General features: G+C 64.3%; 50 protein-coding genes and 1 riboswitch (1 of these 51 running past the window's edge). Of the genes, 27 read left to right on the top strand and 23 right to left on the bottom strand.

What is annotated here, in order from left to right; translation table 11 throughout:
- Window positions 1-140: 140 nt before the first annotated feature.
- The 7 genes from APH25_RS00485 to yccS all read left to right on the top strand — a co-directional run bounded on the left by APH25_RS00485 (window position 141) and on the right by yccS (window position 11,203).
- Entirely contained in the window at window positions 141-1,943 is a 1,803-nt protein-coding gene (locus APH25_RS00485; protein ID WP_060480718.1) for an acyl-CoA dehydrogenase, read from the top strand.
- A 32-nt stretch (window positions 1,944-1,975) separates the two neighbouring features.
- The gene (locus APH25_RS00490; RefSeq protein WP_060480719.1) at window positions 1,976-3,418 is read left to right on the top strand and encodes a TldD/PmbA family protein; all 1,443 of its coding nucleotides are present in this window, start codon (window positions 1,976-1,978) and stop codon (window positions 3,416-3,418) included.
- Window positions 3,418-4,737: a TldD/PmbA family protein gene (locus tag APH25_RS00495; protein ID WP_060480720.1), complete on the top strand. Its 1,320-nt coding sequence runs from the start codon at window positions 3,418-3,420 to the stop codon at window positions 4,735-4,737. The genes APH25_RS00490 and APH25_RS00495 overlap by 1 nt, the downstream gene beginning before the upstream one ends.
- A gap of 94 nt (window positions 4,738-4,831) precedes the next feature.
- A complete protein-coding gene (mdtD, locus tag APH25_RS00500) occupies window positions 4,832-6,259 on the top strand; it encodes a multidrug transporter subunit MdtD (RefSeq protein WP_028631887.1) in 1,428 nt (475 codons plus the stop codon).
- 112 nt (window positions 6,260-6,371) lie between these two features.
- Entirely contained in the window at window positions 6,372-7,709 is a 1,338-nt protein-coding gene (gene dbpA / locus APH25_RS00505; protein ID WP_256217464.1) for an ATP-dependent RNA helicase DbpA, read from the top strand.
- Window positions 7,710-7,751: 42 nt separating this feature from the next.
- Complete coding sequence (locus APH25_RS00510; protein ID WP_028631889.1) at window positions 7,752-8,933, top strand: NAD(P)/FAD-dependent oxidoreductase; 1,182 nt, start codon at window positions 7,752-7,754, stop codon at window positions 8,931-8,933.
- 83 nt (window positions 8,934-9,016) lie between these two features.
- Window positions 9,017-11,203 (top strand): YccS family putative transporter, encoded by a 2,187-nt coding sequence (gene yccS / locus APH25_RS00515; RefSeq protein WP_028631890.1) that lies wholly within the window; start codon window positions 9,017-9,019, stop codon window positions 11,201-11,203.
- 6 nt (window positions 11,204-11,209) lie between these two features.
- On the opposite strand, the gene APH25_RS00520 is transcribed toward yccS, so the two are convergent.
- The 10 genes from APH25_RS00520 to tkt form a co-directional block, all read right to left on the bottom strand.
- Window positions 11,210-11,947 (bottom strand): ABC transporter substrate-binding protein, encoded by a 738-nt coding sequence (locus APH25_RS00520; RefSeq protein ID WP_060480722.1) that lies wholly within the window; start codon window positions 11,945-11,947, stop codon window positions 11,210-11,212.
- A 150-nt stretch (window positions 11,948-12,097) separates the two neighbouring features.
- Entirely contained in the window at window positions 12,098-12,394 is a 297-nt protein-coding gene (locus tag APH25_RS00525; protein WP_028631892.1) for a helix-turn-helix domain-containing protein, read from the bottom strand.
- A 12-nt stretch (window positions 12,395-12,406) separates the two neighbouring features.
- Window positions 12,407-12,907 (bottom strand): M48 family metallopeptidase, encoded by a 501-nt coding sequence (locus APH25_RS00530; protein WP_028631893.1) that lies wholly within the window; start codon window positions 12,905-12,907, stop codon window positions 12,407-12,409.
- Between the two features lie 39 nt (window positions 12,908-12,946).
- Complete coding sequence (locus APH25_RS00535; RefSeq protein ID WP_060480723.1) at window positions 12,947-15,073, bottom strand: bifunctional diguanylate cyclase/phosphodiesterase; 2,127 nt, start codon at window positions 15,071-15,073, stop codon at window positions 12,947-12,949.
- A gap of 226 nt (window positions 15,074-15,299) precedes the next feature.
- Entirely contained in the window at window positions 15,300-16,364 is a 1,065-nt protein-coding gene (fba, locus tag APH25_RS00540; RefSeq protein WP_028631895.1) for a class II fructose-bisphosphate aldolase, read from the bottom strand.
- 98 nt (window positions 16,365-16,462) lie between these two features.
- A complete protein-coding gene (locus tag APH25_RS00545) occupies window positions 16,463-16,792 on the bottom strand; it encodes an MliC family protein (protein WP_028631896.1) in 330 nt (109 codons plus the stop codon).
- Window positions 16,793-16,932: 140 nt separating this feature from the next.
- Window positions 16,933-17,184 (bottom strand): hypothetical protein, encoded by a 252-nt coding sequence (locus APH25_RS00550; protein ID WP_060480724.1) that lies wholly within the window; start codon window positions 17,182-17,184, stop codon window positions 16,933-16,935.
- Window positions 17,184-18,347: a phosphoglycerate kinase gene (locus tag APH25_RS00555; RefSeq protein WP_060480725.1), complete on the bottom strand. Its 1,164-nt coding sequence runs from the start codon at window positions 18,345-18,347 to the stop codon at window positions 17,184-17,186. Before APH25_RS00555 ends, APH25_RS00550 begins: the two co-directional genes overlap by 1 nt.
- Before the next feature lie 12 nt (window positions 18,348-18,359).
- On the bottom strand, window positions 18,360-19,421 hold the full coding sequence (epd, locus tag APH25_RS00560; protein WP_028631899.1) for an erythrose-4-phosphate dehydrogenase: 1,062 nt from the start codon (window positions 19,419-19,421) through the stop codon (window positions 18,360-18,362).
- 151 nt (window positions 19,422-19,572) lie between these two features.
- Window positions 19,573-21,570 (bottom strand): transketolase, encoded by a 1,998-nt coding sequence (gene tkt, locus APH25_RS00565; RefSeq protein WP_060480726.1) that lies wholly within the window; start codon window positions 21,568-21,570, stop codon window positions 19,573-19,575.
- A 271-nt stretch (window positions 21,571-21,841) separates the two neighbouring features.
- On the opposite strand from tkt, the gene APH25_RS00570 reads away from it, so the two are divergent.
- From APH25_RS00570 to APH25_RS00580, 3 genes are all read left to right on the top strand, one after another.
- The gene (locus APH25_RS00570; RefSeq protein WP_028631901.1) at window positions 21,842-22,834 is read left to right on the top strand and encodes a metalloregulator ArsR/SmtB family transcription factor; all 993 of its coding nucleotides are present in this window, start codon (window positions 21,842-21,844) and stop codon (window positions 22,832-22,834) included.
- An 18-nt stretch (window positions 22,835-22,852) separates the two neighbouring features.
- On the top strand, window positions 22,853-24,043 hold the full coding sequence (metK, locus tag APH25_RS00575) for a methionine adenosyltransferase (RefSeq protein WP_003249375.1): 1,191 nt from the start codon (window positions 22,853-22,855) through the stop codon (window positions 24,041-24,043).
- 238 nt (window positions 24,044-24,281) lie between these two features.
- A complete protein-coding gene (locus APH25_RS00580) occupies window positions 24,282-24,674 on the top strand; it encodes a DUF1090 domain-containing protein (protein WP_028631902.1) in 393 nt (130 codons plus the stop codon).
- A gap of 56 nt (window positions 24,675-24,730) precedes the next feature.
- Here APH25_RS00580 and APH25_RS00585 read toward each other — a convergent pair whose 3' ends face one another.
- Window positions 24,731-25,180, bottom strand: a complete 450-nt coding sequence (locus tag APH25_RS00585; protein WP_028631903.1) for a cytochrome c — start codon at window positions 25,178-25,180, stop codon at window positions 24,731-24,733.
- A 119-nt stretch (window positions 25,181-25,299) separates the two neighbouring features.
- Between APH25_RS00585 and APH25_RS00590 the strand changes: the two genes are divergently transcribed.
- A complete protein-coding gene (locus APH25_RS00590; RefSeq protein WP_060480727.1) occupies window positions 25,300-26,451 on the top strand; it encodes a murein transglycosylase A in 1,152 nt (383 codons plus the stop codon).
- A gap of 18 nt (window positions 26,452-26,469) precedes the next feature.
- Here the strand turns inward: APH25_RS00590 and APH25_RS00595 are convergent, their stop codons facing one another.
- A complete protein-coding gene (locus APH25_RS00595; protein WP_028631905.1) occupies window positions 26,470-26,856 on the bottom strand; it encodes an MAPEG family protein in 387 nt (128 codons plus the stop codon).
- A gap of 281 nt (window positions 26,857-27,137) precedes the next feature.
- Between APH25_RS00595 and APH25_RS00600 the strand changes: the two genes are divergently transcribed.
- Window positions 27,138-28,373, top strand: a complete 1,236-nt coding sequence (locus APH25_RS00600; protein WP_060480728.1) for a sodium:proton antiporter — start codon at window positions 27,138-27,140, stop codon at window positions 28,371-28,373.
- A gap of 46 nt (window positions 28,374-28,419) precedes the next feature.
- On the opposite strand, the gene APH25_RS00605 is transcribed toward APH25_RS00600, so the two are convergent.
- Entirely contained in the window at window positions 28,420-28,821 is a 402-nt protein-coding gene (locus tag APH25_RS00605) for an acyl-CoA thioesterase (RefSeq protein ID WP_028631907.1), read from the bottom strand.
- 178 nt (window positions 28,822-28,999) lie between these two features.
- A riboswitch (S-adenosyl-L-homocysteine riboswitch) is annotated at window positions 29,000-29,096 on the top strand.
- A 21-nt stretch (window positions 29,097-29,117) separates the two neighbouring features.
- Here APH25_RS00605 and ahcY point away from each other — a divergent pair.
- From ahcY to APH25_RS00630, 5 genes are all read left to right on the top strand, one after another.
- The gene (gene ahcY, locus APH25_RS00610; RefSeq protein ID WP_060480729.1) at window positions 29,118-30,527 is read left to right on the top strand and encodes an adenosylhomocysteinase; all 1,410 of its coding nucleotides are present in this window, start codon (window positions 29,118-29,120) and stop codon (window positions 30,525-30,527) included.
- Window positions 30,528-30,701: 174 nt separating this feature from the next.
- Window positions 30,702-31,547, top strand: coding sequence for a methylenetetrahydrofolate reductase [NAD(P)H] (metF, locus tag APH25_RS00615; protein WP_060480730.1), 846 nt, complete (start codon window positions 30,702-30,704; stop codon window positions 31,545-31,547).
- Window positions 31,548-31,639: 92 nt separating this feature from the next.
- Complete coding sequence (locus tag APH25_RS00620; protein ID WP_060480731.1) at window positions 31,640-32,710, top strand: hypothetical protein; 1,071 nt, start codon at window positions 31,640-31,642, stop codon at window positions 32,708-32,710.
- A gap of 62 nt (window positions 32,711-32,772) precedes the next feature.
- The gene (locus APH25_RS00625; protein WP_060480732.1) at window positions 32,773-33,561 is read left to right on the top strand and encodes an ABC transporter substrate-binding protein; all 789 of its coding nucleotides are present in this window, start codon (window positions 32,773-32,775) and stop codon (window positions 33,559-33,561) included.
- Between the two features lie 218 nt (window positions 33,562-33,779).
- Window positions 33,780-35,651, top strand: coding sequence for a DEAD/DEAH box helicase (locus APH25_RS00630; RefSeq protein WP_060480733.1), 1,872 nt, complete (start codon window positions 33,780-33,782; stop codon window positions 35,649-35,651).
- Window positions 35,652-35,702: 51 nt separating this feature from the next.
- Here the strand turns inward: APH25_RS00630 and APH25_RS00635 are convergent, their stop codons facing one another.
- The 3 genes from APH25_RS00635 to APH25_RS00645 all read right to left on the bottom strand — a co-directional run bounded on the left by APH25_RS00635 (window position 35,703) and on the right by APH25_RS00645 (window position 38,964).
- Window positions 35,703-36,281: a YceI family protein gene (locus APH25_RS00635; protein WP_060480734.1), complete on the bottom strand. Its 579-nt coding sequence runs from the start codon at window positions 36,279-36,281 to the stop codon at window positions 35,703-35,705.
- A 33-nt stretch (window positions 36,282-36,314) separates the two neighbouring features.
- Window positions 36,315-36,866, bottom strand: a complete 552-nt coding sequence (locus tag APH25_RS00640) for a cytochrome b (RefSeq protein ID WP_060480735.1) — start codon at window positions 36,864-36,866, stop codon at window positions 36,315-36,317.
- 208 nt (window positions 36,867-37,074) lie between these two features.
- Window positions 37,075-38,964 (bottom strand): flavin monoamine oxidase family protein, encoded by a 1,890-nt coding sequence (locus APH25_RS00645; protein ID WP_060480736.1) that lies wholly within the window; start codon window positions 38,962-38,964, stop codon window positions 37,075-37,077.
- A 208-nt stretch (window positions 38,965-39,172) separates the two neighbouring features.
- Between APH25_RS00645 and APH25_RS00650 the strand changes: the two genes are divergently transcribed.
- Both APH25_RS00650 and APH25_RS00655 read left to right on the top strand, forming a co-directional pair.
- Window positions 39,173-40,579, top strand: coding sequence for an adenosylmethionine--8-amino-7-oxononanoate transaminase (locus APH25_RS00650; protein ID WP_028631916.1), 1,407 nt, complete (start codon window positions 39,173-39,175; stop codon window positions 40,577-40,579).
- Window positions 40,580-40,644: 65 nt separating this feature from the next.
- Entirely contained in the window at window positions 40,645-41,364 is a 720-nt protein-coding gene (locus APH25_RS00655) for a 16S rRNA (uracil(1498)-N(3))-methyltransferase (protein WP_060480737.1), read from the top strand.
- On the opposite strand, the gene APH25_RS00660 is transcribed toward APH25_RS00655, so the two are convergent.
- The 7 genes from APH25_RS00660 to APH25_RS00690 are packed head-to-tail and all read right to left on the bottom strand — an operon-like array spanning window position 41,361 to window position 50,934.
- The gene (locus APH25_RS00660) at window positions 41,361-41,978 is read right to left on the bottom strand and encodes a hemolysin III family protein (protein ID WP_028631918.1); all 618 of its coding nucleotides are present in this window, start codon (window positions 41,976-41,978) and stop codon (window positions 41,361-41,363) included. The genes APH25_RS00655 and APH25_RS00660 overlap by 4 nt on opposite strands.
- A 52-nt stretch (window positions 41,979-42,030) precedes the next feature.
- Window positions 42,031-42,525 (bottom strand): chemotaxis protein CheW, encoded by a 495-nt coding sequence (locus tag APH25_RS00665; protein ID WP_028631919.1) that lies wholly within the window; start codon window positions 42,523-42,525, stop codon window positions 42,031-42,033.
- Entirely contained in the window at window positions 42,518-47,467 is a 4,950-nt protein-coding gene (locus APH25_RS00670) for an Hpt domain-containing protein (protein WP_060480738.1), read from the bottom strand. Before APH25_RS00670 ends, APH25_RS00665 begins: the two co-directional genes overlap by 8 nt.
- 14 nt (window positions 47,468-47,481) lie before the next feature.
- Window positions 47,482-49,506 carry a methyl-accepting chemotaxis protein gene (locus tag APH25_RS00675; RefSeq protein ID WP_256217465.1) on the bottom strand — a complete coding sequence of 675 codons (2,025 nt, stop codon included), beginning with the start codon at window positions 49,504-49,506 and terminating at the stop codon, window positions 47,482-47,484.
- 47 nt (window positions 49,507-49,553) lie between these two features.
- The gene (locus tag APH25_RS00680; protein WP_060480740.1) at window positions 49,554-50,108 is read right to left on the bottom strand and encodes a chemotaxis protein CheW; all 555 of its coding nucleotides are present in this window, start codon (window positions 50,106-50,108) and stop codon (window positions 49,554-49,556) included.
- Window positions 50,105-50,470: a twitching motility response regulator PilH gene (gene pilH / locus APH25_RS00685; RefSeq protein WP_060480741.1), complete on the bottom strand. Its 366-nt coding sequence runs from the start codon at window positions 50,468-50,470 to the stop codon at window positions 50,105-50,107. Before pilH ends, APH25_RS00680 begins: the two co-directional genes overlap by 4 nt.
- Before the next feature lie 47 nt (window positions 50,471-50,517).
- Complete coding sequence (locus tag APH25_RS00690) at window positions 50,518-50,934, bottom strand: PleD family two-component system response regulator (protein WP_060480742.1); 417 nt, start codon at window positions 50,932-50,934, stop codon at window positions 50,518-50,520.
- A 239-nt stretch (window positions 50,935-51,173) separates the two neighbouring features.
- On the opposite strand from APH25_RS00690, the gene gshB reads away from it, so the two are divergent.
- The 8 genes from gshB to APH25_RS00730 all read left to right on the top strand — a co-directional run.
- Window positions 51,174-52,127 carry a glutathione synthase gene (gene gshB / locus APH25_RS00695; RefSeq protein ID WP_060480743.1) on the top strand — a complete coding sequence of 318 codons (954 nt, stop codon included), beginning with the start codon at window positions 51,174-51,176 and terminating at the stop codon, window positions 52,125-52,127.
- 110 nt (window positions 52,128-52,237) lie between these two features.
- Complete coding sequence (locus tag APH25_RS00700) at window positions 52,238-53,140, top strand: energy transducer TonB (RefSeq protein WP_060480744.1); 903 nt, start codon at window positions 52,238-52,240, stop codon at window positions 53,138-53,140.
- 101 nt (window positions 53,141-53,241) lie between these two features.
- Window positions 53,242-53,823: a hypothetical protein gene (locus tag APH25_RS00705; RefSeq protein ID WP_060480745.1), complete on the top strand. Its 582-nt coding sequence runs from the start codon at window positions 53,242-53,244 to the stop codon at window positions 53,821-53,823.
- A gap of 94 nt (window positions 53,824-53,917) precedes the next feature.
- Entirely contained in the window at window positions 53,918-54,487 is a 570-nt protein-coding gene (locus APH25_RS00710) for a YqgE/AlgH family protein (protein ID WP_028631928.1), read from the top strand.
- Complete coding sequence (gene ruvX, locus APH25_RS00715) at window positions 54,487-54,924, top strand: Holliday junction resolvase RuvX (RefSeq protein WP_060480746.1); 438 nt, start codon at window positions 54,487-54,489, stop codon at window positions 54,922-54,924. Before APH25_RS00710 ends, ruvX begins: the two co-directional genes overlap by 1 nt.
- 50 nt (window positions 54,925-54,974) lie before the next feature.
- Window positions 54,975-55,493 (top strand): bifunctional pyr operon transcriptional regulator/uracil phosphoribosyltransferase PyrR, encoded by a 519-nt coding sequence (gene pyrR / locus APH25_RS00720; RefSeq protein ID WP_028631930.1) that lies wholly within the window; start codon window positions 54,975-54,977, stop codon window positions 55,491-55,493.
- Window positions 55,494-55,505: 12 nt separating this feature from the next.
- Window positions 55,506-56,510, top strand: coding sequence for an aspartate carbamoyltransferase catalytic subunit (locus tag APH25_RS00725; protein WP_060480747.1), 1,005 nt, complete (start codon window positions 55,506-55,508; stop codon window positions 56,508-56,510).
- Window positions 56,507-57,671: the 5' portion of a dihydroorotase gene (locus APH25_RS00730; protein WP_060480748.1), read on the top strand. It continues 107 nt past the right edge of the window; only the first 1,165 of its 1,272 coding nucleotides appear in the window; it begins with the start codon at window positions 56,507-56,509; its stop codon lies off the right edge, out of view. Before APH25_RS00725 ends, APH25_RS00730 begins: the two co-directional genes overlap by 4 nt.

Raw genomic sequence — 57,671 nt, forward strand, 5'->3', positions numbered from 1 at the left:
TCTCATAAGCGCAGAAAACACCAAGGCAAGTACCGGCATGCCGCTACTACGTTCTAAACCGATATCACCCACACCTATTAACCTGTCCCTCCCACAACCACCCCCCTACACTCGCCGCATTCCGCCTCAGGACCGCGACCATGCCCGAGACCTTGCTCAGCCCCCGCAACCTGGCCTTCGAACTGTACGAAGTACTCGACGCCGAAGCCCTCACCCAGCGCCCGCGTTTCGCCGAGCACAGCCGCGAAACCTTCGACGCAGCGCTGACCACGGCGCGCACCATTGCCGAGAAATGCTTCGCACCGCACAACCGCAAGGCCGATGAAAACGAACCGCGCTATGTGAACGGCTGCGCCGAGTTGATTCCCGAGGTCAAACCCGCCGTCGACGCCTTTCTCCAGGCAGGCTTTCTCAACGCCAACAGGGATTTCGAAGCCGGCGGCATGCAACTGCCCAGCCTGGTGTCACAGGCCTGCTTTGCCCACTTCCAGGCGGCCAACGCCGGCACCACTGCCTACCCCTTCCTGACCATGGGCGCCGCCAACCTGATCGAGAGTTTTGGCAACGAGGAACAGAAGCGGCTGTTTCTACAACCCATGATCGAAGGCCGATACTTCGGCACCATGGCCCTGACCGAACCCCACGCCGGCTCGTCGCTGGCCGATATCCGCACCCGCGCCGAGCCGGTGGGCGATGGCAGCTACCGGCTCAAGGGCAACAAGATCTTCATCTCCGGCGGTGATCACGCGCTGTCGGAAAACATCGTGCACATGGTGCTGGCCAAGCTGCCGGACGCCCCACCCGGGGTGAAAGGTATCTCCCTGTTCATCGTGCCCAAGTTCCGCGTCAACCCCGACGGTAGCCTGGGCCCGCGCAACGACGTGCTGTTGGCCGGGCTATTCCACAAGATGGGCTGGCGCGGCACCACCTCCACTGCGCTCAACTTCGGCGACAACGGCCAGTGCATCGGCTACCTGGTCGGCCAGCCGCACCAAGGCCTGGCCTGCATGTTCCAGATGATGAACGAAGCCCGCATCGGCGTGGGCATGGGCGCTGTGATGCTAGGCTACGCGGGCTACCTGTACTCACTGGACTATGCCCGCCAGCGCCCCCAGGGCCGGCCACTGGAAGACAGGAACCCGCACACCCCACCCGTACCCATCATCGCCCACAGCGATGTGAGGCGGATGTTGCTGGCACAGAAGGCCTACGTTGAAGGCGCTTTCGACCTGGGGCTGTATGCGGCGCGCCTGTTCGACGATACCCACACAGCCCGCGACCAGGCTACACGCGAGCAGGCCCAGCAGTTGCTCGACCTGCTCACCCCTGTGGTCAAGTCGTGGCCTTCGGCCTTCTGCCTCAAGGCCAACGAGCTGGCGGTGCAGATACTGGGCGGCCACGGCTACACCCGTGAGTACCCCGTGGAGCAGTACTACCGCGACAACCGCCTGAACCCGATTCACGAAGGCACCGAAGGCATACAGGCACTCGACCTGCTCGGCCGCAAGCTGGCGCAGCACAACGGCGCCGGCCTCAAGCAACTGATGCGCCTGGTGGCAGCCACCGGCGAACGCGCCAGCCACCACCCCAACCTGGACTCGCTGCGCGAGCCGCTTGAAAAGCTGGTCAACCGCCTGCAGGCGGTAACCCTGGCCCTGCTTGGCGACCTCGCGCAGGGCCACGCTGCACAGGCCCTGGCCAACTCGGCCCTGTACCTGAAAGTGTTCGGCCATTGCGTGATCGGCTGGCGCTGGCTGGAGCAAGCCATCCACGCCGAGCTCGGGTTATTGAAGGGTGATGACGGTGACCGCGACTTCTACCGGGGCAAGTTGCAGGCGGCGCGTTATTTCCTGACCTGGGAGGTACCTGGCTGCCATAATGACCTGGCACTGCTCGAGGCCCGCGATGCGACCTGCCTCGGCATGCAGGATGAGTGGTTCTAAGGGGGAGCCACCGCGCAAACGGAGGCCTGCCCATGTTCGATTCCAGCGCCTTGCTGCGCCAGCGCTTCGCCGCGCTGCGCAGTTCGGCCGAGGTGTTTTCCCTGCGTCATGTCAAACAGTCGCACCAGGCGCTGTCGGTGCGGCGCAACGTAGCCGAACCACCGTTTTTCAGCCAGGACGAAGGCGCCATGCTGACCGCACGGGTGGCTGGGGTAGAGGCTTACGCCGCCACTGCCGACCTCAGCCAGGCAGGCCTTCAGCGTGCACTGGAACAGGCCGAGGCGCTGGCGCGGCAAATCGCCCGGCACAGCCTGCTCGACCTGCGTGGGCAGGCCGTTCCCACTGGGCAGCATGACGTTGTCTCGCCCCATTTCGATGAGGCCATACCCTCCCTTGCCAACTGCCTGGCCCTGCTCGCGGCAGAGTCAGCCAGCGTGCCCGCCGATGAGCGACTGGTGGACTGGCAAGCCAGCCTGGGCGTGAGTGTGGTGGAGCAAACCTACCTGAACTCTGCTGGCGCCGAGCTGCGCCATGCTCAACGCTTTCTGTTCCCCGGCCTGAGCGTCACCGCCAGCGATGGCCAGGACAGCCAGAGCCGCAGCCTGGGCCGGGAAAACTTCGGCCAGCAGGGTGGCTTCGAGGTCGTCGAGCGTTGCGGCCTGGTAGGCGCGGCCCAGCGGGTGGCCGACCAGGCCCTGCAACTGCTGCTGGCGCCCAACACCCCTGAGGGCCAGCGTGACCTGTTGCTGATGCCCGACCAGATGATGCTGCAGATTCACGAGTCCATCGGCCACCCCCTGGAAATGGACCGCATCCTGGGCGACGAGCGCAACTACGCGGGCACCAGCTTCATAAAAGCCAGTGACTTTGGCCACCTGCAATACGGGTCGGCATTGCTGAACGTGACGTTCGATCCGACCATAAGCGAAGAACTGGCCAGCTATGGTTTCGATGACGACGGGACCCCGGCAACCAAGCAGTTTTTGATCCGTGACGGCGTGTTGCTGCGCCCGCTGGGGGGCGCGCTGTCGCAGTACCGCTCTGGCCTGGAGGGCGTTGCCAACAGCCGTGCCTGTAGCTGGAACAGGGCGCCTATCGACCGCATGGCCAACCTGAACATCGAGCCGGGTGACCGGTCACTGGAACAACTGGTTCAGGGTATCGAGCACGGCATCCTGATGCGCACCAACCGCTCCTGGTCGATCGATGACGCCCGCAACAAATTCCAGTTCGGCTGCGAATGGGGGCAACTGATCGAGAACGGCGAGCTCAAGCGCATCGTCAAGAACCCCAACTACCGCGGTATCTCGGCGCAGTTCTGGCGCAACCTGGCCGCCGTCGGCGACCGCAGCACGTTCCAGGTGCTGGGCACGCCCAATTGCGGCAAGGGCGAGCCTAACCAGGTGGTAAGGGTCGGCCATGCGGCCCCAGCCTGCGTGTTCCGCCAGATCGACGTGTTCGGAGGGCAGGCCTGATGCAACATGCTTTCGAAGCCCTGGTGGGGGTGGCGCACAACGCCCTGCACGCCGGCGAGCAATTCACCCTCGGCTACAGCGCCGAGCAGTCCCGGTTTGTGCGTTTCAACCACGCCAAGGTGCGCCAGGCGGGGGATGTAAGCCAGGCCAGCGCGCACCTGCGGCTGATCCGCGACGGCCGCCAGGCCGAGCAGTTGGTCACCTTGAGCGGTGAGGCACAGGTAGACGGCCAACGGCTGGAGGCTGCCATGCAGTTGCTACGCCAGACGCTACCCCTGCTGCCAATAGACCCGTATCTGCAACTGAACACCGCCCCCTGGAACAGCCTGAGCTGCCAGGCAGCGCCGCTGCCGGTGCTCGATGAAGTACTGGCGCTGATCGAACGCGAGGCAGGTGACCTGGACCTGGTCGGTATCTATGCCGCCGGCCCGGTGTGCCGTGGCTTTGCAAGCTCGTTCGGCGCCTTCGGGTGGCACCAGGCCAACAGCTTCAACATGGACTGGAGCCTGTTCCACGAGAATGGCCAGGCCGTCAAAGCCAACTATGCCGGGCAAGCCTGGAACGCGAGTGATTTCACCCAGCGCCTGCGCCAGGCCCGTGACCAGCTGGGCTTTTTGGGCCAGCCGGCCATTACCCTGAAGCCTGGCAGCTATCGTGCGTACCTCGCGCCTGCAGCCATGGACGAAATTGCCGGGATGCTGTGCTGGGGAGGCTTCTCGGCCCAGGCCCTGGCCACCGGTAACAGTGCCCTGCAGCGCCTGTACAACGGCGATGGGCAATTGAGCCCGCTGGTGAGTTTCAGCGAGCAGGTCAGCGGCTCGCTGAGCCCGGCGTTTTCCGATGAAGGCTCGCCGCGCATGGACGTGCCGCTGATTCAGCACGGCAAGGCCCGCCAGCAGTTGACCAGTGCACGCAGCGCCGCAGAGTTCCAGCGGGTGGCCAATGGCGCCGACAGCTACGAATCGCCCTGTGCACTGAGCATGGCCGGCGGGAACCTGCCCAGCGAAGCGGTACTGCAGCGCCTCGGCACCGGCCTGTATATCAGCAACCTGTGGTACCTGAACTACTCCGACCTGCCCGCAGCGCGCATGACCGGGCTGACCCGCTTTGCCACGTTCTGGGTCGAGAACGGGGCGATACAGGGGCCGGTGAATACCATGCGCTTCGACGACAGCCTGTACAGTTTGCTGGGCAGCCAGCTGGAAGACCTGACCCAGGAGCGGGAGATGATCCTGTCGACCAGTACCTATGGGCAGCGCAGTACCGGATCGAGTCATTTGCCGGGGGCACTGGTCAAAGGGCTTAACCTGACATTGTGACTGGCATTACCGGCCTCATCGCGGGCAAGCCCACCGCCACACGGGCGTGCGCCACAGCCCCGCGATGGGGCCGGTAACGACAAACGAGGACGTCATGCCCGAACGCACCCCGCTGGACCCTGTCACCGCCCGCTGGATCCCGTGGGTAGTGGCCATTGCCTTCTTCATGCAGTCGCTGGACGGCACCATCCTCAACACCGCGCTGCCAGCCATGGCCCGGTCCCTGGCCGAAGACCCCCTGCGCATGCAGGGGGTGATCATCTCGTACATGCTCACCGTCGCCCTGCTGATCCCGGCCTCGGGCTGGATCGCCGACCGCTTCGGCACCAAGCGCATCTTCTTCAGTGCCATCCTGCTGTTCAGCTTCGGTTCGCTGCTGTGCGCAGTCGCCAACAGCCTGGGCTTCCTGATTTTCGCGCGCATCGTGCAGGGGCTCGGTGGGGCGCTGATGCTGCCGGTTGGCCGGCTGGTGGTGCTGCGCGCGTACCCGCGCACCGAGCTGGTGCGGATCATGAGCTTCATCACCATCCCCGGCCTGCTCGGCCCGTTGCTTGGCCCCACGGTGGGCGGCTGGCTGGTGGAAATCCTGAGCTGGCACTGGATCTTCTTGCTCAACCTGCCGGTGGGCCTGATTGGCTGCTATGCGGTGTGGAAGTTCATCCCCGACCTGCGCGGCGCTGAGCGCACCACCTTCGACGGCCCGGGCTTTGTGCTGTTTGGCGCAGCGATGGTGCTGATCACCATCGCCATGGAAGGCCTGGGGGAGCTGCACCTGCCCCACCTGCGGGTGATGCTGCTGCTGTTCGCCGGCATGGCCTGCCTGGCGGCGTACTGGCTGCGCGCCGGGCGCGACCCGGAGCCGTTGTTCTCACCCAGCCTGTTCCGCGTACGCACCTTCGCCATCGGCATCCTCGGCAACCTGTTCGCCCGCCTGGGCAGCGGTGCCCTGCCGTTTCTGGTGCCGTTGCTGCTGCAGGTGGCGCTTGGCTACTCGCCAGCCCAGGCCGGCATGAGCATGATCCCGCTGGCCGCCGCCGCCATGCTCGCCAAGTCCATCGCCCGGCCGCTGATCGAGCGCCTGGGCTACCGCATCATCCTCACCGGCAACACGTTGCTGCTGGGGCTGCTGCTGGCCGGCCTGGGCCTGGTAGACGAGCAGACGCCGTACTGGCTGCTGCTGGTGCAACTGGGCCTGCTGGGGGCGGTGAACTCCCTGCAGTTCACCGCCATGAACACGGTAACGCTGATCGACCTCGACGACGCCAGCGCCAGCAGCGGCAACAGCCTGCTGTCGGTGGTGGCACAGTTGTCGCTGAGCCTGGGCGTTGCCTGTGCTGGCGCGTTGCTGGGCGGGTTCACGGCGGCGGGCAGCGCCGAAGGCGTTGAAACCACCCTTGGCGCCTTCCAGCTGACGTTCTTCACCATCGGCGTCATGGCCATGCTGGCTGCGGCGATTTTCCTGCAGCTGGCACCCACGGACGGAAGGCGTGCCCGTCGTCCGGAACAGCACATGGAGTCTTAGGGGGAATGGCATCGAGGCTGGTAGACTGTGCGGCATTTTTCGCTTCGCACCGCAGGCCTGTCTCGTGACCACCGACTCCACCGCCTTTGCCACATTGCCGCTGTCTTCCGCCATGCTGGCCAACCTGGACGCCCTTGGCTATGCCTCGATGACGCCCATCCAGGCCCAGAGCCTGCCGGTCATTCTCAAAGGCAAGGACCTGATCGCCCAGGCCAAGACCGGCAGCGGCAAGACCGCGGCCTTCGGCATCGGCCTGCTCAACCCCATCAACCCGCGCTATTTTGGCTGCCAAGCCCTGGTGCTGTGCCCCACCCGCGAGCTGGCCGACCAAGTGGCCAAAGAGCTGCGCCGCCTGGCGCGGGCCGAGGACAACATCAAGATCCTCACCCTGTGTGGCGGGGTGTCCCTGGGCCCGCAGATCGCTTCGCTGGAGCATGGCGCGCACATCATCGTCGGCACGCCGGGGCGTATCCAGCAACACCTCGACAAAGGCACCCTGGTGCTCGGCGGGCTCAACACACTGGTGCTGGACGAAGCCGACCGCATGCTGGACATGGGCTTCTTCGATGCCATCGCCAGCATCATCGGCAAGACCCCGGCACGTCGCCAGACCCTGCTGTTCTCGGCCACCTACCCGGCCGGCATCAAGCAACTGGCGGCAGACTTCATGCGCGACCCGCAGCAGGTGAAAGTCGAGAGCCTGCACACCGACAACCAGATCGAACAGCGCTTCATCGAGATCGACCCCCAGCAGCGCCTGGAGGCGGTGACCCGCGTGCTGGGCCACTATCGCCCGCAGTCCTGCGTGGCCTTCTGCTTCACCAAGCAGCAATGCGAGGATGTGGTCGCCCACCTCACCGCCAAGGGCATCGTCGCCCAGGCGCTGCACGGCGACCTGGAGCAACGTGACCGCGACCAGGTGCTGACCATGTTCGCCAACCGCAGCAGCTCGGTCCTGGTGGCCACCGACGTGGCAGCCCGCGGCCTGGACATCGACGGCCTGGACATGGTCATCAACGTGGAACTGGCCCGCGACGCCGAGATCCACGTGCACCGGGTGGGCCGCACCGGCCGTGCCGGCGAGAAGGGCATTGCCGTCAGCCTGGTAGCGCCGGCCGAGGGCCACAGGGCCCAGGCCATCGAAGCCTTGCAGAACAGCCCGTTGCGCTGGGACCCGTTGGACAGCCTGAAGAACAAGGGCGGCGAGCCGCTGCTGCCAGTCATGAGCACCCTGTGCATCGCCGCCGGGCGCAAGGACAAGCTGCGCCCGGGCGACATCCTGGGTGCGCTGACGGGGGATGCGGGCATCCCGGGCAAGCAGGTGGGTAAAATCGCCATCTTCGACTTCCAGGCATTCGTTGCCGTGGAACGGGCACTGGCCAAGCAGGCCATGCAGCGGCTCAACAGCGGCAAGATCAAGGGTCGGTCCCTGAAAGTCCGCATTTTGTAAGGCCCCACAGGGCTCAGCATTTCAAATCTGAAGGTTCAGAACGTGCACTCCACCGATGTAATCATTCTCGGCGCCGGCGCCGCCGGCTTGATGTGTGCCCAGCTCAGCGCCCGCCGTGGCCGCAAGGTGCTGGTCCTCGACCACGCCAACAAGCCCGGCAAAAAGATCCTCATGTCCGGCGGCGGGCGCTGCAACTTCACCAACCTGTACACCGAGCCGGGCAACTTCCTTTCGCACAACGCGCACTTCTGCAAATCAGCCTTGGCCCGCTACACCCAGTGGGACTTCATCGAGCTGGTCTGCAAGCATGGCGTGGCGTACCACGAGAAAAAGCTCGGACAGCTGTTCTGCGACAACAAGGCCAGCGACATCCTCGACATGCTGCTGGCCGAGTGCGATGAAGCCGGTGCCGAAATCCGCATGCACACCAGCATCGAGCAGGTCGAGAAAACCGACAGCGGCTACCGGCTGCAAACCAGCGGCGGTACGTTCGCCTGCCAGTCCCTGGTGATCGCCACGGGTGGCCTGTCCATCCCCACGCTGGGTGCCACCGGGTTTGGCTACCAGGTGGCGCGCCAGTTCGGCCACACGCTGCTGCCCACCCGCGCCGGCCTGGTGCCGTTCACCATCACCGAGCCGCAACTCAAGGCCATGTGTACCGAGCTGTCCGGCACCTCGCTGGACTGCACAGCCAGCTGCAACGGCAGCAGCTTCCGCGAGAACCTGCTGTTCACCCACCGTGGCCTGAGTGGCCCGGCCATCCTGCAGGTTTCATCGTTCTGGGAAGCCGGCGACACCGTCGAGATCAACCTGCTGCCCGACCGCGATGCACTGGGCTGGCTGCAACAGATGCAGGCCGAACGCGCCAACGCCGAACTCAAGACGGTGCTGGGCGAGGTGTTCACCCGCAAGCTGGCCACCCTGCTGGCGGAGCAGTGGTTCAACTCGAGGCCCATGAAGCAGTACACCCCGGCCGAGCTGCAGCACATCGCCGACACGCTGGCCCACTGGCAGGTGGTGCCGGCCGGTACCGAGGGTTACCGCACCGCCGAAGTAACCCTGGGCGGGGTTGATACCCGCGAGGTGTCGTCCAAGACCATGGAATCGCTCAAGAGCCCGGGGCTGTACTTCATTGGCGAAGTGCTGGATGTGACCGGCCACCTGGGCGGTTTCAATTTCCAGTGGGCCTGGGCCTCGGCCAATGCCGCAGCGCAGTTCGTGTAGGGTAGAATTCATTGCGCAGCACGGAACGCTTCTTGCTGGTCCGTGTTCAATGCATTCATTCGATCACTGCCTAGCAGGCCATCATGTCATCGAGCTCGTTGCGTCAGTCACTGCGTCGCCTGTGGGGCCAGGATAAGTTCAGCTACAGCATCCGGGTAACCATCGCCCTCACCGGCAGCCTGGCCTTGTGCTGGCACCAGAACGAAATGGGCCTGCTGATCCCGCTGTTCCTCGGCATCATCGCCAGCGCCCTGGCCGAGACCGACGACAGCTGGCAGGGCCGCCTGAGCGCCCTGGCCGTCACCCTGGTGTGCTTTGCCATTGCCGCCCTGGCCGTGGAACTGCTGTTCCCCTACCCCTTGCTGTTCGTGACCGCACTCGCCCTGGCCGCGTTCGCGCTGACCATGCTGGGCGCGCTGGGCGAGCGTTATGGCGCCATTGCCTCTGCCACCTTGATTACCGCCGTCTACACCATGATCGGGGTGGACCAGCGCGGTGGCATGGTGACGGACTTCTGGCACGAGCCCATGCTGCTGGTGGCCGGCGCCGCCTGGTATGGGCTGCTGTCCGTGCTGTGGCAGGCGTTGTTTTCCAACCAGCCGGTGCAGCAAAGCCTGGCCAAGCTGTATTTCGAGCTAGGCACCTACCTCAAGCTCAAGGCCAGCCTGTTCGAGCCCATCCGCACCCTGGATGTAGAGGCCCGCCGCCTGGAACTGGCCCAGCAGAACGGCAAGGTAGTGGCGGCGCTGAACGCCGCCAAGGAGATCATCCTGCATCGGGTGGGCAACAGCCAGCCCAACTCCAAGGTCAGCCGCTACCTCAAGCTGTATTTCCTGGCGCAGGACATCCACGAAAGGGTCAGCGCCTCGCACTACCCTTACAACGCTCTGACCGAGGCGTTTTTCCACAGCGACGTGATGTTCCGCTGCCAGCGGCTGCTGCGCAAACAAGGCTCGTCCTGCCAGGAGCTGGCCCGCTCGATACGCCTGCGCCAGCCGTTCGTGCTGGCCAGCGGCTTTGCCGAGGCACTCGAAGACCTCAACGCGTCGCTGGAGTACCTGCGCAACCAGAACAACCCGGCCTGGCGCGGGCTGCTGCGCTCGCTGCGGGCGCTGGCGGCTAACCTGGCCACGCTGGACCGCCTGCTCAGTGCGGCCAGCAACCCGGACAGCCTGGCGGACGCCAGCGACAGCAGCCTGCTGGACCGCTCGCCGCGCACCCTCAAGGACGTGTGGAAGCGGCTGCGCACGCAACTGACGCCCACGTCCCTGGTGTTCCGCCATGCGCTACGCCTGCCGCTGGCGCTGTCGATCGGCTACGGCATGGTGCACCTGATCCACCCTACCCAGGGCTACTGGATCATCCTCACCACCCTGTTCGTGTGCCAGCCCAGCTACGGTGCAACACGGCGCAAGCTGGTGCAGCGGATCATCGGGACTGCCGTTGGCCTGACCGTCGGCTGGGCGCTGTTCGACCTGTTCCCCAACCCGGTCATCCAGTCGTTGTTCGCCGTGGTGGCCGGGGTGGTGTTCTTCGTCAACCGTACCACCCGCTATACCCTGGCCACTGCCGCGATCACCCTGATGGTGCTGTTCTGCTTCAACCAGATCGGCGACGGCTACGGGTTGTTCCTGCCGCGCCTGTTCGACACCCTGGTGGGCAGCCTGATCGCCATCATGGCGGTGTTCCTGTTCCTGCCGGACTGGCAGGGGCGGCGGCTGAACAAGGCGCTGGCCAACACCCTGGCCTGCGCCAGTGTGTACCTGCGCCAGATCATGCAGCAGTACGCCTACGGCAAGCGCGACGACCTGGCGTATCGCCTGGCACGGCGCAACGCCCACAACGCCGATGCAGCGCTGTCTACCACCCTGGCCAACATGCTGATGGAGCCTGGGCACTTCCGCAAGGAAGCGGACGTGGGCTTCCGCTTCCTGGTGCTGTCCCACACGTTGCTCAGCTACCTCTCCGGGCTGGGCGCCCACCGCGACACAGCCCTGCCGGCCGAAGTGCAGGAGCAACTGATCGAAGGCGCAGGCGGCAGCCTGGCCAACAGCCTCGACGAAATCGCCAACGGCCTGTCGGCGGGGTTGCCGGTAGACATCCACAGCGATGCCGAAGAAGCCCTAGCCAATGCCCTGGAGCAGATGCCCGATGACGTGGATGAGCATCAAAGGCTGGTGCAAACCCAACTGGCGTTGATCTGCCGCCAGTTAGGGCCGTTGCGCACCCTGGCTGCACACTTGATGAAGAAAGATGCACCGGCCCTTTGACGGGGGTCATAACCCGTATCGGTGAAGCAGTTGCTCGTAACTGCCGTCCGCCTTCATCGCCGCGATCGCCCGTTCGAACCGGGCGACGATGCGCGTGTGCTCGGGGTGCTTGAGGCTGACCAGGATGTGCAAGGTGTTTTCGGCAAGCGGCGGCTCCACCAGGGTAACGGTGTCGCGCACCTGTTCGGGTTCGCGCTGCAGGTGATACCGGGCCACATACTCGTCCTCTATCGCCAGGCTCACCCGCCCTGCCGCCAGCATGCGCACAGCTGACGAAAAGGTGCTTACAGGGACCTTGTGCAGGAGTAGATCGCTGTCGAACTCGGCCGAATAGGCGTAGTCGCGAACCACGGCGATGCTATAGGGGTACAGGTCGGCCATGCGCTGATAGCGAAAACTGCTGCCCTTGCGTTTCAGCAGGCGAATGCGGTTGGTGAGGTAGGCTTTTGAAAACAGCCCGCTTTGGGTGCGCGCGTCGTTGTACCAGGCATTGATCAGCACGTCGTAACGCCCCTCGCTCACGCCCAGCAGCGCCCGCGACCAGGGCACTTCTTCGAAGCCGCTGCTATAGCCGGCCCGGGCCAGCGCAGTGGTGACGATACTGGTTGCCAGCCCTCCACCCGGCAAGCTGGCATCGGTGAACGGCGGCCAGCGGTCCGCCACCAGGCGCAGTTTGCCGTGTGCGGTGGCGGGCAGCGCCACTGTCATTGCCAACAACCCGAGCACACAAAGCAATGGCCGCATGTTCAAGTCCTTTCGCCGTGGAGGGGCACACACTGCGGCTGAGCTTACACAAAGCGCCTGGCGAGGGCAGCGGCCAATAGTGTCATTTAGCCTCTATTCTGGCCGAAGCCTGGATTTTTCATATGCAAGGTGCTGTACGGCGCATGCCGCTCAGGGGTAACCCAGCACCTCGCGCAACTGCTGCAAATGGCGGCCAATCCACTGCCGGTCAATCGCTCCCCAGTCCTGTATACGGTAGTGCCCGGCATGGTTACGCGCCCCTGGCTGCTGTTCGAAAACGCAGGCGATGTCCAGGTCGGCCAGTGCGGCAATGGTGTCCTGGGCGGTGCGCCGCGGCATGCCGGTCGCCTCCATCAGGGCGGGCACGCTGGTCGCAGTCTGGCTGTCGATCAGCCAGGCCACGTACAGGCGGCGGTAGAAGCTGCTTTTGGTCTTGCTCACTTCCATGCTACGTGGTCCTTAACAGTTGCCTGGCAGTTCCCGGTACGTCAGGTAGATGCGCAGGTCGAGTTCCAGTTGGTGGTAGTCCGGCTCCATGTGCTGGCACAGCTGGTAGAAGGCCTTGTTATGGTCGCGCTCGCGCAGGTGCGCCAGTTCGTGCACCACGATCATGCGCAGAAACTGCGGCGCGGCTTCCTTGAACAGCGACGCGATGCGGATTTCCTTCTTGGCCTTGAGCTTGCCTCCCTGCACCCGCGACACCGCAGTGTTAAGGCCCAACGCCCGGTGGGTGAGGTCCAGGCGGTTGTCGAACAGCACCTTGTCCAGGGGTGGGGCGGTGCGCAGGTAGCGTTGGCGCAACTCCTGGGCATAGCCGTACAACGCCTTGTCATTTTGCACAGCGTGGCGGTCGGGGTAGCGCCGCTGCAGGTACTCGCCCAGGCGGTCAGTATCGATCATCTGCCGCACCTGTTGCTGCAGGTGCGGGGGGTAGGCTTGCAAGTAACGTAAGGCGTTCATGGCAACACAGTTGGCGAAACGAATGGCGATTCTAGCCAATCACGTCGCTGGCCAGGGGAAAATCGCCGGGAAGCTGCCGGCGTCGGTGGCGGTCATCGGGTGCGCCACCAGAAAACCCTGCACATAGGCGCAGCCACTGGCCTTCAACCAATCAGCCTGGGCCTGGGTTTCCACGCCTTCGGCGATCACCGTTATGCCGTAGTCGGCGCACAGCCCCAGCACACTGCGCGCCAGCGCCGCATCCACCGCCGAATCCGGCAGGCGCGCCACCAGGTGCCGATCGAGCTTGAGGGTATCGATGGGCAAGTCACGCAGCATGCGCAGCGAGCAGTCGCCTGCACCAAAGTCATCCAAGGCCACCCGCACACCCAGCGTGCGCAGCCGGTCGATCTGTTTTACAGCCGCGTCAATGTTGTACATCAGCGACGTTTCTGCCACTTCCACTTCCAGGTGTGCCGGCTGCAGTTGGTAACGCTGGATCACCCGCTCCAGCTCGTCCACCAGCCCAGGTGCGGCAAACTGAGCGCGGCTCAGGCTGATGCCAAGCACCAGGTCCTTGGGAAAATGCGCGTACCAGGCCTTGCGCTGGGCCGCACTCTGCCCGTAGATCCAGCTGGCCAGCCGATTGATCAGCCGGGCTTCTTCCAGCAGGGGTATGAACAGGCCCGGGGGGACGTCACCGACACTGGGGTGCTGCCAGCGCAACAAGGCTTCGAAGCCACGCAGGCGGCCATCGGCGAACGCCACTTGCGGCTGGTAGACCAGGGTGAAGTCCTGCTGCTCGATGGCCGAGCGCACGCCGTCCTCCAGCATCAGCCGCGACCGCGCCCGCCCGTTGAGTTCCTCATCGTAGAAGCGGTATTGCTGGCGCCCCTGCTGCTTGGCCGCGTACATGGCCGCATCGCCTGCACGCAGCAGGCCTTCCACATTCGCTCCGCAGTCCGGGTACGTGGCGATGCCGATACTGACCCCAAGGCACACATCCAGCCCATCCACCTGATGGCTGATGGAGATGCGTTCGAGCAAACGTTCAGCATAGCGCCCGGCCTGCTCCGGGTAGGGCAGGCCGTCGAACAAGGCAGTGAACTCGTCCCCACCCATGCGCGCCAGCAGCGCCTCATTGCCCAGGCAGTCCTTGAGCTGGTCGGCCACCCAGCGCAGCACGCGGTCACCGGCATCGTGGCCGAGCGAGTCGTTGATGCGCTTGAAGCCGTCCAGGTCCATGTACATCAGTGCCTTGGCCCGGTCCGAGCGCTCGTTGCGCAGCAGCGCGCTTTCGGCAGCCTGGTAGAACCCGCGCCGGTTCAGCAGCCCGGTAAGCGGGTCGGTGATGGCCTGATACTCAAGTTGCTGGTGCAGGTTGTGCACCGCCGACATGTCTAGCACGGTCACCACCATGGCCTGCTGGTCAGCTGGCAGTGGCGCGCACGACAAGGCGACCGGCAGCAGCTCACCGCCCAACCGGCGCAGCTGGGCATCGTGCACGCGGAAGATGCGCCGGGCCAGGTAGGCCTGGTAGAACTCGGATTCCTGCCACAACGTGGCGCTGGACAGTTGCACCAGCCCCAACAGGTAGGCCCCCTGCAGTTGCTGCACCGGCGCCGAGAGCAGGCGGCAGATGGCGGGGTTGGCAAAGCGGATGATGCCTTGCTCGTCCACCACCAGAATGCCTTCGGCAGCGTTATCCAGAATGGACGCATTGAATGCCCGCGCCGCCTCCAGCTCACGGGTCAGTCCCTGCAACATACGCCGGTTGCGTTGCTGGTCGAGCAGGGCCTGGACCTTGGGTTTGAGGATCTTGGGGTCGAACGGCTTGAACATGTAGTCCACAGCGCCGCTGGCGTAGCCCTTCAGCACCGCCTCCTCGGACTGCTCATTGGCGGTGAGGAATATGATCGGGGTGAAGCGCGTGCGATGGTTACTGCGCATGAGGCGTGCGACTTCAAAGCCGTCCATCTCCGGCATGTGTACATCCAGCAAAACCAGGTCTACGTCGTTTGCCAACAGCGCGTTCAAGGCCTCCAGCCCGGAAGCGGCGGTCAGCACTTGCCAATCGTGACGGGCCAGCAGGGCCCGCATGCTGATGAGGTTCTCGGGGTAATCATCGACTACCAGAAGAACCGAGCTGCCATCCTGTGACAGGTGTTGGAGTTGAGCGCCATCCATGCTGCTTCTCTATTTTGTGACCGACTTCAAAAATACCGCCTGATCCAGTTGTACTCCAGACGCACGCCGATAGCACGCACTGCAATCAGAAAGCTATCACTCGTTGAGATCAAGGTAGACGAACGGCAGTCATCTCGCCGACATAATCCGCGCGCTGAAGCGCGGCATACCTTTCCTGGGGGCAAAAAAAACCCGCATCGCTGCGGGTTTTTGAATCGCCGGTGGCTTAGTTGACCTTGGCCACCAGTTCACCTTTGGCGTAGCGCTGGAACATGCCTTCCAGGGAGATCGGCTTGATCTTGGAGGCATGGCCGGCAGTGCCGAAGGCTTCGTAACGGGCGATGCACACGTCGCGCATGGCCTTCACGGTTTCGGCGAAGAACTTGCGAGGGTCGAATTCGCTTGGGTTGACCGCCATGTGGCGACGAATCGCACCGGTGGATGCCAAACGCAGGTCGGTGTCGATGTTCACCTTGCGCACACCGTACTTGATGCCTTCGACGATCTCTTCGACCGGCACGCCGTAGGTTTCCTTGATGTCGCCGCCGTACTGGTTGATGATCGCCAGCCACTCCTGCGGTACCGAGGAAGAACCGTGCATCACCAAGTGGGTGTTGGGGATGCGCTTGTGGATTTCCTTGATGCGGTCGATGGCCAGCACGTCACCGGTAGGCGGCTTGGTGAACTTGTAGGCACCGTGGCTGGTGCCGATGGCGATGGCCAGGGCGTCTACCTGGGTTTTCTTGACGAAGTCGGCCGCTTCTTCCGGGTCGGTCAGCATCTGGCTGTGGTCCAGGACGCCTTCGGCACCGATGCCGTCTTCTTCACCGGCCATGCCGGTTTCCAGCGAGCCCAGGCAGCCCAGTTCGCCTTCAACCGATACGCCGCAGGCATGGGCCATGGCAACGGTCTGCTGGGTGACGCGTACGTTGTACTCGTAGTCGGTCGGGGTCTTGCCGTCTTCGCCCAGCGAGCCGTCCATCATCACCGAGCTGAAGCCCAGCTGGATGGAGCGTTGGCATACGTCGGGGCTGGTGCCGTGGTCCTGGTGCATGCACACCGGGATGTGCGGGAATTCTTCGATGGCCGCCAGGATCAGGTGGCGCAGGAAAGGCGCACCGGCGTACTTGCGAGCACCGGCGGAGGCCTGCACGATCACCGGGGAGTCGGTTTTATCGGCCGCTTCCATGATGGCGCGCATCTGCTCGAGGTTGTTGACGTTGAAAGCTGGTACGCCGTAACCGAACTCGGCGGCGTGGTCCAGCATCTGGCGCATGCTAATGAGTGCCATTGTGTATCTCTCTCCCGACAAGCGTCGTTGTTTCGTGCAAGCCTGCCGCAGGGGCGGTTGCTGTTCAAGTTGTGTGGGCCACCTTGCGGCCCGGCCAGTCACGGTGCCTTGCAGCCCCGCCCAATCAGATCGTTGGTCGCCACCCAGTACACCAGGCCCTCATCACCCTTGGTGTGGAAGGCCAGCATGCCGTCACTGTACAGCGCACCCGAGGCACCCGGCTCGGCCTTCAGGCGGTAGACCTGGTCACCGCCACCCAGGCGGACATCAACCTGGTCCTGCTGCGGGTCGGCGAAGCGCCACAGCACTTCGGTTTGTGTATCGCAGACCCAGCGGGTCCAGTTGTCTGCCGGGGCAGGTTGCGCTGGCTTGAGCAGCGAGCAACCTGCCAGGGTTGCCAGGGCCGTTACGGCCAGAAACGCTTTCATTCTGTTTCCTCGGTTTGGGCTAACTTGCACCCCGTCAGCGCGCTTCGTTGCGTTGACAAGCCGGCTGCCACATAAAGCGCGTAAGCGGGCGGGCCCACTCACAAGACCACAAACCTGCCTTCAGGTTGCCAGGCACCCGATCAAGGGCAGCCTGGCGCCTTGCGCTGGTGTTCCTCGTCGTACTTTTCCAAACCGTCGGGGCCCACGCGCTTGCTGATCACAGGCACCGTCTCGGCTTGCCACTCGGACTGGTAGCAGCCGCCCTTGGGCGGCTGCGTCGGGTCGTCCTGCGACGCCGGGCTGCCAGAGCAGGCGCTCAGCAGGCCGGCCAACAGCATGACAAGCAATTGCTTGACCATGAGGCCACTCCCTTTGCCAGACGACGAAATCATCAAGCCTTGGCCCGCTCTTCCAGAATCGCCACGGCTGGCAGCACCTTGCCCTCGACGAACTCGAGGAACGCGCCGCCCCCGGTGGAAATGTAGGAGATATCCTGGCTGACACCATACTTGTCGATGGCTGCCAGGGTATCACCGCCACCGGCAATGGAGAACGCAGCGCTGTCGGCGATGGCCTTGGCCAGCACCTGGGTGCCGTTGCCGAACTGGTCGAATTCGAATACCCCAACCGGGCCGTTCCACAACACGGTTTTCGACGACTTCAGCAGTTCGGCGAACTGGGCAGCCGTCTGCGGGCCGATGTCCAGGATCATGTCGTCGGCGGCGACGTCGGCAATGGCCTTGACGGTGGCTTCGGCGCTTTCAGCGAATTCCTTGGCGACCACCACGTCAACCGGCAGCGGCACGCTCACCTTCGCTGCGATGGCCTTGGCGGTTTCGACCAGGTCCGGCTCGTACAGCGACTTGCCCACCGGGTGCCCGGCAGCGGCCAGGAAGGTGTTGGCGATGCCGCCACCCACGATCAGCTGGTCGCATACGGTGCTCAGACTGTTCAGCACGTCCAGCTTGGTGGACACCTTGGAGCCGGCGACGATGGCCGCCATCGGCTTGGCCGGGGCTTTCAGTGCCTTGCCCAGGGCATCCAGCTCTGCCGCCAGCAGCGGGCCGGCGGCGGCAACCTGGGCAAACTTGGCAACGCCATGGGTCGAGCCTTCGGCGCGGTGCGCGGTGCCGAACGCGTCCATGACGAACACATCGCACAGCGCAGCGTACTGCTGCGCCAACTCGTCGGCGTTCTTTTTCTCGCCTTTGTTGAACCGCACGTTCTCGAACAGCACCAGGTCACCGGCATCGACCTGCACACCGTTCAGGTAATCGGCAACCAGCGGCACATCGCGGCCAAGGGCCTTGCTCAGGTAGTCGGCAACCGGCTTGAGGCTGTTCTCGGCAGAGAACTCGCCCTCGGTGGGGCGCCCCAGGTGGGAGCAGACCATGACCGCTGCGCCCTTCTCCAGGGCCAGCTTGATGGTCGGCAGTGCGGCCTGGATACGCGCGTCGCTGGTTACCACACCGTCCTTCACTGGCACGTTGAGGTCTTCGCGAATCAGTACGCGCTTACCTTTTAGGTCGAGGTCGGTCATCTTCAACACGGTCATGAATGCAGTCCTTCAGGGCTGTTTGTTGCGGGTTGGGTGAACGACGTGCAGGAAGTGGTCGGCAACGTCGAGCATACGGTTTGCAAACCCCCATTCGTTGTCGAACCAGGCCAGCAGGTTGACCAGCCGGGGGCCGGAAACGCGGGTCTGGCTGGCATCGACGATGGCCGAATGCGGGTCATGGTTGAAATCACAACTGGCGTGCGGCAGCTCGGTATAGGCCAGCAGGCCCTTGAGCGGGCCTTCCAGCGCGGCCTCGCGCAGCACCCTGTTGACCTCGGCCGCCGTGGTGTCGCGGGCGGTGTGCAGGGTGATGTCCAGGCACGACACGTTGACCGTGGGCACGCGTACCGCTTTGGCCTGGATTCGCCCGGCAAGTTCCGGTAGCAGGCGTTCGATACCGCGCGCCAAACCGGTGGACACCGGGATCACCGACTGGAAGGCCGAACGCGTGCGGCGCAAGTCCTCGTGGTGGTAGGCGTCGATCACAGGCTGGTCGTTCATCGCCGAGTGAATGGTGGTGATCTGCACGTACTCGATGCCAAACGCCTGGTCCAGTACCCGCAACAGCGGCACGCCACAGTTGGTGGTGCAGGAGGCGTTGGACACCAGGCGTTCGCTGCCTGTCAGGCACGCCTGGTTAATGCCGTACACCACCGTGGCATCCACATCGGCCTCGCTGGCCATGGGCTGCGAGAACAACACGCGTGGCGCGCCGGCATCCAGAAAGCGCTGGCCATCGGCCCGGGTGTGGTAGGCGCCGGAGCATTCCAGCACCAGGTCGATGCCAAGGGCTGCCCAGTCGATGCCCTCTGGCGTGGCGCTGCGCATCACCTTCACGCAGTCGCCATTGATGTGCAGGCAATCGCCATCGACCCTGACCTCGCCGGGGAACCGGCCATGGGTGGAGTCGAAGCGAGTGAGGTATTCGAGGCTGGCCTGATCGGCCAGGTCGTTGAGCGCAACGATGTCGAAACCGGCCCGCGCCCCACGCTCGAACAGCGCGCGCAGAACACAACGGCCGATACGGCCGTAACCGTTGAGTGCAACTTTGTAGGGACGCAGGTGGGGCATTCGGGGCTCACGAGACAATGTTGTTTTCGTCAGCCTGCGGGCATTGCGGTGTGGCATTCGCAGGCAAGCCCGCCCCCACTGGATGCACATGCAACCCAGTGAGGGCGGGCTTGCCCGCCAATGCAGGCGACACCGCCCGCAGACCGTTACATCAGTCTTCCAGCAGTTCTTCGGCAGTACCCAGGATGTTTTCCACGGTGAAGCCGAATTCTTCGAACAGTGCCGACGCCGGGGCCGACTCACCATAGGTGGTCATGCCGATGACGCGGCCTTCCAGGCCCACGTACTTGTACCAGAAGTCCGCGTGGGCAGCCTCGATGGCAATGCGCGCACCCACTTCAAGCGGCAGCACGGACTGTTTGTAGGCGGCATCCTGGGCGTCGAACACGCTGGTGCAGGGCATGGATACCACGCGCGCCTTGCGGCCCTGTTCGGTCAGCTTGGCATGCGCCTGAACAGCCAGGCCCACTTCGGAACCGGTGGCGATCAGGATCACTTCCGGCTCGCCGGCGCAGTCCTTGAGCACGTAGCCGCCACGGCTGATATTGGCGATCTGCTGGGCGTCGCGCGCCTGGTGCTGAAGGTTCTGGCGCGAGAAAATCAGCGCCGATGGGCCGTCCTTGCGTTCCAGGGCGTTTTTCCAGCTGACTGCCGATTCCACGGCATCGGCGGGGCGCCAGGTGTCCAGGTTCGGGGTAGTGCGCAGGCTGGTGAGCTGCTCGATCGGCTGGTGGGTCGGGCCATCTTCGCCCAGGCCGATGGAGTCGTGGGTGTACACGTGGATAACACGCTGCTTCATCAGTGCGGACATGCGCACGGCGTTGCGGGCGTATTCCATGAACATCAGGAAGGTGGCACCGTAAGGCACCAGGCCGCCGTGCAGGGCTACGCCGTTCATGATGGCAGTCATGCCGAACTCGCGTACGCCGTAGAACACGTAGTTACCGCTGGCATCGGCCGCTTCCACACCTTTGCAACCCTTCCACAGGGTCAGGTTGGAGCCGGCCAGGTCAGCCGAGCCGCCGAGGAATTCCGGCAGCAGCGGGCCGAAGGCATTCAGTGCATTCTGGCTGGCCTTGCGGCTGGCGATGGTTTCACCCTTGGCCGCCACTTCGTTGACGTAGGCCTGGGCCTTCTCGCTGAAGTCGGCTGGCAGTTCGCCGGCGCTGCGGCGCTTGAATTCGGCTGCTAGCTCCGGGTAGGCCTTGGCGTAGGCGTCGAAGCGCTGGTTCCACTCGGCTTCCACCTTGGCACCATTGGCCTTGGCGTCCCACTCGGCATAAATGTCGGCCGGGATTTCGAACGGGCCGTGGTTCCAGTTCAGGGCCTGGCGGGTCAGGGCGATTTCGTCGTTGCCCAGCGGCGCACCGTGGGATTCTTCCTTGCCCTGCTTGTTCGGCGAACCGAAGCCGATGGTGGTCTTGCAGCAGATGAGGGTCGGGCGGTCGCTTTTGCGCGCCGTCTCGATGGCCATCTTGATTTCTTCGGCATCGTGGCCGTTGACGTTGCGGATCACCTGCCAGTTGTAGGCTTCGAAACGGGCCGGGGTGTTGTCGGTGAACCAGCCGTGCACTTCGCCGTCGATGGAAATGCCGTTGTCATCATAGAAGGCGATGAGCTTGTTCAGGCCCAGGGTGCCGGCCAGCGACGCCACTTCGTGGGAGATGCCTTCCATCATGCAGCCGTCGCCCATGAACACATAGGTGTTGTGGTCAACGATGGTGTGGCCGTCACGGTTGAACTGCGCGGCCATGACTTTTTCAGCCAGGGCGAAGCCTACGGCGTTGGCAATACCCTGGCCCAGTGGGCCGGTGGTGGTTTCAACGCCTGGGGTGTAGCCGTATTCCGGGTGACCCGGGGTGCGGCTGTGCAGTTGACGGAAACCCTTGAGGTCGTCGATCGACAGGTCGTAGCCGGTCAGGTGCAGCAGCGAATAGACAAGCATCGAGCCATGGCCGTTGGACAGCACGAAGCGGTCACGGTCGGCGAACTTGGGGTTGCTCGGGTTGTGCTTGAGGTAGTCGCGCCAAAGTACTTCGGCGATATCCGCCATGCCCATGGGGGCACCTGGGTGGCCGCTGTTGGCCTTTTGCACGGCATCCATGCTGAGGGCACGAATGGCGTTGGCACGTTCACGACGGCTGGGCATCGCTGATCTCCTGGGGGCTTGAATAGGGAGTGACACAAGAAAGGCAGCCATTTTCGCCCACTGGGGGGGCTTGGGGCAACTTTAAAGCTGCAAGCGGCACGCTTTGAGCTTCAAGCGGCAAGCTTTAAGCTGCAAGCGATGAAGCAGAGCCCGATTCAGCCCGCCCTCAAGCTTGCCGCTTGAAGCTTGCCGCTTGCAGCCCACCCCCAATATCAAAACTTTTTGATATTGGCCTTGCTAGGGCAGCGCTGCCTGTCTAGACTGCCGCACCATGAATGTCCCCGCGCACGCCATCCCGGAACAACGCGAAACACTGGCCGCCCTGTGCAAGGCCAGTGGCGATGAGCTGCGCCTGAATGTGCTGCGGGCACTGGCCAACGACTCCTTCGGCGTGCTGGAACTGGCGCAGATCTTCGGCATAGGCCAGTCGGGCATGAGCCACCACCTCAAGGTGCTGGCCCAGGCCGACCTGGTGGCCACCCGTCGCGAAGGCAATGCCATCTTCTATCGCCGCGCCCTGCCCGACAGCCTGCGCCTGGGCGGGCGCCTGCATGCGGCGTTGCTCGACGAGGTCGATGACCTGGCCCTGCCCGCCGATGTTCAGGCGCGTATTGCCCAGGTGCAGCAGCGCCGCGCCGCCACCAGCCAGGACTTTTTCCTGCGCGTGGAAGAAAAATTCCGTGCCCAGCAAGACCTGATCGCAGGGCTGCCGCAATACCGCGAGAGCCTCCTGGCGCTGCTCGACAAGCTGCACTTCCAACCCGGTGCCAGCGCCCTGGAAGTCGGCCCCGGCGATGGCGGGTTTCTCCCCGACCTGGCACGGCGCTTCGCCCAGGTCACGGCACTGGACAACAGCCCGACCATGCTCGAACTGGCGCGCCAGGTGTGCCAGCGCGAAGGGCTGGGTAACGTAAACCTGCAGTTGGCCGATGCACTGTGTGCCACGGATGTGGCCGCCGACTGCGTTGTGCTGAACATGGTGCTGCACCACTTCAGCGACCCGGCCCTGGCGTTGCGCCAGCTGGCCAAGCGGGTGAAGGCAGGCGGCAGCCTGCTGGTCACCGAGCTGTGCAGCCATGACCAGGGGTGGGCGCGCGAAGCCTGCGGCGACCTGTGGCTTGGCTTCGAACAGGACGACCTGGCCCGCTGGGCCCATGCAGCCGGGCTGGCACACGCAGACAGCCTGTACGTAGGCCTGCGCAACGGTTTCCAGATCCAGGTTCGTCATTTCCAGCGGACGGCTGGCGACATACATCATCGGTAAATTTCAGGAACCCTCGAGATGAGCGAATACTCCCTTTTCACCTCCGAGTCCGTGTCCGAAGGGCATCCGGACAAGATCGCCGACCAGATTTCGGACGCCGTTCTGGACGCGATCATCGCCCAGGACAAATACGCCCGCGTAGCCTGTGAAACGCTGGTAAAAACCGGCGTGGCGATCATCGCCGGCGAAGTGACCACCTCGGCCTGGGTCGACCTCGAGGACCTGGTGCGCAAGGTCATCATCGACATCGGCTACAACAGCTCCGACGTGGGCTTCGACGGTGCCACCTGCGCGGTGATGAACATCATCGGCAAGCAGTCGGTGGACATCGCCCAGGGCGTGGACCGCTCCAAGCCTGAAGACCAGGGTGCTGGCGACCAGGGCCTGATGTTCGGCTATGCCAGCAATGAAACCGAGGTGCTGATGCCGGCGCCTATCTGCTTCTCGCACCGTCTGGTAGAGCGCCAGGCCGAAGCGCGCAAGTCTGGCCTGCTGCCGTGGCTGCGCCCGGACGCCAAGTCCCAGGTCACCTGCCGTTACGAAAACGGCAAGGTGGTGGGCATCGACGCCGTGGTGCTGTCGACCCAGCACAACCCTGAGGTGTCGCAGAAAGACCTGCAGGAAGCGGTGATGGAGCTGATCGTCAAGCACACCCTGCCGGCCGAACTGCTGCACAAGGGTACCCAATACCACATCAACCCCACCGGCAACTTCATCATCGGTGGCCCGGTGGGTGACTGCGGCCTGACCGGGCGCAAGATCATCGTCGACTCCTATGGCGGCATGGCCCGCCACGGTGGTGGCGCGTTCTCTGGCAAGGACCCGTCCAAGGTCGACCGTTCCGCCGCCTACGCCGGCCGCTACGTGGCCAAGAACATCGTGGCGGCCGGGCTGGCCGAGCGCTGCGAGATTCAGGTGTCCTACGCCATCGGCGTGGCGCAACCGACGTCGATCTCGATCAACACCTTCGGTACCGGCAAGGTATCGGACGACAAGATCATCCAGCTGGTGCGCGAGTGCTTCGACCTGCGCCCGTACGCCATCACCACCATGCTCGACCTGCTGCACCCCATGTACCAGGAAACCGCTGCCTACGGCCACTTCGGCCGCACCCCGCAGCAGAAGACTGTCGGCGACGACACCTTCACCACCTTCACCTGGGAACGCACCGACCGCGCCCAGTCGCTGCGTGACGCTGCCGGCCTGTAAGCGATCGTTGGCGAACATCAGGGCCCCTGTCGAGCGATCGGCAGGGGCTTTTTTTGTGAGCCCCAAGGCGCAAGAATCCAGCGCCCCTACCTCGGGGCAATGAATTCTTACCAATTTCCCTGTCGGAAAAACCCGATAGTTGCAGTGAAATTTCCGGTTAGGGTTTCTTAATCCGCAAAACCAAGGCAGGATTTCCGTCTTACTTTTTCGCTACTACGCCCCGTCCTGGAGGCTTTTCATGAAACGCGCTTCAACTTTCATCCTGCTCGCCACCCTTGGCCTGGCCGCCAGCAACCTGCAGGCAGCCCAGCCCGATGCAGGCCTGACCGGTTGCGCCGCCAAGCGCAGCGCCATCGAGAACCAGTTGAAGATCGCCCGCGACCAAGGCAACAGCGGCCAGGTTGCCGGGCTGGAAGAAGCACTGCGCGGCGTTGCCAACTGCACCGACGCCAGCCTGCGCAAAGAGCGTGAGCAAAAGGTGCTCGATGCACGCCACGAAGTGGCCCAGCGGGAAAAAGACCTGAAAAAAGCCGAGAAAAAGGGCGACGCAGAAAAGATCAACAAGCGTAAAGACAAGTTGGCCGAGTCGCGCAAAGAACTGCAGGAAGCGGTAGACGACCTGGACCGCTGACAGCGGGCGACGCCAGCATGCGCCGCCCGCCCAGGCCCCTGAGCAGGCGCGGGCAATCAGTGGTTACGAAACTCGGTATGACAGGCCTTGCACGCCGCCTCCACCCTGTCCATCGGCGCTTTGAGCGGCGCTGCTTCCAGGGGCTGGGCGCGGGTAACGGCCACCAGTTCGCCAGTGGCGTGTTCCAACTGCCTGGCCAAGTCGTGGAAACGCGCCTGGCGCTCCCACACCTCGGCCCGGGCGCTGCTGTCAGCGGCATCGTCGCGCGCCTGCGGGAAGTGCTGCCACGGCTTGTGGGCCAGTTCATCCAGCTGCACCGCGCCGGCAGCGAATTTTTCGCTGTTGAACGGCAAGCGCCCCCTCAGCATGCCGCCCAGGTCTTCGCTGGTCTTCATCATGTCCTTGAAAATGACCTTGCGCTGGCCCAGCGGCGAGTTCGGGTCAACCCGATCGCAACCGCCCATGGCCAGGGTTACCAGCACTACTACCGTCAATCGCTTGTACATCACGCTCACTTCGGCCTCGGCAAATGGGCGTGCAGTATCGCGTTGCCAGGCACAAACACCAATAGCCACATGAAAAACAGGGCGAATATTCATGTTCGCCCTCTCTAGGAATGCAACCCATGACACATGCCCTGCGCCACCTGGCCTGGACGCTCCCGGTACTGGCCCTGCTGGCCGGTTGCAATGGCGGCGACAACGCAAAACCCGAACCCCACGCCGTCGCCACCTACGCCCCGGCCACTTGGCAAGACCTGCCTGCCGTCAGTGATGAAGACTTGCTGGCGGGCTTTTATGCCTGGCGCAGTGGCTGTGAAAAACTCAGGCGTGACCCGGTGTGGGCAGCCACCTGCGAAGCCGCCGGCAGCGACAGCGCAAGCGCTGCCCAGGTGCGTACATTCCTTGAGCAGAACCTGCAGGTGTATGGCTTGCGCTCTGCCGAAAACAGCGCCAACGGCCTGATCACCGGCTACTACGAGCCAGTCTACCCCGGTAGCCTGAGCCCGTCGGCCACCAACCATGTGGCTGTTTATGGGCCGCCGGACGACATGATCGTGGTGGACCTGGCCAGCATCTACCCCGAGCTCAAGGGCAAGCGCCTGCGCGGGCGCCTGGACGGCCGGGTACTCAAGCCCTACGACACCGCCGAGGTGATCAACCGGGACGGCGTGAAAGCACCGGTACTGGCCTGGCTCACCGACCCGATGGACCTGCAGTTCCTGCAGATACAGGGTTCCGGCAGGGTGCAACTGGAGGATGGCCGCCAGCTGCGCCTGGGCTATGCCGACCAGAACGGCCACCCCTACCGCCCCATTGGCCGCTGGCTGGTGGAACAGGGCCAGTTGAAAAAGGAAGACGTGAGCATGGGCGCCATCCATGCATGGGCCCAGGCCAACCCGCAGCGTGTGCCTGAACTGCTGGCCAGCAACCCCAGCTACGTGTTTTTCAGCACCCGCCCGGACAGCAATGAAGGCCCGCGCGGCTCGCTGAACGTGCCGTTGACTGCAGGGTACAGCGTGGCCATCGACCGCAAGGTGATCCCCCTGGGCAGCCTGCTGTGGCTATCCACCACACGCCCTGACGGCACCCCCGTGGTACGGCCGGTGGGCGCCCAGGATACCGGCGGGGCCATTACCGGCGAAGTCCGCGCAGACCTGTTCTGGGGTACCGGGCCAGCGGCAGGCGAGCTGGCCGGCAACATGAAGCAGCAAGGGCAGATCTGGATGCTGTGGCCCAAAGGCATGCCGTTGCCAGAAGTACCCAAGGTGCCGTGACACCCAGCGCGCCTGGCGTCAGGCAGAGACCACGAAAAACGCCACGATGATCGCCAGGCCCGCGAACCACACCAGCGAACGCAATATTGCCCAGTCGGCCAGGTAGCAGATGATGTAGAGCAAGCGGCTGGTGATGTACATCACCCCCAGCACGTCCTGGGTGACCTGCTCGGCATTGCCGACGATGTCAGCCACCAGCACCGCGGCGGCGAACGCCGGAAACGCCTCGTAGCCGTTCTGCTGCGCGGCGTGCGCGCGGCGCGGCAGGCCGGACAGGGTGTCAAGGAAGGCACGCGGGTCATGGTTGTGCTTCGCGCCGAAACGGCCACTGGCAAGTTTGGCGATCAGCGCGCAGAGCGGCGGCAGGATCATCGCGATCAGGATGCACCACAGGGCAACGGTCATGGACAGGGTTCCTCGTTCAGTTGTCGGTTCAGAGCTTCATCACCAGCTTGCGGGCCAGCACCCGCCCGCAAGCTAGGAGTGCCGGCCCGCTAAAAGGTTCTTCGAGGCAGCCCGTGCCCTCACGCTTGCACAGCCGATGACCATAGAGCAATGGGGCCACGGCCTGGAACGTTTTCCAGCAATCCGGTCAAACCCTGTGTCCCGAACCCCTCGCCAGGTCATCAAAGAACTGCCCGAGCTATTCGGGTAAAGACTTGGAAGCCACTTTTACAGGAATTGGGATGCTCGAATTAGTTGCCGCGTTTATCTGCCTGACCACCCTGCTTACGTACGTCAATTACCGTTTCATCGGCCTGCCCCCCGCCATCGGCGTGATGGTGACGGCGCTGCTGTTCTCACTGCTGCTGCAGGGCCTGAGCCTCATCGGCTTCCCTGGCCTGGAAGCCCGCGTCGAAGGGCTGATGAACCAGATCGACTTCAATGACCTGCTGATGCACTGGATGCTGGCGTTTCTGCTGTTTGCCGGCGCCCTGCACGTCAACCTCTCCGACCTGCGCAACTACCGCTGGCCCATCGGCCTGCTGGCCACCGTCGGCGTGCTGATCGCCACCGTGGTGATCGGCTACCTGTCACACTGGGTGTTCGCCCTGTTCGGCTGGCAGGTACCGCTGATCTACTGCCTGCTGTTCGGTGCACTGATCTCCCCCACAGACCCTATCGCCGTGCTGGGTGCGCTGCGTACCGCCAATGCACCCAAGCCGCTCAAGACCACCATCGTGGGCGAGTCGCTGTTCAACGACGGCACGGCCGTGGTGGTGTTCACCGTGCTGCTGGGCATCATTCAGCTGGGCGAAACGCCGAGCATGAGCGACACGGCGATCCTGTTCGCCCGCGAGGCCATCGGCGGCGTGCTGTTCGGCGGCCTGATCGGCTACGCCACTTACCGCATGATCAAGAGCGTCGAGCAGTACCAGGTGGAGGTGATGCTGACCCTGGCGCTGGTGATTGGCGGCTCGGCCATGTGCTACGAACTGCACGTGTCGGCACCGATCGCCATGGTGGTCGCGGGCCTGATCATCGGCAACCTGGGGCGCAACCTGGCGATGAACGACATGACCCGCCGCTACATGGACGGCTTCTGGGAACTGATCGACGACATGCTCAATGCGCTGCTGTTCGCCCTGATCGGCCTGGAGCTGCTGCTGTTGCCGTTCAACTGGATGCACCTGGCGGCTGGCAGCGTGCTGGCACTGGCGGTGCTGCTGTCGCGGCTGCTCACCGTAGCACCGGCGATCGTCCTGCTGCGCCGCTGGCGCCCAGTACCCAAGGGCACGGTGCGGGTGCTGACCTGGGGCGGCCTGCGCGGCGGGGTATCCGTGGCCCTGGCGCTGTCGCTGCCGCTGGGCGAGGAACGTGACCTGCTGCTGTCGATTACCTACATCGTGGTGCTGTCGTCGATTCTGGTGCAGGGGTTGAGCATCGGGCGCGTGGTACGCAAAGTCAGCGCGCAGCCCTGACCTGAACTGACCTGAAGAACATCGCCGGCTTGCCGGCGATGGCCAGCTATTCCACCGCAGAGTCGGGGAACTGGTCCTGCACGTACTTGATCTCGGTACGCCCGTGCGCCGCCGGCAGGCCATCTTCGCCCAGGTTCACGAACACCATGCGCTCGACCGTGAGGATGCTCTTGCGGGTGATCTTGTTGCGCACTTCGCAGCGCAGGGTGATGGAGGTACGGCCAAACTCGGTGGCGGTGATGCCCAGCTCGATGATGTCACCCTTGCGCGAGGCGCTGACGAAGTTGATCTCCGACATGTACTTAGTCACCACCCGCTGGTTACCCAGCTGGACGATGGCGTAGATCGCGGCCTCTTCGTCGATCCAGCGCAGCAGGCTGCCGCCGAACAGGGTGCCATTGGGGTTGAGGTCTTCGGGTTTAACCCACTTGCGGGTGTGAAAGTTCATCTGTACTCCTGAACACACTGGCTTACGTGCAGCCATCATGGCAGAGCGGCCGGCGCCGCTCCATTGAACATCGACTATCGTCTCGATTAATCGACAGAAAACCTTGGGGATGGTGCCGCTCGCGGCTATAATCGTCGCCGTTTCACATGGCTGCCCACAGCGGGGCCATGCCCGCCACCTGTCCGAGGGGCGCTGCAGCAGGCTAGGCCTGTCAGGCTCGGATGGGGCGTTGTCCGCTCCTGCGGACGCTCAACGCACAACGGCGCCCATTCGCACACTACGAATGGAGGCTCTTGATGAGCGCTGCAAACATGCCTGCTGGTTTCACCGACTACAAAGTCGCCGACATCTCCCTGGCCGCCTGGGGCCGTCGCGAAACCATCATCGCCGAATCGGAAATGCCTGCACTGATGGGCCTGCGCCGCAAATACCAGGCCGAACAGCCGCTCAAGGGCGCGAAGATCCTGGGCTGCATCCACATGACCATCCAGACCGCCGTGCTGATCGAAACCCTGGTCGCCCTGGGTGCCGAAGTGCGCTGGTCGTCCTGCAACATCTTCTCCACCCAGGACCAGGCCGCCGCGTCCATCGCCGCCGCCGGCATCCCTGTGTTCGCCTGGAAAGGCGAAACCGAGCAGGAATACGAGTGGTGCCTGGAGCAGACCATCCTCAAGGATGGCCAGCCATGGGACGCCAACATGGTGCTCGATGACGGTGGCGACCTCACCGAACTGCTGCACAAGAAGTACCCGCAGGTGCTCGAGCGCGTCCACGGCGTGACCGAAGAGACCACCACCGGCGTGCACCGCCTACTGGACATGCTGGCCAAAGGCGAGCTGAAAGTGCCGGCCATCAACGTCAACGACTCGGTCACCAAGAGCAAGAACGACAACAAGTACGGCTGCCGCCACAGCCTGAACGATGCCATCAAGCGCGGCACCGACCACCTGCTGTCGGGCAAGCAGGCGCTGGTCATCGGCTACGGTGACGTTGGCAAGGGTTCGGCGCAGTCGCTGCGCCAGGAAGGCATGATCGTCAAGGTCACCGAAGTGGACCCGATCTGCGCCATGCAGGCCTGCATGGATGGCTTCGAGCTGGTTTCGCCGTTCATCGACGGTATCAACGATGGCACCGAAGCCAGCATCGACAAGGCCCTGCTGGGCAAGATCGACCTGATCGTCACCACCACCGGTAACGTCAACGTCTGCGATGCCAACATGCTCAAGGCCCTGAAGAAGCGTGCTGTGGTGTGCAACATCGGTCACTTCGACAACGAAATCGACACCGCTTTCATGCGCAAGAACTGGGCCTGGGAAGAGGTCAAGCCGCAGGTGCACAAGATCCACCGCACCGGCGCTGGCAACTTCGACCCGCAGAACGATGACTACCTGATCCTGCTGGCCGAAGGCCGCCTGGTGAACCTGGGCAACGCTACCGGTCACCCAAGCCGCATCATGGATGGCTCGTTCGCCAACCAGGTACTGGCACAGATCTTCCTGTTCGAGCAGAAGTACGCCGACCTCTCGGCCGAGAAAAAGGCCGAGCGCCTGACCGTTGAAGTACTGCCGAAAAAGCTGGACGAAGAAGTGGCCCTGGAAATGGTCCGTGGCTTCGGCGGCGTGGTGACCCAGCTGACCAAGCAACAGGCCGACTACATCGGCGTCACCGTCGAAGGCCCATTCAAGACTGATGCTTACCGGTATTAAGCGGCAAGCTTGAAGCTTCAAGCGGCAAGTAAAGGCAGACCGTGCCGTTGCTGCTTGCAGCTTAAAGATTGACGAACGATGCCCAAGCCAGATCGGCCATAACCGATCTGGCTTTTACTTGCAGCTTGCAGCTTGCCGCTTTCGGTTTGCCGCTCGCTGCCTGAGGAACGAGTGATGTCACAGGAACGCCGTTACAGTTTCGAGTTCTTCCCGACCAAGACCGACGCCGGTCATGAAAAGCTGATGGGCGTTGCCCGCCAGCTGGCTACCTACAACCCGGACTTCTTCTCCTGCACTTACGGTGCAGGGGGCTCCACGCGCGACCGCACGCTCAATACCGTGCTGCAACTGGAAAACGAAGTGAAGGTGCCTGCCGCACCGCACCTGTCGTGCGTGGGCGACACCAAGGCCGAGCTGCGCGCACTGCTGGCCGAATACAAGGCGGCGGGTATCAAGCGCATCGTTGCCCTGCGCGGTGACCTGCCCTCGGGCATGGGCATGGCCAGCGGCGAACTGCGCTACGCCAGTGACCTGGTCGAGTTCATCCGCCAGGAAACCGACGACCACTTCCACCTGGAGGTAGCCGCCTACCCCGAGATGCACCCCCAGGCGCGCAACTTCGAGGCCGATGTGGCCAACTTCGTGCACAAGGTCAAGGCCGGTGCCGACAGCGCCATCACCCAGTACTTCTTCAACGCCGACAGCTACTTTTATTTCGTCGAGCGGGTACAGCAGCAGGGTGTGGATATCCCGGTGGTGCCCGGCATCATGCCGATCACCAACTACAGCAAGCTGGCGCGCTTCTCCGACGCCTGCGGTGCCGAGATCCCGCGCTGGATCCGCAAGCAGCTCGAAGCCTATGCCGATGACACTGCCAGCATCCAGGCGTTTGGCGAAGAGGTGATCACCCGCATGTGCGAAGAGCTGCTGCAAGGCGGCGCACCGGGCCTGCACTTCTATACCCTGAACCAGGCCGAGCCGAGCATGGCGATCTGGAACAACCTCAAGCTGCCTCGCTGACACGTTTTGTCATAGCGGCTTAAGAAAAAATTAAGGCTTTGGCCATAGGCTGAAGCCTTCTTCTTTTCCGGGTTAAACAGGTCCTGCCTGCCATGCCGTATGCCCAGCCGCCACGCCCCCAACTCGTCTACCTGGCCTTCGGCCCCGCCACCTACCATCAGGAAGCCTGCTTCAGCATCGTCAGTGCCCTTGCCTGCCTGAACGCTGCCGCTGGCGAGTGCCTGGATATCCAGGTGTACACCGACAACCTGCAGCCCTACAGCGGGCTACCCATCACCACCCACTTCATCGACGACGCCACCCGCCAAGCCTGGAATGCACCGCACGGGTACCACTTTCGCAGCAAGCATGTGGTCTTGCGCCAGGTCTTGCAGCAGCACCCACTGGCAGTACTGATCGACACTGATACGTTTTTCCGCCAGTCGCCCATGCAGTTGTTCAACCGCGTGGCTTCGGGCCGCCTGCTGTGCAATGCCATAGGCCCGCGCTACGGCGCCGACAGGCACAGCGTGCTGTACCGCAAGCTGCACGCTACCCTGGCCGAACGCGGGCTGGCTGACGACAGCATGCCCATGGTCAATTCGGGTGTCATCGGCCTGGCCCGGGGCGATGCCGGCACCCTCGACCATGCGCTCGCGTTGATGGACGAACTGCACCCCGTGGCACCAGAAGCCTACGCACTGGAAGAATTCTGCCTGGCGGTGGCCGCCTACCGCAGGCTGGCAGTGCATGAATGCACCGACGTGATCCACCACTACTGGAGCCACAAGGCGCAGTTTCGCGCCAAGATCCAGGCCTGGCTGCGCAAGCATGGCCACGATCTGCTGAGCGCTGCTGCGCTGGCGGATGTGGCGAAGGTGAATGACCAATTGCCCCGCCCGCCAGTACTGCACCGCTTGGGCTACAAGGCCCTCACCCTCACCCTGCCCAGCCGTGAGCGCCAGTTCGCACGCGAGCTGCTGTACGGCTGTTACCCCTACCCCAACGAATTCGACCGGGCGTGCGCACCGGCGTGGTGGGACAAGGCACTGGAGAACCTCACCGGCCGGTGCGGCCACGTGGCGCCCGAGCATGTGCGCCAATGCTTGCGCCACCCGGGGCTGCGCCTGTCGCTGGGCGAGCGGCGCAAGGATGTCGAGGCCCACCTGACGAGGGCGCGTTAGAGCGCGCCGGGGCTTGCCATCGGGTACTGGCCTTGGCTTGGCCGAGCGCGTAATCTCCGGCCATGCGCCATTACGCCTGCCTGTTCTGGACCCTGCTGCTTACCTGCCTCAGCCCTCTGGCGCTGGGCGAGCGGCTGCGTCTGGTAAGTGATGACTGGGCACCCTACGTGTATGAACAAGAGGGCCAACCACGCGGCATCGACGTCGAAGTTACCACCCAGGTGTTCGCACGCCTGGGGGTACAGGTTGAATGGCAGTTCATGCCCTGGAAACGCTGCCTGGCGATGGTCGAACAGGGCCAGGCCGATGGTGTCATGGATATTTTCCAGTCAGACGCGCGTCACCCCTACCTGCTGTTCCCGGCAGAACCCATGTCGGTGGTGGAATTCGTGCTGTTCCAGGCGAACGCACGCCGGCACTCGGTCGACAACCTCAACGACCTCGGCAACCTGCGTATCGGTACCTCACCTGGCTACGACTACGGTACCGCGTTCAACCAGGCGTCGGCCTTTCAACGCGAGGCGGCACCCACCCATGAAGCCAACTTCGGCAAGCTGGTGCTGGGGCGCATCGACCTGGCGATCACCGACCGCAAGGTGGGCCAGTACCTGATCCAGCACATGGGCCTGCAACAGCAGGTCGAACCGTTGCCCTTGGTGATCAGCCGCAAGGCGCAGTTCCTGGGCCTGGTGCGCAAGCCCGGTCGCGAGGCCCTGGCCCAGGCTTTTACCGAGGAGTTGCGGCGTTTCAAGCAGGAGCCCGCCTATGCGGCCATCATCGAGCGTTACATAAACGACCCCAAAAACATTCTTGACGCCGTTGAGCAGCAGGAAAGCAGCACAGCGCGCTAGCTCTGTTATACTCGGGCCTTCCCGCCCGGCTCACGCCCGGACGCTCGGCCTCGCAACAGGCATCCCGATCGGCATAGACGCACCCTGGCGTCAGCCTTCCGTTTCCCGGATGTGCAGTGAAAGCCCAGCTGGACCGGACGCGATCGCATCCTACAGATGCCCGTCGCGCCAGGCAGAACATCCCTACGGGCCCAGCCCACACGAGAACAGGATTGCCCATGTCCTTTGCTTCCCTCGGTCTCTCCGAGGCTCTTGTCCGCGCTATCGAAGCTGCGGGCTATACCCAGCCGACCCCCGTGCAACAGCGGGCCATTCCCGCCGTGTTGCAAGGCCGCGACCTGATGGTTGCCGCACAGACAGGTACGGGTAAAACCGGCGGTTTCGCCCTGCCGATCCTCGAGCGCCTGTTCCCTGCCGGCCACCCCGACAAGTCGCAGCGCCACGGCCCGCGTCAGCCCCGCGTACTGGTGCTTACCCCAACCCGCGAGCTGGCAGCCCAGGTGCACGACAGCTTCAAGGTGTATGCCCGTGACCTGCCACTGGTCAGCGCCTGCATCTTCGGCGGTGTTGGCATGAACCCGCAGGTGCAGGCCATCGCCAAGGGTGTCGACGTACTGGTCGCCTGCCCAGGCCGCCTGCTCGACCTGGCAGGCCAAGGCAAGGTCGACCTGGCCCACGTTGAAATCCTGGTTCTCGATGAAGCCGACCGCATGCTCGACATGGGCTTCATCCATGACGTGAAGAAAGTGCTGGCACGCCTGCCGTCCAAGCGCCAGAACCTGCTGTTCTCGGCTACGTTCTCCAAAGACATCACCGACCTGGCCGACAAGCTCCTGCACAACCCGGAGCGTATCGAGGTCACCCCGCCCAACACCACCGTCGAGCGTATCGAGCAGCGCGTCTACCGCCTGCCCGCCAGCCACAAGCGGGCCCTGCTGGCGCACCTGATCACCCTCGGCGCGTGGGAGCAGGTTCTGGTGTTCACCCGCACCAAGCACGGCGCCAACCGCCTGGCCGAGTACCTGGAAAAGCACGGCCTCACCGCCGCGGCCATCCACGGCAACAAGAGCCAGAACGCCCGCACCAAGGCATTGGCTGACTTCAAGGCCAACACCGTGCGCGTCCTGGTTGCCACCGACATTGCGGCGCGTGGCCTGGACATCGACCAACTGCCCCACGTGGTCAATTTCGAACTGCCCAACGTAGAAGAAGACTACGTACACCGTATTGGCCGTACTGGCCGTGCCGGCCGTTCGGGTGAAGCGATTTCCCTGGTTGCACCCGATGAAGAGAAGCTGCTCAAAAGCATCGAGCGGGTAACCCGGCAGAAAATCGCCGACGGCGACCTGATGGGCTTCGACGCCAGCCAGGTAGAAGCCGAAAAACCGGAAGTGCGCGAGCGCCAGCAGCCCAACGGCCGCGGCGGGCGTAACCAGCAGGCCCGTGGCGAAGGCAGCAAGGACGCCAACGGCGGCCGCAAGGACAAGGGCAAGGACAAAGGCCGGACACGCCAGCAGGCTGCAGACAAGCCCGCCGAAAAGCAGGCCAGTGGTGAGCGCCAGCAGCAGCCACGCAAACCGCGGGACAACAAGCCGCGCCAGCAGGCCAGCAACAGCAGTGTCCCGAAGGCGCCTGCCGACCGTGACCCAGAAGTGTTCCTGGATGACGATGTGGACAACTTCGGTAACCGTGCCGACTACGTCAGCCCTTACCAGAACGGCAAGGGCCAGGGCCGCAACCGTCGCCCTGGCGGTCAGGGCCAGGGGCAAGGCAATGGCCAACAGCGCGGCAACGGAGGCGGCGGCGGTCAGGCCCGCAATGGCGGCCAGCCACGTTCCGGTGCCGGTGAAAAGCGCCCGCCCCGTGCCCACAATGGTGGCGGTGCCCGCCGTGATGGTGGCGCAGGCCGTGGCCGCCCAGCCCGCGAAGACGCCGAGCCGGCCGTGCGCAGCCCTCGCCAGCCGCAGAGCCAGCCGGTGATCATCCGCAAGGAATCCAAGCTCGACCGTTTCCCGACGCCTGAGCAACTGGAAGACCTGCCCGCCCGCCCACGCGGTGAGCGCCCTGCGTTGTTAACGCGCAAGGGCTGATAACAAAAAAGGGGCCGCTTAGCGGCCCCTTTCTCATTCAACGCACAGCTATTACTTCTGCTTCACGCCTTCAACACTGATATCCAGATCCAGGGTCTGCGAAGTCGGGCCTGGGCCTTTGATACCGAAGTCGTTCAGGTCAAGGGTAGTGGTGGCATTGAAGCCTGCGCGCTCGCCGCCCCATGGGTCCTTGCCCTCACCATTGAAGGTGGCCTTGAAGGTGACCGGCTTGGTCACGCCATGCAGGGTCAGGTCACCGGTCACGTCAGCGGTTTTTTCGCCTGTGGACTTGACGCTGGTGGAGACGAACTTGGCATCCGGGTATTTCTTCACATCCAGGAAATCGGCGCTGGCGATGTGCTTGTCACGCTCGGCATGGTTCGACCACAGGCTGGCGGTTTTCAGGTCGACGCTGATCTTGCTGGCTTCAGGCTTGGCGATGTCCCAGCTGAAGTTGCCGTCGAAGTCCTTGAAGGTGCCGTGAATGAAGCTGTAGCCCAGGTGGCTGATCTTCCAGTCAACGAATGCGTGCTGGCCTTCCTTGTCGATCTTGTACTCGGCAGCCATGACCTGGCCGGCGGAGAGCAGAGCGGTACCGAGCGCCAGAGCGGCAAAAGTCTTTTTCAACATCGTCACTTCCTTCCTTTGCAATTGAGTTGAGGATCAAGCTTTGCGGCCCAGCATGCGGGTGAGGGTCGCGTCACGGTCAATGAAATGGTGCTTGAGTGCAGCAAGGCCATGCAACCCCGCGAAGATCACCACGCCCCACGCCAGCCACAGGTGTACCACCCCAGCCACGTCGGCCTGGTCCGGCAGGTTGCTGACCAGTGCAGGCACTTCGAACAAGCCGAACACCGGAATACCAACGCCATCGGCGGTGGAGATCAGGTACCCGGCAGTCATCAGCGCAAACAACCCCAGGTACAGGCCCAGATGCCCAAGCTTTGCAGCCACCCGCGTGTGCGGGCCGTGGCTGGCAGGTGCCGGTGGCGGCGGGCTGATGAAGCGCCACAGTACCCGCAGCAGCATGACGGCCAACAACACCAGGCCGATGCTCTTGTGCAGGTCAGGGCCTGCCTTGCGCCACGGGCTGTAGTAGTCGAGGCCGACCATCCAGAGGCCCAGACCGAACAACCCGAAAACGGTGAGCGCCACGCCCCAATGCATGACCATACTGACAACGCCGTAGCGTGAAGGTGAATTGCGCAGTTGCATGATGACCTACTTCCCCGTGAAAGCTGTGCACAGACTAGCGCGAAACGTATCGAATAAAAGCGGAAAAAATTGCTATGGATTATCGAGAAATCCGATAGCAATTGTTACGAGCCGTTATTAAGGAAACGTTAACGGAAGGCGTTGAATGACGGCTGCCAGCGCCGGCCCATCGCCGCTCATGGGCGATGGCACCGGCGCTGTCTGCAGGTCAGCCCGCTTTGGCCTGGGTATCAGTCACTGCTTTCTTCGCAGGTGCTGCCTTGGCGGGGGCCTTTTTGGCGTCAGCAGGCTTGTGGGCCGGCTTGTGGGCAGGGGTGTGCTTGGCGGGCGCCGGCTTGCTTGTGGCAGGCTTGGCCGCAGCTGGCTTGGCAGGCGCGGGCTTGGCCACCGGTGCGGGCGCCGGCTGCGCGGGCGCAGGGGCAGGTGCTGGCGCAGCCTCAGGGGCTGGAGCCGGCGCTGGCGCTACTTCATCCGCCTTGGCAGCTGGCTCGGGTGCTTTGTCGCCACCGCCGAACAGCCGCGAGAAGAAGCCTGGCTTGCCCTGCTCGGCCTTGTCAGCAGGTTTTGCGTCTGCGTTGGCCGGCGCCTTGTCCGCTGCATCGGCCTTGTCGGAGGAGCCACCGAACAGGTTGGAGAAGAACCCACCCTTGCCCTGCTTGGCTGCAGCAGCACCGGCAGCCGCCGTGGCGGCCACTGGCGCAGCCTTGACCGGGTCGAACGACTTGCCGGCCAACAGGTCCTGCACCTGGCTGGCGGCCCGCTGGCCGCTGCGCAGGGCACCTTCCAGGGTGCCAGGGTACAACGCATCGGTATGCTCACCGGCAAACGCTACGCGCTGCACCGGGCGCTCCCACAGCCGCCAGTACTTGCTGATCTGGCCCGGGCCATAGGCCAGGTACGCGCCGCCGGTACCCACATCTGCGCTGTAGCGCTTCACTTCGTACCCGGTAAAGGCGCCACGGGCCTGCGGGTAGAAGGCATGCAGGCGGATCAGCACCTGGTCGGCCATCTGCTTGTCGCCGAAGGCCTGCAACAGGCGGGCATTGTCACCCGACAGGTTGATCACCACGTTGGCACCGCCTTTCAGGGCCGGCTCGATCCACAGCATGCCCAGGCCAGTGTTGCTGTAGATTTCGCCCGACATGCGCGCGCGGCTTTCCCACACCGGCTTCTTGAATTTGAGCATCAGCTGGTCGCGCCAGCCGTAGTTGGTGCCCTTGATCGCCGCCAGGTGCTGGTTGTCCAGGCCGGGGGTCATCTGGATCTTGGCCAAGGCACGCAGCGGCACGGCCATCACCAGGTAGTCGGCACGGTAGCCCACGCTGCCCACCTTCACGGTGACGCCGTCCTTGTCCTGCACGATGGCGGTGACTGGCGAGCTGGTCTTGATGGTTTTCAGTTGCTTGACGAAAGCCTGGGCCAGTACCGGGCTGCCGCCTGGCAGGCGTGCCGCGCGCAGGTCGCGGTCGCTCACATCACGGTACACGCGGTTCTGCTGGGCGAAGTACAGCAGCGACAGGCGCGACGGCTCGTCGTAACGGGTACGGATCTGCTGGTTGACCAGCTGGCGGGCGGTGGCGGGCAACTGCAGCTTGTCCAGCCAGGAAGACACGGTGATCTGGTCCAGGGCGAACAGCGTGCTGGTCGCCTGTGGCTTCAGCGGGTCGTCGATGGAGCGCGCCAGGTCATCGACGGTTTTTTCGTAGCGCTTGAGCGCCTCGGCGGTGGCCGGCTGCTTCACGGCAAGGTCGGCGGCACTGAAATATTCGCCATCGATCAAGTAGCCAGGGTTACGGACAAACTCGGGCGCGGGCAACGTGTCGAGCTTGAAGCGGTCCAGGTACTGGTTCAGTACCGGCTGCGCCTTGGTATTGCCGATCCATTCGCTGGTGGCCAGGCCCGAACGCCCGCCCATGCCAGGCTTGGCTTCCAGCACAGTCACCTGCCAGCCTTTGTTCTGCAACTCGTAAGCGGCCGTGAGGCCCGCCATACCGCCGCCCACCACAATCGCCGTGGGCGTCTTGTCACTCGCCAGCGCGGCGCCGCTGGACACACCAATCAATACCAGCGCGCACAGGCGCACCCAAGCAGCAGCCATATCGGCAAACTCCGAGTCAGGGGTTACAAAAAACGGGGAGAGGCGGAATGCCCCGAGAGAGGCGCTAGAATACGTCAGCGCCGCAAGGCCTGCCAGCGTGGTGACATCAAGTGCTTCAGGTAAATCACTTTTTCTGCCGGGTTGTCCTGCACCGCGCCTTTGCTTAGGCTTACCCGCCGAACCACGCCGCAAACCAGGAGAAGTGCCCATGGGCCTCAACGATCAGTGGATGCAACGCGACCTCAAGGTGTTGTGGCACCCCTGCACGCAGATGAAAGACCACGAGCACCTGCCCCTGATACCGATCAAGCGCGGCGAAGGCGTATGGCTGGAAGACTTCGAGGGCAAGCGCTACCTGGATGCGGTGAGCAGCTGGTGGGTGAACGTGTTCGGCCACGCCAACCCGCGTATCAACCAGCGCATCAAGGACCAGGTGGACCAGCTGGAGCATGTGATTCTGGCGGGCTTCAGCCACCAGCCGGTGATCGAGCTGTCCGAGCGCCTGGTGGCCATGACCCCGGCCGGGCTCGACCGGGTGTTCTACGGTGACAACGGTTCGTCGTGCATCGAAGTGGCGCTGAAGATGAGCTTCCATTACTGGCAGAACGTCGGCAAACCGGACAAAAAGCGCTTCGTCACCCTCACCAACAGCTACCACGGCGAAACCATTGCCGCCATGTCGGTAGGTGATGTGCCGCTGTTCACCGAAACCTACAAGGCTTTGTTGCTCGATACCCTCAAGGTGCCGAGCCCCGATTGCTACCTGCGCCCCGAGGGCGTCAGCTGGGAAGAACACTCCCGCACCCTGTTCGCCGTCATGGAACAGACCCTGGCCGAGCACCACGCCACGATCAGCGCGGTGATCATCGAGCCGCTGATCCAGGGCGCGGGCGGCATGCGCATGTACCACCCGGTGTACCTCAAACTGCTGCGCGAAGCCTGCGACCGCTACGACGTGCACCTGATCCATGACGAGATCGCCGTCGGCTTTGGCCGCACCGGCAGCATGTTCGCGTGTGAACAGGCCGGCATCCGCCCCGACTTCCTGTGCCTGTCCAAGGCCCTGACCGGCGGTTACCTGCCGCTGGCTGCCTGCCTGACCACCGACAAGGTGTACCAGGCGTTCTACGACGACTACTCGACCCTGCGCGCGTTCCTGCACTCGCACAGCTACACCGGCAACCCGCTGGCCTGTGCAGCGGCCCTGGCCACCCTGGATATCTTCGAACAGGACAACGTGATCGAAGCCAACAAGCCCCTGGCCAAGCGCATGGCCACGGCCACGGCGCACCTCGCCGACCACAAGCATGTGGCGGAGATACGCCAGACCGGCATGGCACTGGCCATCGAAATGGTCCAGGACAAGGCCGGCAAGGTCGCCTACCCGTGGCAGCAGCGCCGTGGCCTGAAGGTGTTCGAGCATGCACTGACCCGCGGCGCCCTGCTGCGCCCATTGGGCAGCGTGGTGTACTTCCTGCCACCGTACGTGATCACGCCAGAGCAGATCGACTTCCTGGCGGAAGTGGCCAGCGAAGGCATCGACATTGCCACCCGCGACAGCGTCAGCGTTGCCGTACCGAGCAACTTCCATCCCGACTTCCGCGACCCCGGCTGACAGCGCTCGGGGGCAATGCCCTCCTCCGCCACCCGCCCTGTGCCCCTTTCATCAGAGCCTGACCCATGAGATTGTCCCGCTTCTTCATCGACGCCCCCCTGAGCATCGGCGAGCACGACCTGCCCGAAGCCCAGGCCCACTACATTGGCCGCGTACTGCGCATGGCCCCCGGCGATGCCGTGCAATTGTTCGATGGCAGCGGCCAGGAGTACCGCGGGCAGCTGCTGGAAGTGGGCAAGAAGACCGTGCGCGTCACCCTGGACCAGGCCGTTGCAGGCCAGGCCGACTCCCCCTTGCAGGTTCACCTGGGCCAGGGCCTGTCACGGGGTGAACGCATGGACTGGGCGATCCAGAAGGCCACCGAACTGGGTGTCAGCCAGATCACACCGATTGTCAGCGAACGCTGCGAAGTGCGCCTGAAGGACGAACGTGCCGACAAGCGCCTGGCTCACTGGCGCCAGGTGGCGATCAGCGCCTGCGAGCAATGCGGGCGCTCCACGCTACCTGTCATTCACCCCCCTCAGACGCTTGCAGAGTGGCTGGCCAACACCACAGCCGACCTCAAGCTGGTGTTGCACCCGGTGGCCGAACCACTCGCAAGCCATGCCAGGCCCGCTACCCTGGCCTTCCTGATCGGCCCAGAGGGCGGCCTGAACGACCACGAAGTCGAGCAGGCAAAGGCGGCCGGTTTCCAGGCCGCACGCCTTGGGCCGCGTGTGCTGCGCACCGAAACCGCTCCGGTGGTGGCACTGGCCGTGGCGCAGCAACTGTGGGGCGACTTCTAACGCACGTAGAACGAAACCGCCACGAAGTGCATGAGGCTGCCGGCGATCACGAACAGGTGCCAGATGCCGTGCCAGTGGCGGAAGCGCCGGTCGAAGGCGAAGAAGATGATACCCACGGTATAGAACACCCCGCCTGCGGCCAGCCAGGCAAACCCGGCGCTGCCCAGCGTATGCAGCAGCGGGTTGACCGCCACCAGCACGATCCAGCCCATCACCGCGTAAATGATGATGGACAGTACCCGCGCTTCGGAGCGTGGCTTGATCTCCTGCAACATGCCCAGCACGGCCAGCCCCCACACCACGCCAAACAGGCTCCAGCCCCAGGGGCCACGCAGGCTCACCAGGCAGAACGGTGTGTAACTGCCGGCAATCAGCAGGTAGATGGACAGGTGATCGAGCTTGCGCATGATCACCTTCGCCCGCCCACGGGTGCTGTGGTAAAGGGTGGAGATGCTGTACAGCAGCAGCAGCGTGCCGCCGTAGATCGAGAAGCTGACGATCTTCCACGGGTCGCCTTGCAGCCCCGCGCTGACGATCAGCCAGATGGCACCGATACAGGCCAGAACCGCACCCACCAGGTGGGTCCAGGCATTGAAACGTTCACCGTAATACATGTGCTAGAAGACCTTTCATCAAGCGGCAAGTTTCATGCGCCAAGCGGGTCGCTCAGTCATCCAGGCTACTGGACCGACCTAGCTTGCCGCTGCGCTGGGCATCACGTACCAGGCGCTCCAGCCCTACCAGGTCGGGTACCCGGGCAACCTGGTCGCCCACCTGCACGGCTGCCAGTTCCAGCGGGCTCAACGGTACATCCACGTAGTTGAGCTGGCTGTCGAGCTTGCACGAGCGCGGGATGCCCTGCAGCAGCAATGCCAGGTAGCGCAGGCCCGTGTCGCCCAGAGCATTGAGCACCACCACGCGTGCACGGTCGCCACATGGGGTCTCGGTGCCGCATGCGGCCTCGAAGCCAATCAGCGGCAGCCGCTGCTGACGCCAGTTCACCCAGCCCAGGTGCCAGGGCGGGTCGCCACGCTGGCACACCAGGTTGCGCTGCCCGCTCAGTTCCGCCACCGCCACGTTGGGCAGCACCAGGGTGCGGTCACCCAGGGTCAGCAGCAGGCCGGTCAGGCTGCTGCGTTGCCCGGCGATCAATTCAAGCATGGGGCTGGCTCCAGTGGGCAATGCTTTGCAGCAGCAGCGACTCCTGATACGGCTTGCCCAGGTACTCGTTGACGCCGATGGCCATGGCACGGTCGCGGTGCTTTTGGCCGGTACGCGAGGTGATCATGATGATGGGCAATTGTTGCATGCGTTCGTCACGCCGAATGCGGGTGGCCACCTCGAAACCGTCCATGCGCGGCATTTCGATGTCCAGCAGCAGCACGTCGGGGCGATGCTCTTCAAGCAGGGCCATGGCGTCCACGCCGTCCTTGGCGGTGATCACACTCATGCCATGGCGCTCGAGCAGGCGGCTGGTGACCTTGCGCACGGTCACCGAGTCGTCCACCACCATCACCAGCAAGGCCTTGCGCGGTGCCGGGCCCAGCAACTGCAACTGCGGTACGCCACCCGGCAGCCGCGCCAGGCGCCGCTGCTGGCCGCGCAACTGGCCAAGCAGGTCCAGAATCAGCACCACCCTGCCATCGCCCAGCAATGTCGCCCCGGAAAGGCCGGCGACCGCAGCAAACTGCGGCCCCAGGCTCTTGACCACGATCTCGCGGCTGGGCGACAGGCTGTCGACCTGGATCGCGAACGACTGCTCCTGGGAATGCACCAGCAGCACCGGCAACGGCACGCTCTGCCCCAGCAGGGCCGGGCGTGCACCGCCCTGCAGCAGTTCACCCAGGTAACGCAGCTGGTACTCGTGGCCGGCGTACACATACTGTGGCGGTTCTTGCTCGTAGCACGCTGCCAGCTCGGCGGGCGGTACGCGCACGATGCCCTCGATGGTGTTGAGCGGGATGGCGTACTGCTCATCGCCCAAATGCACCATCAGCGCACGGTTGATCGACACGGTGAACGGCAGGCGGATCAGAAACCGCGCGCCTTTGCCCGGCGCCGATTCGATGCTCATCGAGCCACCCAGTTGCTTGACCTCCTCGTGCACCACATCCATGCCCAGCCCGCGCCCGGAAATCTGCGTGATTTTCTCGGCGGTGGAAAAACCGGGCCGCAGGATGAACTGCAGGATCTCGTGGTCGCTCAACTGTGCCTGCGGGTCGAGCAGGCCACGTTTGATCGCCTTGAGCCGTACGGCTTCCAAGGGCACGCCGGCGCCGTCATCGGTCATCTCGATGACAATGTCGGCGCCTTCGTGCAGCAGGTTCAGGTGAATGGTGCCCTGCTCAGGCTTGCCGGCTGCCAGACGGGCTGCCCGGCTTTCCAGGCCGTGGTCCACGGCATTGCGCAGCATGTGCTCCAGCGGCGCCACCATGCGCTCGAGCACACTGCGGTCCAGTTCGCCCTCGGCATTGCCCACCACCAGTTCCACGTGCTTGCCCAGCTCGCTCGCCACCTGCCGCACCACCCGCTGCAAGCGCGGCACCAGGCGCTCGAACGGCACCATCAGGGTGGCGGTGAGGCCCTCCTGCAACTGGCTGTTCACCCGCGCCTGCTGCTGCAACAGCCCGTAGGCTTCCTGGGCACGCTGGGCCATGGTTTCCTTGAGGTCCAGCAAGTCGGAGGCGGATTCGAACAAGGCCCGGGACAGCTGCTGCAACTGCGAATGGCGGTCCATTTCCAGTGGGTCGAAGTCGTCATAGATGTCGCTTTCAAGCTGCTGACGGCTGGAAATACGCCCCTGGGTTTCGATATCCAGCCGCAACAGCTGGTCGCGCATACGCTCCAGGGTGGTTTCCATTTCGTTGAGGGTGAACTGGGCATCGTTCACTTGCTGCTCGATACGCCCACGAATGACGGAGTGCTCACCGGCCAGGTTGCCCAGGTCGTCCAGCAGCTCGGCATCGACCTTGACCATGTCGCCCGGCGCGCGCTCCGGGGCAAGCGCGGGCCCCTCGCTGCTCAACGCTTCAACCGGCCCCTGGCGTGCTGCGTTGTCGGCCAGGGCGGCACTGCTGAAATTGCGGATGTAATCGATGAGTGCCGTGGCGGCATGCAGCGGCTGACCAAGGCGCACGGCGTCAAGCATCTGCGCCAGGCGATCATGGCAATTTTGCAACAGGGCGAACAATGCCCCGCCAGGTGGCAGGCGGCCTGCGGCCAGCAGCTCGTACAGAAACTCCAGTTCATGGGCCAGGTCACCGATGGGGCCGATCTCGACCATGCGCGCAACACCCTTGAGGGTGTGCAGGTCGCGCATCAGGTTGTCCACCTCGGCACTGTTGCGCGGGTCCGCCTGCCAGCGGGCCAGTGCGGCGGCGGCACTCTCGACGATATCCGAGCTTTCTTCGAGAAATACCTCGAGCAACTCTTCGCCGGGGTTATCTGGGCCCTGAGGCGGCAACTGCGATGGCTCAGCCAGTACCGGCGCAGGCACCTGCCCAAGGCCGAGGGCATCGCTCAGGTCCATGTCCGAGTGCAAGGGGGTGACCGTGTCCAGGCCGACCAGGCCGGTGGCATCCGGCGCCAGGCCTTCGCCCAGCAGGTCACGCAGGCTTTGCACCAGCTCCAGGCGGGCGACCACGTCCTGGCCGGCCGCCAGTTCGTCCAGCATGTCGAGCAACGCTTCGTGGGCCTGATGCGCCTGGGCGAAGAAGCGCGGGTCGGCCGGCAGGCTGCCCTCCTCCACGGCGCCATAAAGGTCGAGCAGCGCCTCGCACACCTCGTCCACCTGCCACAGGTCGGCCTGGTGTGCGGCATGGCCAAGCTGGGTCATTTCGTCCAGCAGGGTTTCGAGCCCGTCTCGCTGGCCGGGCTGTTGCTGCCAGCCTGACAACAGCGCTTCGGCATCCATCAGGCTGTCCATGGCCTGGCTCAGAAACGCGGCTACCGCCTGCGGGTCACGGGCACGTCGCCGCGTGGTCGGCAAGCTGGCCTGGGCGCCAGCCAGGCGTTCGTCCACCGCCACGCCCACCTGCTCGATCAGCGCGGTAGCGCCCGGCAAGGGTGCCAGGGGGCTGCTGCCCAGTTGCGCCAGGGCCTGCAGAAACAGGCCGTGGGCCGCGTGCAGCCATTCAACCTCGGCGGCCTGCAAGGGCAATTGGTGGCCTTTGTATTCACGTACAAGCCGGTCGAAAGCCGTGGCCAGCTCGGCCACGGGCATCACCCCGGCCATGGCAGCGCTGCCCTTGAGCGTATGCAAGGCCCGCTGCAAGGCATCGCTGACCGGCACCTCGGGGCCCACTGCGCTGTGAAGAAAACTTTCAATGCTGGCCAGGTGGCCCTGGGCTTCGCTGCGGAAGATCTCGAGCAACTGCGGGTCCAGCCCATCGACCTTGGCCACCCCGGCAGCCTTGCCTTCAGCCAGGGCGTGCAGGCGCCCGGCCAGCTGCTCGATCTCGGTCAGTTGCGGCAACTGGCCCGCAGCAAAGTCGGCCAGCAGGTCCGGCAAGTGAACGAACGCCTGCTGCATCGCCAGCTGGCTTTCCGACCCCAGCACGCCACGGCCTTCCAGTACGCGGTTGAGCAGGTGCTCGGCCCCCCAGGCCAGCTCGGCAATTGCCTCGGCATGCACCATGCGGCCGCTGCCCTTGAGCGTGTGCAACGCCCGGCGCATGTCCAGCAAGGTTTGCCGCTGCTGGTTGTCGGCACGCCAGCGCAGCCAGTGCCGCTCGATTTCCGGCAGCAGTTCACCGGCTTCCTCAAGAAACACCTCGCGCAGCTCATCGTCCACGCCATCGCCGTCAACACGGCCAACAGGGGCATCCTGGGCTTGCTTGCAGTGCACACCCAGGGCGGCCAGGCTGGCGCGCGCCATGTCGATGAAGGGCTGGCCGTCGGCCAGGGGGTCGGCCACGCGCCATTGCAGGTAGCCCTCGGCAGCGCTCAGGGCATCGGCCAGCTGCGCCAGCTCGTCGGCAGGGGGCTCGGCCTCCAGGTGCTGCAACCAGCCTTGCACGTAGCTGGCGCTCCCTTCGAACAGTTCGGCGGCAGCCGGCAACATCAGCATCGCCAAGGCGCCCCGCACCTGCTGCAGCAACCCCGGCAGGGCCTGCAGGCGCTGCCGCGGCCAACCCGATTCCAGGCAATCACCGATCAGGTCCTTGGCCTGCTGCAGCACGTTCAGCGACTCTTCAAACACCACCTGACGGATCTCGGCCAAGTCTGAACCTGGCAGGCCGCCGTGGCCGCTTTCTTCCAGGGGCCCGACCATGCCGTTCAGGCTGGCCTCGACATACAGCAACGCGCCGGCCACATCCATCAATACACTGTCGTCCGCCGCTTGCCCGCCCTGGGCCAGGCCCTGCAACGCCAGCACCTGGTCGATGATCACCCGCCGAGGCTGCTGAAAACCCAGCACGGCCAGGGTATCGGCAACGTGGCGCAGCGGCGCCAGCAACCCGTCGAGCTGTTCGCTGTGCTCACGGTCGCTGCGCACGAACTGGTCCAGGCGCTCCTTGATGCGCATCAGGTCGTCACACAGCGCGCTTACCACCGAACGCAGCGCATCGCGCCCCGGCCCGGCCTGCACCTGGTCGCGCCAGTTAGCCAACGACAGGTCGAGGTTGGCGAGGTCGTCGGGCCCGGCGAACCGCTGCGCGGCGCCGTCGATCAGGCTGCCTTGGGCCACAGGCTCTGCGCCCCGGCAGGCGCGCAGCTGGTTGAGCAGCGGTATCATCACCAACGGCAGGTCGTGGCGCGCACCCCGTAGCCGCTCCAGGTACGACGGCAGTTGCTCCAGGCCGCGGAACAACACACCCAGGCAGTCCCCGCGTGGGCTGACCTGGCCGTCGGCAAGCGCCCTGGCGAGCAGCTCCAGCTCTTCGGCCAGGCGGGTTGCACCGGGCAGTTCGAGCATGTGCAGGCAGCCATGCACCTGGTGCAGGTTGTCCACCACGAAAGCCAGCATGGACAGGTCCCCGGGTTCGCCGGCAAAGCGTTCCAGCGCCTGGCGTGCCTGCCCCAGGCAGTCAAGCAGGGCAGGCTTGGCCCAGGCCAGCGCCACCGTATCGTGACGGGCCGGGCTTGCAGCAGCACCAGACATGGGCATGGGCATCCTCACTGGGGCTCGGCAGGCGGCGGCAGCGTGAAGCCCGACACCGACCGGCGCATTTCGCTGGCCATGCGCGCCAGGTGGCGGATGCTGTCGGCGGTCGCACCGGAGCCTGCGGAGGTTTGCGCGGTAATCTGCTGGATCACCGCCATGGTATGGGATATCTGCCCGGCCGAAGACGTCTGCAACTGGGCTGCGTCGGAGATGCTGTGGATAAGGTCGGCGAGGTTCTGCGACACGCCTTCGATCTCGGCCAGCGCCACCCCGGCGTCCTGGGCCAGGCGGGCACCGCGCACCACCTCGGCAGTGGTCTGCTCCATGGAGATGACGGCTTCGTTGGTGTCGGCCTGAATGGTGCGCACCAGGGCCTCGATCTGCCGGGTGGCCGAAGAGGAGCGTTCGGCCAGGCGCTGCACCTCGTCGGCGACCACGGCAAACCCGCGCCCGGCCTCGCCGGCCAGGGAAGCCTGAATGGCAGCGTTGAGGGCCAGGATGTTGGTCTGGTCGGCAATGTCGTCGATCAGGCTGACGATGTCGCCAATTTCCTGGGAGGACTCACGCAGTCGCTTGATGCGCTTGGCCGTGTCCTGGATCTGCTCACGGATGTTGTTCATGCCGTCGATGGTGTTGTGCACCACCTCGTTGCCCTTGTTGGCGATGGCCACCGAGCGCTCGGCGACCTTGGCCGACTCGTAGGCATGGGCCGACACCCGGTCGATGGATTCAACCATGTCACCTACCGCCTCGGACGCTTCGCTGATCTGCTCGGCCTGCTGCTCGGAGGCCTTGGCCAGCTGCCGTGCGGTGTTCTGGGTATCCTGCACCGCCGCTGCCACCTGGACCGCGCTGTGGTTGATGGTAGCGACCAGGTCGCGCAGCTGGTCCACGGAGTAGTTGATCGAGTCGGCAATGGCGCCGGTGAAGTCCTCGGTTACCGAGACGTTGACGGTGAGGTCGCCGTCGGCCAGTTCCTCGATTTCGTCCAGCAGGCGCATGATCGCCTGCTGGTTGCGTTCGTTCTTTTCAGCCGTCTCGCGCAGCTGCCGGTTGGTGGTGCGCACCATCACCAGGCCGATCAGGATGATCGACGCCAGCGCCAGCAGGCCCAGGGCATAACCGCCAACGGTATCCAGGGTACGGCCGCTGGCCAGGTTCTCGAACCCGTTGGCCAGGTGCGAAGCTTCGTCCAGCAGGGTTTGCGACAGGCTGAAGATATTCCCGGCAGCCTCACGCACCTTGAACAGCTCAGGCGAGGTTTCAAGAATTTCGTCCACCGAGCCTGCTACGAACTGGAACAGCTCGGCGATATCGGCCAGGCGGGCACGGGCATCGGCATCCTCGACCCGGGTCACATCGATGCTGGCATCGCCTTTGAGCATGCCCTCGAGCACCTGGCCGAAGCGGCCGGCATCGCGGCCGAACGCGTCCGCCGCCTGGGCTGCAGCGTCGTCACCGGCAAGCACCGTGTTCACCGAACCCAATATGCGCTCGGCCAGCAGCAACTGGCGCTGGGCAACGGCAACCTGGCTGGCAGGCGCGCCGCTTTTCAGCAGGATTTCGACCACCTTCTCGTACTCCACCTGCAACTGCGGCACCGTTTCGGCAAGCGTTGCCGCCACCTGGTGCAACGACAGCACGGTCTGCTCGCTGGCCAGGATGGTGTCGGTGCTCTTGCGCAGGTTTTCCCAGTCGTCACGCACCGCCTCCATTTCGTCGCGCACTTGGGGTGGCGCGGGCGGAAGCCCGGTAGCCTTGTCGCCGTGGCGCAGGTAGCCCCAGCGCCGCTCGAAGTCGTTGCGCGCGTCGGACAGCAAGCGGAACGCCAGCGCCTTGCCGGTCGCCGCTTCGGTCGCATTCTTGGCAATGCGCTGGGACAGCACCCGCAGCTCGCCTGCGTGGCCGATGTACTGCTTGTCGTAGTTGGACTGGGTGTTGAGGTAGGCGAAATTGGCGAACAGCAGGATGATCGACAGGATCAGGATCAGGAACAGCACGGTGATCTGCGCGATGCTGCGCGTGCGGGGCGTCACGGTGGTGGCGGTGACCGGGGTAGCTGGGTTGTTCACGTTCGCACGTCCTATAACGCCACATCGAGAAAGCCCGGCGCCTGGGCCAGGGCGAAGGGGCTGAAGATTGCCCAGTCACGTGCGCGGTGAAAATGCCCTTGCACGAAGGGGGCGGCCGTTTCGGCCAAGGGGAACGGCGGCGCCAGTTGCAGGCTGTCCAGGGCAAAGTGCTGCAGGCCGAGTACCTCGTCCACCAGCAGGCCGGCGAACAGGTCTTCATGGTCCAGCACAAGCACCCGCCGCTGCTTGCCCGCCGTAGCGTGGCCCAACCCCAGAAAGCGGCCCAGGTCCATCACCGGCAACAGCCGGCCGCGCAGGTTGGCCACGCCACACACCCACGGCTGCACCCCTGGCACGCGGCTGCTGCGGGGCTCGCGCAGCACTTCGGCCACTTCACCCATGGGCGCCACGAACCACTGCCCGGCAATGCGAAAACCGATGCCGCTCCATTGCTGCAGGCGGGTGCCTTGGGCGGGCTGGTCGGCGACCAGCAGGCGGCAACGCCGGTCGATGTCCAGCAACAGCTCGAAGGCGGTCAGCGACGCGCCCTGCGGGCGGGTGGTCAAGCGCCCAGCACTTCTTGAAGCTTGGCGATCAGCGCATCCTCTTCCACCGGTTTTATCAGGAAGTCGCGGGCGCCCTGCCGGGTTGCCCAGATGCGGTCGGTTTCCTGGTCCTTGGTGGTCACCACGATCACCGGAATGCCGCAGGTTACCGGGTCCTTGCTGAGCTGGCGGGTCGCCTGGAAGCCGTTCATGCCAGGCATGACGATGTCCATCAGCACCGCGTCGGGCTTGTCTTGCCTGGCCAAGGCCACGCCGTCGGCACCATTGTTGGCCTTGAGCACCTGGTGGCCGTGTTTTTCAAGCCACTCGGTCAAGCGGTACATCTCTGTCGGCGAGTCGTCGACAATCAGAACTCGGGCCATGCTGGCTCCCCATCAGAAAAATAAGACCGTGCCATGGCTGGGCGCGGTCAGGGTGCGTGTTGTGGGTCTGTGGCAGGTTGCTCCACGGCGAACCCGGGCACGTGGGCACGGATCGCCTCGAGCAGTTCGTCCTTGCTGAACGGCTTGGTCAGGAACTGATCGGACCCGACCACCCGGCCGCGGGCCTTGTCGAACAGGCCGTCACGGGACGACAGCAAGATGACCGGGACGTCCTTGAAGATGCTGTTGTGCTTGATCACGGCGCAGGTCTGGTAGCCGTCAAGCCGTGGCATCAGCACGTCGACGAAGATGATGTCCGGCCGGTGATCGACGATCTTGGCCATGGCGTCGAAACCATCGCTGGCGGTAATCACCTCGCAGCCCACCTCGCCGAGCAACATCTGCGCGGTGCGGCGGATCGTGCGCGAATCGTCGATCACCATCACCTTCAGGGGTTGTTCCATAAACGCCTACCCGTGGGAATTAGCTGCAAGTTGCACGCGTGCGCCACCACAATGGCGGCCCGGAGCAGGGATGCTCGTCGCTTGAGGCTTGTAGCTCAAGGCTTGCAGCTGCATTTTTAGCACAGTACGCAGCCCCGTTCCATCTGCCATGCCCCTTGACCGGCGGCGTCGGCAGCGCCACCCTGAGCCACTTTTCTTTCGATCCATCGCGGCAGCGCGCCGCCAAGAGGAACCACCCCATGAGCGTTCGCCTCGGCATTGTCATGGACCCCATCGCGTCCATCTCCTACAAAAAGGACAGTTCGCTGGCCATGCTGCTGGCTGCCCAGGCGCGCGGCTGGAGCTTGTTCTACATGGAACAGCCCGACCTTTACCTGGGTGCCGGCCAGGCCCGCGCGCAGATGCGCCCGCTGAAGGTATTCGCCGACCCGTCCCGCTGGTTCGAGCTGGGCGAAGAGCAGGACAGCGCCCTGGCCGACCTGGACGTGATCCTGATGCGCAAGGACCCGCCCTTCGACATGGAGTTCGTCTACAGCACCTACCTGCTGGAGCAGGCCGAGCGTGAAGGCGTGCTGGTGGTCAACCGCCCGCAGAGCCTGCGCGACTGCAACGAGAAGCTGTTCGCCACCCAGTTCCCGCAGTGCATGGCGCCAACCCTGGTAAGCCGGCGCGCCGACATTCTGCGTCAGTTCGCCGCCACCCATGGCGACGTGATCCTCAAACCGCTCGATGGCATGGGCGGCGCTTCGGTGTTCCGCCACCGCCAGGGCGACCCGAACCTGTCGGTGATCCTCGAAACCCTCACCCAGCACGGTGCCCAGCAGATCATGGCGCAGGCCTACCTGCCGCAGATCGTCGATGGCGACAAGCGCATCCTGATGATCGATGGCGAGCCGGTGCCTTATTGCCTGGCACGCATCCCGGCCAGTGGTGAAACCCGGGGGAACCTGGCTGCGGGCGGGCGTGGCGAGGCGCGCCCGCTGACCGAGCGCGACCGCTGGATCGCGGCTCAGGTGGGCCCGGTGCTGCGTGAAAAGGGCCTGCTGTTCGTGGGTCTGGACGTGATTGGCGACTCGCTCACCGAAATCAACGTCACCAGCCCTACCTGCATTCGCGAAATCGACGCGGCCTACAACACCGACATCGGCGGCCAGCTGATGGACGCCATTGATCGCCAGCTCAAGGCCCGCTGACCGCGGGCACGAAGTACACGCGCCGAGTGCGGTATGATGCGCAGCCGCTCGCCGGGAGCCACTCACCTGCACAGGCGTGGCTCAAGCTTGACGCTGACCGTGGATAACCGATGACGCTGCCCGCTGACCTCCCTGCCGACCTGCTGCCGCCGCGCGTACGCCCGGTGGACCGCCTGGGCTTTACCCTGTTCCTGGCTGCGCTCGTGCACCTGGCGTTGATCCTTGGCGTGGGTTTCAGCGTGGTCAAGCCCGCACAGGTCAGCCACACCATGGATATCACCCTGGCCACCTTCAAAAGCGAGAAGCCGCCGCAAAAGGCGGATTTCCAGGCCCAGGACAACCAGCAGGGCAGCGGTACGCTGGACAAGAAAGCGGTGCCCAAGACCACCGAACTTGCCCCTTTCCAGGACAGCAAGATCAACAAGATCACCCCGCCCCCGGCCGCCAGGCCGGACGTGGCGCCACCGCCCAAGCCGCAAAAATCTGCGGTGGCCACCAAGGCCGCCAAGCCGCAGAAGGTCGAGCCCAAGCCCAAGGAAAGCAAACCCCAGCCCAAGGCAGCGCCGGCTCCAGCGTTCGACAGTTCGCAGTTGTCCAGCCAGATCGCCAGCCTGGAGGCGGAGCTTGCCAACGAACAGCAGCTGTATGCCAAACGCCCGCGCATTCACCGGCTCAATGCTGCCTCCACCATGCGCGACAAGGGCGCCTGGTACAAGGAGGAGTGGCGCAAGAAGGTGGAACGGGTGGGCAACCTCAACTACCCCGACGAAGCGCGTCGGCAGCAGATCTACGGCAACCTGCGCATGATGGTTTCGATCAACCGCGACGGCTCGCTGTACGAAGTGCTGGTGCTTGAGTCGTCCGGGCAGCCCGTGCTCGATCAGGCAGCGCAGCGCATCGTGCGCCTGGCGGCACCGTTTGCGCCGTTTACCGGGGACCTGGCTGAATACGACCGGCTGGAGATCATCCGCACTTGGCGCTTTGCCCGTGGGGACCGGCTTTCCAGCAACTGATGCCTGAACCAGGCGCAGGTTATCTAGCAGTTTTGCCAGTTGTGACTGCAGCGAAAGCGACGTGCAATTGCGGTACATCTAACCGCGAGGAGTTACACGCCATGAACAGCCCATCACCCCAAGCGCAATTCGAAGAGCAATTCCAAAAAAAAGCGCACAGCTTATGGGAAGATTTATCAAAAGCCGAAGGCCACTCCCTCAGCGCCGATATACTCACGACGACCGTAAACACACAGGTTCACGTGAAGCGAGGCGATGAAATAATCCAGTACACGTCTGTCAAAGGCGCATTTCATGCGTTAGCAGCCGATAGAACGGCACTGCTTACCTGTGTCTACGATGACCATTTGCCTGTCAACAAAGAAGGTGATTTCCCAGCATTGCAAATACTTTTCCGTAACCTTCGATCAGGGCGTGCTGACGTCACCACTTCGCCCAACGCAGACATCATGGTAGCGCTCGGCTGGGGCCAGTGGTTTCGAGAGAAGTACGGCTTCGCGATCGTGTACTTCGATCAAGCGCAGCAAGGCAACGCCAACGTAAAGTTTGAACCCAGCGAAGACAACATTGGTGGCAGCCGTAAAACAATCATCAAGGTTTCCGCGACTTTCGACTTGGTGGGTCACCCCTCCAAAGAAAAGGTGTCAATTGACCTGAACGCGGAGGGCAAATTGATTTATTGACGGATGATTGCAGGGATGCGCAGGTTGAAACCAGGTGCTGCCTCTTCACGGCAGCACCTTGCCAGCCTCGCTGCCTGGCGCCACACTACCCCCCATGAAGACCCTCACGCCGAGCTACCTCAAGCACCAGTTCCTGATCGCCATGCCGCACATGGCCGACCCGAACTTCGCCCAGACCCTCACGTACATCGTCGAGCACAACGCCCATGGGGCCATGGGGCTTGTGGTGAACCGGCCCCAGGAGCTGAACCTGGCCGACATCCTCGAGCAGTTGCGCCCGGATGAAGTGCCCGCAGCCAGCACCCTGCAGGTACCCATTTACCAAGGCGGGCCGGTGCAGACCGACCGTGGGTTCGTGCTGCACACCAGCGAGTGCACCTACCAGGCCACTGTCGAGCTGGAGGGCGTGTCGTTGTCCACCTCCCAGGACGTGCTGTTTGCCATCGCCGAGGGCGTGGGCCCGCAAAAAAGCCTGATCACCCTGGGGTACGCCGGCTGGGAAGCAGGCCAACTGGAGGCCGAGCTGGCCGACAACGCCTGGCTCAACTGCCCGTTCGACCCGGAAATCATCTTTGGCCTGGCCAGCGACCTGCGCCTCGAAGCGGCCGCTGCCAGCCTGGGCATCAACCTGCACCTGCTCACCAGCCAGGCGGGGCACGCCTGATGGCCGAGCAGCCTGCCGAACCCCGCCTGCTGCTGGGTTTCGACTATGGCAGCAAGCAGATTGGCGTTGCAGTGGGCCAGGTCGTTACCGGCCAGGCCCGCGAACTGTGCACCCTGAAAGCGCAGAATGGTGTGCCGGACTGGGCACAGGTAGAACGCCTGATCACCGAGTGGAAACCTGACGCCATCGTCGTCGGCCTGCCCCTGAACATGGACGGCACCCCCAGCGAAATGAGCGCCCGCGCCGAGAAATTCGCCCGCCGCCTCAATGGCCGTTTCAACCTGCCCGTGCATACCCACGACGAGCGCCTGACCACCTTCGAGGCCAAAGGTGAACGCATGGCCCGGGGCGGCCAGCGCGGCAGCTACCGCGACAACCCGGTCGATGCCATTGCCGCTGCGCTGCTGCTGCAGGGCTGGCTGGAGGCCAATACCTGATCACTTCTGCTGCCGGCCACCCACCGGCGCACCCTTGCGAGGAGCCTGTTATGAGCCTACCCGATCCCGCCGCGCTGATTCGGCAGATGGCGGTCGACCTGCGTGCCCATCTGGCACGCCGCGGCATCACCGAGCCGCGCTATATCGGTATCCGTACGGGCGGCGTCTGGGTTGCCCAAGCCCTGCAGGAAGCCATGGGCGACGCCAGCCCCATGGGTGCCCTGGACGTTTCGTTCTACCGCGACGACTTCAGCCAGAACGGCCTGCACCCGCAGGTACGCCCTTCCGAGCTGCCGTTCGAGGTCGAGGGCCAGCACCTGGTGCTGGTGGATGACGTGTTGATGAGCGGCCGTACCATCCGCGCCGCCCTGAACGAACTGTTCGACTACGGCCGCCCGGCCAGCGTTACCCTGGTCTGCCTGCTGGACCTGGACGCAGGCGAGCTGCCCATTCGCCCGAATGTGCTGGGTGCCACCCTGTCACTGGCGGCCCATGAACGGGTAAAATTGTCCGGACCCGCACCGCTCGCCCTCGAGCGCCAGGACCTCGCCCCCGCTTCCGCCCTTTAAGAGTCCCCCGCGATGACGCCAATCGACGCCAAGCGCCCGCTGCAGCTCAATGACCAGGGCCAGCTGCGCCACTTTCTCTCGCTCGACGGTTTGCCCCGCGAACTGCTCACCGAAATCCTCGACACCGCCGACTCCTTTCTCGAAGTGGGCGCCCGGGCGGTGAAAAAAGTCCCGCTGCTGCGCGGCAAGACCGTGTGCAACGTGTTCTTCGAAAACTCCACCCGTACCCGCACCACCTTCGAACTGGCGGCCCAGCGGCTTTCGGCCGACGTGATCAGCCTGAACGTGTCGACCTCCTCGACTAGCAAGGGCGAAACCCTGTTCGACACCTTGCGCAACCTGGAGGCCATGGCCGCCGACATGTTCGTGGTGCGCCATTCCGACTCTGGCGCTGCGCACTTCATCGCCGAACACGTGTGCCCGGAAGTTGCCGTGATCAACGGTGGCGACGGTCGCCATGCGCACCCGACCCAGGGCATGCTCGACATGCTCACCATCCGTCGGCACAAGGGCAGCTTCGAGAACCTGTCGGTGGCCATCGTCGGCGACATCCTGCACTCGCGCGTGGCCCGCTCCGACATGCTGGCGCTCAAGGCGCTGGGTTGCCCGGACATCCGCGTGATCGGCCCGAAAACCCTGATCCCCATCGGTATCGAGCAGTACGGCGTCAAGGTTTATACCGACCTCGCCGAAGGCCTGAAGGATGTGGACGTGGTGATCATGCTGCGCCTGCAGCGTGAGCGCATGGCCGGCGGCCTGCTGCCCAGCGAAGGCGAGTTCTACCGTCTGTTCGGCCTGACCACCGCACGCCTGGCCGGCGCCAAACCCGACGCCATCGTCATGCACCCCGGGCCGATCAACCGTGGCGTGGAGATCGAGTCGGCAGTGGCCGACGGCAAGCATTCGGTGATTCTCAACCAGGTTACCTACGGCATCGCCGTGCGCATGGCCGTGCTGTCCATGGCAATGAGCGGGCAAAACGCCCAACGTCAATACGACCAGGAGAACGCCCAGTGACCCTCAGCATTCTCGGCGCACGGGTCATCGACCCTGTCAGTGGCCTGGACCAGGTCACCGACCTGCACCTGGACGGTGGCCGCATCGCCGCCATTGGCGCAGCACCGGCCGGCTTCAGCGCCAGCCGCACGATCCAGGCCGATGGCCTGGTCGCCGCACCGGGCCTTGTCGACCTGGGCGTGTCTCTGCGCGAGCCGGGCTACAGCCGCAAGGGCACCATCGCCAGTGAAACCCGGGCCGCCGTAGCCGGCGGCGTCACCAGCCTGTGCTGCCCGCCACAAACCAAGCCGGTACTGGATACCTCGGCCGTGACCGAGCTGATCCTGGACCGTGCCCGGGAAGCGGCCAACAGCAAGGTGTACCCTATCGGTGCCCTGACCAAGGGCCTGGAAGGCGAGCAACTGGCCGAACTGGTCGCCCTGCGCGACACCGGCTGCGTGGCGTTCGGCAACGGCCTGAAGGAAATCCCCAACAACCGCACCCTGGCGCGGGCGCTGGAATATGCTGCCACGTTCGACCTGACCGTGGTGTTCCACTCCCAGGATCGCGACCTGGCCCAGGGCGGGCTGGCCCACGAAGGCGCCATGGCCAGTTTCCTTGGCTTGCCGGGCATCCCGGAAACCGCCGAAACCGTGGCCCTGGCGCGCAACCTGTTGCTGGTGGAACAGACCGGTGTGCGCGCCCATTTCACCCAGATCACCAGCGCCCGTGGCGCACGCCTGATCGCCCAGGCCCAAGGCCTGGGGTTGCCGGTGACCGCCGATGTGGCGCTTTACCAGCTGATCCTCACCGACGAATCGCTGCGTGAGTTTTCCAGCCTCTACCACGTGCAGCCACCGCTGCGCACCGCTGCCGACCGCGATGGCCTGCGCGAGGCGGTAAAGGCCGGGGTGATCCAGGCGATTTCCAGCCATCACCAGCCCCATGAGCGCGATGCCAAGCTGGCGCCGTTCGGTGCCACAGAGCCTGGCATCAGCAGCGTAGAGCTGTTGCTGCCGCTGGCCATGACCTTGGTGCAGGACGGCCTGCTCGACCTGCCGACCCTGCTGGCGCGCCTGAGCAGCGGCCCGGCGGCGGCCATGCGCCTGCCGGCCGGGCAGTTGCAGGTTGGGGCTGCAGCCGACCTGGTGCTGTTCGACCCGCAAGCCTCCACCTTGGCAG

Origin of the sequence: Pseudomonas sp. NBRC 111119 (genome assembly GCF_001320125.1) — a bacterium.
In the GTDB taxonomy this organism is placed as follows: Bacteria; Pseudomonadota; Gammaproteobacteria; order Pseudomonadales; family Pseudomonadaceae; genus Aquipseudomonas; species Aquipseudomonas parafulva.

Coding starts and splice junctions, on each gene's coding strand:
- APH25_RS00485 (WP_060480718.1), top strand. CDS start 141: ATGCCCGAGACCTTGCTCAGCCCCCGCAACCTGGCCTTCGAACTGTAC.
- APH25_RS00490 (WP_060480719.1), top strand. CDS start 1,976: ATGTTCGATTCCAGCGCCTTGCTGCGCCAGCGCTTCGCCGCGCTGCGC.
- APH25_RS00495 (WP_060480720.1), top strand. CDS start 3,418: ATGCAACATGCTTTCGAAGCCCTGGTGGGGGTGGCGCACAACGCCCTG.
- mdtD (WP_028631887.1), top strand. CDS start 4,832: ATGCCCGAACGCACCCCGCTGGACCCTGTCACCGCCCGCTGGATCCCG.
- dbpA (WP_256217464.1), top strand. CDS start 6,372: ATGCTGGCCAACCTGGACGCCCTTGGCTATGCCTCGATGACGCCCATC.
- yccS (WP_028631890.1), top strand. CDS start 9,017: ATGTCATCGAGCTCGTTGCGTCAGTCACTGCGTCGCCTGTGGGGCCAG.
- APH25_RS00520 (WP_060480722.1), bottom strand. CDS start 11,947: ATGCGGCCATTGCTTTGTGTGCTCGGGTTGTTGGCAATGACAGTGGCG.
- APH25_RS00525 (WP_028631892.1), bottom strand. CDS start 12,394: ATGGAAGTGAGCAAGACCAAAAGCAGCTTCTACCGCCGCCTGTACGTG.
- APH25_RS00530 (WP_028631893.1), bottom strand. CDS start 12,907: ATGAACGCCTTACGTTACTTGCAAGCCTACCCCCCGCACCTGCAGCAA.
- APH25_RS00535 (WP_060480723.1), bottom strand. CDS start 15,073: ATGGATGGCGCTCAACTCCAACACCTGTCACAGGATGGCAGCTCGGTT.
- fba (WP_028631895.1), bottom strand. CDS start 16,364: ATGGCACTCATTAGCATGCGCCAGATGCTGGACCACGCCGCCGAGTTC.
- APH25_RS00545 (WP_028631896.1), bottom strand. CDS start 16,792: ATGAAAGCGTTTCTGGCCGTAACGGCCCTGGCAACCCTGGCAGGTTGC.
- APH25_RS00550 (WP_060480724.1), bottom strand. CDS start 17,184: ATGATTTCGTCGTCTGGCAAAGGGAGTGGCCTCATGGTCAAGCAATTG.
- APH25_RS00555 (WP_060480725.1), bottom strand. CDS start 18,347: ATGACCGTGTTGAAGATGACCGACCTCGACCTAAAAGGTAAGCGCGTA.
- epd (WP_028631899.1), bottom strand. CDS start 19,421: ATGCCCCACCTGCGTCCCTACAAAGTTGCACTCAACGGTTACGGCCGT.
- tkt (WP_060480726.1), bottom strand. CDS start 21,570: ATGCCCAGCCGTCGTGAACGTGCCAACGCCATTCGTGCCCTCAGCATG.
- APH25_RS00570 (WP_028631901.1), top strand. CDS start 21,842: ATGAATGTCCCCGCGCACGCCATCCCGGAACAACGCGAAACACTGGCC.
- metK (WP_003249375.1), top strand. CDS start 22,853: ATGAGCGAATACTCCCTTTTCACCTCCGAGTCCGTGTCCGAAGGGCAT.
- APH25_RS00580 (WP_028631902.1), top strand. CDS start 24,282: ATGAAACGCGCTTCAACTTTCATCCTGCTCGCCACCCTTGGCCTGGCC.
- APH25_RS00585 (WP_028631903.1), bottom strand. CDS start 25,180: ATGTACAAGCGATTGACGGTAGTAGTGCTGGTAACCCTGGCCATGGGC.
- APH25_RS00590 (WP_060480727.1), top strand. CDS start 25,300: ATGACACATGCCCTGCGCCACCTGGCCTGGACGCTCCCGGTACTGGCC.
- APH25_RS00595 (WP_028631905.1), bottom strand. CDS start 26,856: ATGACCGTTGCCCTGTGGTGCATCCTGATCGCGATGATCCTGCCGCCG.
- APH25_RS00600 (WP_060480728.1), top strand. CDS start 27,138: ATGCTCGAATTAGTTGCCGCGTTTATCTGCCTGACCACCCTGCTTACG.
- APH25_RS00605 (WP_028631907.1), bottom strand. CDS start 28,821: ATGAACTTTCACACCCGCAAGTGGGTTAAACCCGAAGACCTCAACCCC.
- ahcY (WP_060480729.1), top strand. CDS start 29,118: ATGAGCGCTGCAAACATGCCTGCTGGTTTCACCGACTACAAAGTCGCC.
- metF (WP_060480730.1), top strand. CDS start 30,702: ATGTCACAGGAACGCCGTTACAGTTTCGAGTTCTTCCCGACCAAGACC.
- APH25_RS00620 (WP_060480731.1), top strand. CDS start 31,640: ATGCCGTATGCCCAGCCGCCACGCCCCCAACTCGTCTACCTGGCCTTC.
- APH25_RS00625 (WP_060480732.1), top strand. CDS start 32,773: ATGCGCCATTACGCCTGCCTGTTCTGGACCCTGCTGCTTACCTGCCTC.
- APH25_RS00630 (WP_060480733.1), top strand. CDS start 33,780: ATGTCCTTTGCTTCCCTCGGTCTCTCCGAGGCTCTTGTCCGCGCTATC.
- APH25_RS00635 (WP_060480734.1), bottom strand. CDS start 36,281: ATGTTGAAAAAGACTTTTGCCGCTCTGGCGCTCGGTACCGCTCTGCTC.
- APH25_RS00640 (WP_060480735.1), bottom strand. CDS start 36,866: ATGCAACTGCGCAATTCACCTTCACGCTACGGCGTTGTCAGTATGGTC.
- APH25_RS00645 (WP_060480736.1), bottom strand. CDS start 38,964: ATGGCTGCTGCTTGGGTGCGCCTGTGCGCGCTGGTATTGATTGGTGTG.
- APH25_RS00650 (WP_028631916.1), top strand. CDS start 39,173: ATGGGCCTCAACGATCAGTGGATGCAACGCGACCTCAAGGTGTTGTGG.
- APH25_RS00655 (WP_060480737.1), top strand. CDS start 40,645: ATGAGATTGTCCCGCTTCTTCATCGACGCCCCCCTGAGCATCGGCGAG.
- APH25_RS00660 (WP_028631918.1), bottom strand. CDS start 41,978: ATGTATTACGGTGAACGTTTCAATGCCTGGACCCACCTGGTGGGTGCG.
- APH25_RS00665 (WP_028631919.1), bottom strand. CDS start 42,525: ATGCTTGAATTGATCGCCGGGCAACGCAGCAGCCTGACCGGCCTGCTG.
- APH25_RS00670 (WP_060480738.1), bottom strand. CDS start 47,467: ATGTCTGGTGCTGCTGCAAGCCCGGCCCGTCACGATACGGTGGCGCTG.
- pilH (WP_060480741.1), bottom strand. CDS start 50,470: ATGGCCCGAGTTCTGATTGTCGACGACTCGCCGACAGAGATGTACCGC.
- APH25_RS00690 (WP_060480742.1), bottom strand. CDS start 50,934: ATGGAACAACCCCTGAAGGTGATGGTGATCGACGATTCGCGCACGATC.
- gshB (WP_060480743.1), top strand. CDS start 51,174: ATGAGCGTTCGCCTCGGCATTGTCATGGACCCCATCGCGTCCATCTCC.
- APH25_RS00700 (WP_060480744.1), top strand. CDS start 52,238: ATGACGCTGCCCGCTGACCTCCCTGCCGACCTGCTGCCGCCGCGCGTA.
- APH25_RS00705 (WP_060480745.1), top strand. CDS start 53,242: ATGAACAGCCCATCACCCCAAGCGCAATTCGAAGAGCAATTCCAAAAA.
- APH25_RS00710 (WP_028631928.1), top strand. CDS start 53,918: ATGAAGACCCTCACGCCGAGCTACCTCAAGCACCAGTTCCTGATCGCC.
- ruvX (WP_060480746.1), top strand. CDS start 54,487: ATGGCCGAGCAGCCTGCCGAACCCCGCCTGCTGCTGGGTTTCGACTAT.
- pyrR (WP_028631930.1), top strand. CDS start 54,975: ATGAGCCTACCCGATCCCGCCGCGCTGATTCGGCAGATGGCGGTCGAC.
- APH25_RS00725 (WP_060480747.1), top strand. CDS start 55,506: ATGACGCCAATCGACGCCAAGCGCCCGCTGCAGCTCAATGACCAGGGC.